60 protein-coding genes and 8 pseudogenes (2 of these 68 running past the window's edge) are annotated in these 57671 nt (G+C 39.7%); 48 read left to right on the top strand and 20 right to left on the bottom strand.

Going from position 1 to position 57671, the window contains the following annotated elements:
• The 9 genes and pseudogenes from QNH15_RS16055 to QNH15_RS16015 all read left to right on the top strand — a co-directional run.
• Positions 1 to 1055, top strand: partial view of a DUF3626 domain-containing protein gene (locus QNH15_RS16055; RefSeq protein WP_283895601.1) — the 3' portion only. It extends 25 nt beyond the left edge of the window; the window shows 1055 of its 1080 coding nt (coding positions 26-1080); its start codon lies off the left edge, out of view; the stop codon is at positions 1053 to 1055.
• Positions 1056 to 1362: 307 nt separating this feature from the next.
• Positions 1363 to 2088, top strand: coding sequence for an RNA polymerase sporulation sigma factor SigK (gene sigK / locus QNH15_RS16050; RefSeq protein WP_283889306.1), 726 nt, complete (start codon positions 1363 to 1365; stop codon positions 2086 to 2088).
• Positions 2089 to 2699: 611 nt separating this feature from the next.
• Complete coding sequence (locus QNH15_RS16045; RefSeq protein WP_283889305.1) at positions 2700 to 2864, top strand: Ger(x)C family spore germination protein; 165 nt, start codon at positions 2700 to 2702, stop codon at positions 2862 to 2864.
• 285 nt (positions 2865 to 3149) lie between these two features.
• The gene (locus tag QNH15_RS16040; protein WP_283889304.1) at positions 3150 to 3584 is read left to right on the top strand and encodes an SRPBCC family protein; all 435 of its coding nucleotides are present in this window, start codon (positions 3150 to 3152) and stop codon (positions 3582 to 3584) included.
• Between the two features lie 231 nt (positions 3585 to 3815).
• A complete protein-coding gene (locus tag QNH15_RS16035) occupies positions 3816 to 4052 on the top strand; it encodes a hypothetical protein (RefSeq protein ID WP_283889303.1) in 237 nt (78 codons plus the stop codon).
• 100 nt (positions 4053 to 4152) lie between these two features.
• Positions 4153 to 4698 (top strand): MEDS domain-containing protein, encoded by a 546-nt coding sequence (locus QNH15_RS16030; protein ID WP_283889302.1) that lies wholly within the window; start codon positions 4153 to 4155, stop codon positions 4696 to 4698.
• 583 nt (positions 4699 to 5281) lie between these two features.
• The gene (gene fdhA, locus QNH15_RS16025; RefSeq protein ID WP_283889301.1) at positions 5282 to 6502 is read left to right on the top strand and encodes a formaldehyde dehydrogenase, glutathione-independent; all 1221 of its coding nucleotides are present in this window, start codon (positions 5282 to 5284) and stop codon (positions 6500 to 6502) included.
• Between the two features lie 413 nt (positions 6503 to 6915).
• Positions 6916 to 7269 (top strand): annotated as a pseudogene (locus QNH15_RS16020) (sigma-70 family RNA polymerase sigma factor); the annotation flags it as partial.
• 352 nt (positions 7270 to 7621) lie between these two features.
• On the top strand, positions 7622 to 8941 hold the full coding sequence (locus tag QNH15_RS16015; RefSeq protein ID WP_283895599.1) for a TrkH family potassium uptake protein: 1320 nt from the start codon (positions 7622 to 7624) through the stop codon (positions 8939 to 8941).
• A gap of 39 nt (positions 8942 to 8980) precedes the next feature.
• Here the strand turns inward: QNH15_RS16015 and QNH15_RS16010 are convergent.
• Together QNH15_RS16010 and QNH15_RS16005 are read right to left on the bottom strand one after the other, a co-directional pair.
• Positions 8981 to 9411 (bottom strand): annotated as a pseudogene (locus QNH15_RS16010) (cation:proton antiporter domain-containing protein).
• A gap of 124 nt (positions 9412 to 9535) precedes the next feature.
• Positions 9536 to 10042 carry a cation:proton antiporter domain-containing protein gene (locus QNH15_RS16005; protein ID WP_283889299.1) on the bottom strand — a complete coding sequence of 169 codons (507 nt, stop codon included), beginning with the start codon at positions 10040 to 10042 and terminating at the stop codon, positions 9536 to 9538.
• 383 nt (positions 10043 to 10425) lie between these two features.
• Here QNH15_RS16005 and QNH15_RS16000 point away from each other — a divergent pair.
• Together QNH15_RS16000 and QNH15_RS15995 are read left to right on the top strand one after the other, a co-directional pair.
• A pseudogene (locus QNH15_RS16000) lies at positions 10426 to 10625 on the top strand (RNA polymerase subunit sigma-70); the annotation flags it as partial.
• Positions 10626 to 10915: 290 nt separating this feature from the next.
• Complete coding sequence (locus QNH15_RS15995) at positions 10916 to 11485, top strand: YdhK family protein (protein ID WP_283889298.1); 570 nt, start codon at positions 10916 to 10918, stop codon at positions 11483 to 11485.
• Between the two features lie 45 nt (positions 11486 to 11530).
• On the opposite strand, the pseudogene QNH15_RS15990 reads toward QNH15_RS15995, so the two are convergent.
• Positions 11531 to 11827: pseudogene (locus QNH15_RS15990) on the bottom strand (heavy metal translocating P-type ATPase); the annotation flags it as partial.
• Positions 11828 to 11860: 33 nt separating this feature from the next.
• Between QNH15_RS15990 and QNH15_RS15985 the strand changes: the two are divergent.
• Entirely contained in the window at positions 11861 to 12121 is a 261-nt protein-coding gene (locus QNH15_RS15985) for a sensor histidine kinase (RefSeq protein ID WP_283889297.1), read from the top strand.
• Between the two features lie 35 nt (positions 12122 to 12156).
• Here QNH15_RS15985 and QNH15_RS15980 read toward each other — a convergent pair whose 3' ends face one another.
• Positions 12157 to 12543: a DUF302 domain-containing protein gene (locus tag QNH15_RS15980; protein ID WP_283889296.1), complete on the bottom strand. Its 387-nt coding sequence runs from the start codon at positions 12541 to 12543 to the stop codon at positions 12157 to 12159.
• 12 nt (positions 12544 to 12555) lie between these two features.
• A complete protein-coding gene (locus QNH15_RS15975; protein ID WP_283889295.1) occupies positions 12556 to 12885 on the bottom strand; it encodes a four-helix bundle copper-binding protein in 330 nt (109 codons plus the stop codon).
• Between the two features lie 193 nt (positions 12886 to 13078).
• On the opposite strand from QNH15_RS15975, the gene QNH15_RS15970 reads away from it, so the two are divergent.
• Positions 13079 to 13579: a PCYCGC motif-containing (lipo)protein gene (locus QNH15_RS15970; protein ID WP_283895597.1), complete on the top strand. Its 501-nt coding sequence runs from the start codon at positions 13079 to 13081 to the stop codon at positions 13577 to 13579.
• Between the two features lie 39 nt (positions 13580 to 13618).
• Here QNH15_RS15970 and QNH15_RS15965 read toward each other — a convergent pair whose 3' ends face one another.
• Entirely contained in the window at positions 13619 to 14674 is a 1056-nt protein-coding gene (locus QNH15_RS15965) for a multicopper oxidase family protein (RefSeq protein ID WP_283889294.1), read from the bottom strand.
• A 239-nt stretch (positions 14675 to 14913) separates the two neighbouring features.
• Here QNH15_RS15965 and QNH15_RS15960 point away from each other — a divergent pair.
• Positions 14914 to 15267: pseudogene (locus QNH15_RS15960) on the top strand (sigma-70 family RNA polymerase sigma factor); the annotation flags it as partial.
• Positions 15268 to 15961: 694 nt separating this feature from the next.
• Here the strand turns inward: QNH15_RS15960 and QNH15_RS15955 are convergent.
• The gene (locus QNH15_RS15955; protein WP_283889293.1) at positions 15962 to 16357 is read right to left on the bottom strand and encodes a hypothetical protein; all 396 of its coding nucleotides are present in this window, start codon (positions 16355 to 16357) and stop codon (positions 15962 to 15964) included.
• 945 nt (positions 16358 to 17302) lie between these two features.
• On the opposite strand from QNH15_RS15955, the gene QNH15_RS15950 reads away from it, so the two are divergent.
• Entirely contained in the window at positions 17303 to 17515 is a 213-nt protein-coding gene (locus QNH15_RS15950) for a hypothetical protein (protein ID WP_283889292.1), read from the top strand.
• 1189 nt (positions 17516 to 18704) lie between these two features.
• Here the strand turns inward: QNH15_RS15950 and QNH15_RS15945 are convergent.
• On the bottom strand, positions 18705 to 19166 hold the full coding sequence (locus QNH15_RS15945) for a CarD family transcriptional regulator (RefSeq protein WP_283889291.1): 462 nt from the start codon (positions 19164 to 19166) through the stop codon (positions 18705 to 18707).
• A 617-nt stretch (positions 19167 to 19783) separates the two neighbouring features.
• Here QNH15_RS15945 and QNH15_RS15940 point away from each other — a divergent pair.
• The 3 genes and pseudogenes from QNH15_RS15940 to QNH15_RS15930 all read left to right on the top strand — a co-directional run.
• Positions 19784 to 19882: pseudogene (locus QNH15_RS15940) on the top strand (cold-shock protein); the annotation flags it as partial.
• 596 nt (positions 19883 to 20478) lie between these two features.
• Positions 20479 to 21015, top strand: a complete 537-nt coding sequence (locus QNH15_RS15935) for a DUF4309 domain-containing protein (RefSeq protein ID WP_283889290.1) — start codon at positions 20479 to 20481, stop codon at positions 21013 to 21015.
• 1504 nt (positions 21016 to 22519) lie between these two features.
• Positions 22520 to 22873 (top strand): annotated as a pseudogene (locus QNH15_RS15930) (sigma-70 family RNA polymerase sigma factor); the annotation flags it as partial.
• A 106-nt stretch (positions 22874 to 22979) separates the two neighbouring features.
• On the opposite strand, the gene QNH15_RS15925 reads toward QNH15_RS15930, so the two are convergent.
• Positions 22980 to 23093 carry a helix-turn-helix domain-containing protein gene (locus QNH15_RS15925; RefSeq protein WP_283889289.1) on the bottom strand — a complete coding sequence of 38 codons (114 nt, stop codon included), beginning with the start codon at positions 23091 to 23093 and terminating at the stop codon, positions 22980 to 22982.
• A 204-nt stretch (positions 23094 to 23297) separates the two neighbouring features.
• On the opposite strand from QNH15_RS15925, the gene QNH15_RS15920 reads away from it, so the two are divergent.
• From QNH15_RS15920 to QNH15_RS15860, 15 genes and pseudogenes are all read left to right on the top strand, one after another.
• Positions 23298 to 23552 (top strand): GlsB/YeaQ/YmgE family stress response membrane protein, encoded by a 255-nt coding sequence (locus tag QNH15_RS15920; RefSeq protein WP_283889288.1) that lies wholly within the window; start codon positions 23298 to 23300, stop codon positions 23550 to 23552.
• A gap of 66 nt (positions 23553 to 23618) precedes the next feature.
• Positions 23619 to 23783: pseudogene (locus QNH15_RS15915) on the top strand (NAD-binding protein); the annotation flags it as partial.
• A 381-nt stretch (positions 23784 to 24164) separates the two neighbouring features.
• Positions 24165 to 24890, top strand: coding sequence for a FadR/GntR family transcriptional regulator (locus tag QNH15_RS15910; protein WP_283889287.1), 726 nt, complete (start codon positions 24165 to 24167; stop codon positions 24888 to 24890).
• 314 nt (positions 24891 to 25204) lie between these two features.
• Positions 25205 to 26119 carry a glutarate dioxygenase GlaH gene (glaH, locus tag QNH15_RS15905; RefSeq protein WP_283889286.1) on the top strand — a complete coding sequence of 305 codons (915 nt, stop codon included), beginning with the start codon at positions 25205 to 25207 and terminating at the stop codon, positions 26117 to 26119.
• A 53-nt stretch (positions 26120 to 26172) separates the two neighbouring features.
• Positions 26173 to 27087, top strand: coding sequence for a glutarate dioxygenase GlaH (gene glaH / locus QNH15_RS15900; protein WP_283889285.1), 915 nt, complete (start codon positions 26173 to 26175; stop codon positions 27085 to 27087).
• Positions 27088 to 27283: 196 nt separating this feature from the next.
• A complete protein-coding gene (locus QNH15_RS15895) occupies positions 27284 to 27997 on the top strand; it encodes an RraA family protein (protein ID WP_283889284.1) in 714 nt (237 codons plus the stop codon).
• The gene (locus QNH15_RS15890) at positions 27981 to 29081 is read left to right on the top strand and encodes an Ldh family oxidoreductase (protein ID WP_283889283.1); all 1101 of its coding nucleotides are present in this window, start codon (positions 27981 to 27983) and stop codon (positions 29079 to 29081) included. Before QNH15_RS15895 ends, QNH15_RS15890 begins: the two co-directional genes overlap by 17 nt.
• Positions 29078 to 30085, top strand: coding sequence for a tripartite tricarboxylate transporter substrate binding protein (locus tag QNH15_RS15885; RefSeq protein WP_283889282.1), 1008 nt, complete (start codon positions 29078 to 29080; stop codon positions 30083 to 30085). The genes QNH15_RS15890 and QNH15_RS15885 overlap by 4 nt, the downstream gene beginning before the upstream one ends.
• Before the next feature lie 101 nt (positions 30086 to 30186).
• A complete protein-coding gene (locus QNH15_RS15880; protein WP_283889281.1) occupies positions 30187 to 30705 on the top strand; it encodes a tripartite tricarboxylate transporter TctB family protein in 519 nt (172 codons plus the stop codon).
• A 13-nt stretch (positions 30706 to 30718) separates the two neighbouring features.
• A complete protein-coding gene (locus QNH15_RS15875; protein ID WP_283889280.1) occupies positions 30719 to 32215 on the top strand; it encodes a tripartite tricarboxylate transporter permease in 1497 nt (498 codons plus the stop codon).
• Between the two features lie 333 nt (positions 32216 to 32548).
• Positions 32549 to 33724 (top strand): hypothetical protein, encoded by a 1176-nt coding sequence (locus QNH15_RS15870; protein ID WP_283889279.1) that lies wholly within the window; start codon positions 32549 to 32551, stop codon positions 33722 to 33724.
• A 205-nt stretch (positions 33725 to 33929) separates the two neighbouring features.
• Entirely contained in the window at positions 33930 to 34076 is a 147-nt protein-coding gene (locus QNH15_RS26220; protein WP_430667169.1) for a hypothetical protein, read from the top strand.
• Positions 34034 to 34294 (top strand): NAD(P)-dependent oxidoreductase, encoded by a 261-nt coding sequence (locus tag QNH15_RS26215; protein WP_430667095.1) that lies wholly within the window; start codon positions 34034 to 34036, stop codon positions 34292 to 34294. The genes QNH15_RS26220 and QNH15_RS26215 overlap by 43 nt, the downstream gene beginning before the upstream one ends.
• A 2-nt stretch (positions 34295 to 34296) precedes the next feature.
• Positions 34297 to 35223 carry a glutarate dioxygenase GlaH gene (gene glaH, locus QNH15_RS15865; protein ID WP_283889278.1) on the top strand — a complete coding sequence of 309 codons (927 nt, stop codon included), beginning with the start codon at positions 34297 to 34299 and terminating at the stop codon, positions 35221 to 35223.
• Entirely contained in the window at positions 35192 to 35965 is a 774-nt protein-coding gene (locus QNH15_RS15860) for an SLC13 family permease (protein ID WP_283889277.1), read from the top strand. The genes glaH (QNH15_RS15865) and QNH15_RS15860 overlap by 32 nt, the downstream gene beginning before the upstream one ends.
• A 73-nt stretch (positions 35966 to 36038) precedes the next feature.
• On the opposite strand, the gene QNH15_RS15855 is transcribed toward QNH15_RS15860, so the two are convergent.
• The gene (locus QNH15_RS15855) at positions 36039 to 36218 is read right to left on the bottom strand and encodes a hypothetical protein (RefSeq protein ID WP_283889276.1); all 180 of its coding nucleotides are present in this window, start codon (positions 36216 to 36218) and stop codon (positions 36039 to 36041) included.
• On the opposite strand from QNH15_RS15855, the gene QNH15_RS15850 reads away from it, so the two are divergent.
• The 3 genes from QNH15_RS15850 (at position 36218) to sigK (QNH15_RS15840) (ending at position 38456) form a co-directional block, all read left to right on the top strand.
• Positions 36218 to 36529, top strand: coding sequence for a transporter permease (locus QNH15_RS15850; RefSeq protein WP_283889275.1), 312 nt, complete (start codon positions 36218 to 36220; stop codon positions 36527 to 36529). The genes QNH15_RS15855 and QNH15_RS15850 overlap by 1 nt on opposite strands.
• 57 nt (positions 36530 to 36586) lie before the next feature.
• Complete coding sequence (locus tag QNH15_RS15845) at positions 36587 to 37261, top strand: TerC family protein (RefSeq protein WP_283889274.1); 675 nt, start codon at positions 36587 to 36589, stop codon at positions 37259 to 37261.
• A 469-nt stretch (positions 37262 to 37730) separates the two neighbouring features.
• Positions 37731 to 38456: an RNA polymerase sporulation sigma factor SigK gene (gene sigK, locus QNH15_RS15840; RefSeq protein ID WP_283889273.1), complete on the top strand. Its 726-nt coding sequence runs from the start codon at positions 37731 to 37733 to the stop codon at positions 38454 to 38456.
• Positions 38457 to 38649: 193 nt separating this feature from the next.
• Here the strand turns inward: sigK (QNH15_RS15840) and QNH15_RS15835 are convergent, their stop codons facing one another.
• On the bottom strand, positions 38650 to 39255 hold the full coding sequence (locus QNH15_RS15835) for a hypothetical protein (RefSeq protein ID WP_283889272.1): 606 nt from the start codon (positions 39253 to 39255) through the stop codon (positions 38650 to 38652).
• Positions 39256 to 39317: 62 nt separating this feature from the next.
• Between QNH15_RS15835 and QNH15_RS15830 the strand changes: the two genes are divergently transcribed.
• Positions 39318 to 40790: a SulP family inorganic anion transporter gene (locus tag QNH15_RS15830; protein ID WP_283889271.1), complete on the top strand. Its 1473-nt coding sequence runs from the start codon at positions 39318 to 39320 to the stop codon at positions 40788 to 40790.
• 137 nt (positions 40791 to 40927) lie between these two features.
• Positions 40928 to 41077, top strand: coding sequence for a hypothetical protein (locus tag QNH15_RS15825; protein ID WP_283889270.1), 150 nt, complete (start codon positions 40928 to 40930; stop codon positions 41075 to 41077).
• A 40-nt stretch (positions 41078 to 41117) separates the two neighbouring features.
• Here the strand turns inward: QNH15_RS15825 and QNH15_RS15820 are convergent, their stop codons facing one another.
• A complete protein-coding gene (locus tag QNH15_RS15820; protein WP_425590402.1) occupies positions 41118 to 42341 on the bottom strand; it encodes an Nramp family divalent metal transporter in 1224 nt (407 codons plus the stop codon).
• Positions 42342 to 42880: 539 nt separating this feature from the next.
• Between QNH15_RS15820 and QNH15_RS15815 the strand changes: the two genes are divergently transcribed.
• Positions 42881 to 44662 (top strand): M3 family oligoendopeptidase, encoded by a 1782-nt coding sequence (locus tag QNH15_RS15815; RefSeq protein WP_283889268.1) that lies wholly within the window; start codon positions 42881 to 42883, stop codon positions 44660 to 44662.
• Between the two features lie 149 nt (positions 44663 to 44811).
• Positions 44812 to 46161 carry an IS1182 family transposase gene (locus tag QNH15_RS15810; RefSeq protein ID WP_283889030.1) on the top strand — a complete coding sequence of 450 codons (1350 nt, stop codon included), beginning with the start codon at positions 44812 to 44814 and terminating at the stop codon, positions 46159 to 46161.
• Between the two features lie 140 nt (positions 46162 to 46301).
• Here QNH15_RS15810 and pssA read toward each other — a convergent pair whose 3' ends face one another.
• The 8 genes from pssA to sda all read right to left on the bottom strand — a co-directional run bounded on the left by pssA (position 46302) and on the right by sda (position 52650).
• Positions 46302 to 46841: a CDP-diacylglycerol--serine O-phosphatidyltransferase gene (pssA, locus tag QNH15_RS15805; RefSeq protein WP_061971705.1), complete on the bottom strand. Its 540-nt coding sequence runs from the start codon at positions 46839 to 46841 to the stop codon at positions 46302 to 46304.
• 167 nt (positions 46842 to 47008) lie between these two features.
• Positions 47009 to 47347, bottom strand: coding sequence for a monovalent cation/H(+) antiporter subunit G (gene mnhG, locus QNH15_RS15800; RefSeq protein WP_283889267.1), 339 nt, complete (start codon positions 47345 to 47347; stop codon positions 47009 to 47011).
• On the bottom strand, positions 47328 to 47618 hold the full coding sequence (locus tag QNH15_RS15795; protein ID WP_061971253.1) for a Na(+)/H(+) antiporter subunit F1: 291 nt from the start codon (positions 47616 to 47618) through the stop codon (positions 47328 to 47330). The genes mnhG and QNH15_RS15795 overlap by 20 nt, the downstream gene beginning before the upstream one ends.
• Positions 47615 to 48091, bottom strand: a complete 477-nt coding sequence (locus QNH15_RS15790; RefSeq protein WP_283889266.1) for a Na+/H+ antiporter subunit E — start codon at positions 48089 to 48091, stop codon at positions 47615 to 47617. The genes QNH15_RS15795 and QNH15_RS15790 overlap by 4 nt, the downstream gene beginning before the upstream one ends.
• 7 nt (positions 48092 to 48098) lie before the next feature.
• Entirely contained in the window at positions 48099 to 49577 is a 1479-nt protein-coding gene (locus QNH15_RS15785; RefSeq protein WP_283889265.1) for a Na+/H+ antiporter subunit D, read from the bottom strand.
• Positions 49570 to 49908, bottom strand: coding sequence for a Na(+)/H(+) antiporter subunit C (locus QNH15_RS15780; protein WP_283889264.1), 339 nt, complete (start codon positions 49906 to 49908; stop codon positions 49570 to 49572). Before QNH15_RS15780 ends, QNH15_RS15785 begins: the two co-directional genes overlap by 8 nt.
• On the bottom strand, positions 49908 to 52259 hold the full coding sequence (locus tag QNH15_RS15775) for a Na+/H+ antiporter subunit A (protein ID WP_283889263.1): 2352 nt from the start codon (positions 52257 to 52259) through the stop codon (positions 49908 to 49910). The genes QNH15_RS15780 and QNH15_RS15775 overlap by 1 nt, the downstream gene beginning before the upstream one ends.
• Positions 52260 to 52494: 235 nt before the next feature.
• Entirely contained in the window at positions 52495 to 52650 is a 156-nt protein-coding gene (gene sda / locus QNH15_RS15770) for a sporulation histidine kinase inhibitor Sda (RefSeq protein WP_061971704.1), read from the bottom strand.
• A gap of 425 nt (positions 52651 to 53075) precedes the next feature.
• Between sda and QNH15_RS15765 the strand changes: the two genes are divergently transcribed.
• The 8 genes in view from QNH15_RS15765 to QNH15_RS15730 are tightly spaced (at most 18 nt apart) and all read left to right on the top strand, a layout consistent with a single transcriptional unit that may run on beyond the window.
• Positions 53076 to 53591 carry a YqeG family HAD IIIA-type phosphatase gene (locus QNH15_RS15765; protein ID WP_283889262.1) on the top strand — a complete coding sequence of 172 codons (516 nt, stop codon included), beginning with the start codon at positions 53076 to 53078 and terminating at the stop codon, positions 53589 to 53591.
• 2 nt (positions 53592 to 53593) lie between these two features.
• The gene (gene yqeH / locus QNH15_RS15760) at positions 53594 to 54694 is read left to right on the top strand and encodes a ribosome biogenesis GTPase YqeH (protein ID WP_283889261.1); all 1101 of its coding nucleotides are present in this window, start codon (positions 53594 to 53596) and stop codon (positions 54692 to 54694) included.
• Between the two features lie 18 nt (positions 54695 to 54712).
• Positions 54713 to 55552, top strand: a complete 840-nt coding sequence (gene aroE / locus QNH15_RS15755; protein WP_283889260.1) for a shikimate dehydrogenase — start codon at positions 54713 to 54715, stop codon at positions 55550 to 55552.
• A complete protein-coding gene (gene yhbY, locus QNH15_RS15750; protein WP_061971234.1) occupies positions 55539 to 55829 on the top strand; it encodes a ribosome assembly RNA-binding protein YhbY in 291 nt (96 codons plus the stop codon). Before aroE ends, yhbY begins: the two co-directional genes overlap by 14 nt.
• A 12-nt stretch (positions 55830 to 55841) precedes the next feature.
• On the top strand, positions 55842 to 56432 hold the full coding sequence (locus QNH15_RS15745) for a nicotinate-nucleotide adenylyltransferase (RefSeq protein WP_283889259.1): 591 nt from the start codon (positions 55842 to 55844) through the stop codon (positions 56430 to 56432).
• Positions 56410 to 56997 carry a bis(5'-nucleosyl)-tetraphosphatase (symmetrical) YqeK gene (gene yqeK / locus QNH15_RS15740; protein WP_283889258.1) on the top strand — a complete coding sequence of 196 codons (588 nt, stop codon included), beginning with the start codon at positions 56410 to 56412 and terminating at the stop codon, positions 56995 to 56997. Before QNH15_RS15745 ends, yqeK begins: the two co-directional genes overlap by 23 nt.
• A 2-nt stretch (positions 56998 to 56999) precedes the next feature.
• Positions 57000 to 57353, top strand: coding sequence for a ribosome silencing factor (rsfS, locus tag QNH15_RS15735; protein WP_283889257.1), 354 nt, complete (start codon positions 57000 to 57002; stop codon positions 57351 to 57353).
• A gap of 15 nt (positions 57354 to 57368) precedes the next feature.
• Positions 57369 to 57671, top strand: the 5' end (the start) of a protein-coding gene (locus QNH15_RS15730) for a class I SAM-dependent DNA methyltransferase (RefSeq protein WP_283889256.1). 444 nt of this gene lie beyond the right edge of the window; only the first 303 of its 747 coding nucleotides appear in the window; the start codon lies at positions 57369 to 57371; its stop codon lies beyond the right edge, outside the window.

The raw sequence follows: 57671 nt of genomic DNA, 5'->3' as shown, positions 1-57671 counted from the left end.
TTGCACTAAAAAATATTACAGATTATGCAAGGAACCATATACATGAAGCTAATGTATCAATAAAACACATACTAAAAATGTCTAATATTTCTGATGAATCATTTAAAAATGCTGTTGCTAAAGTAAAGGATCATGCAAGGGTAGGATTACATTTTCATCCCGATAGACCAAATTCAACTATGCAAACCGTTGCTGAAGCGTTGCTTGAGAATGGAGTATATAAGAGTCAGTTTGAAACAGGTATATCTAACGGCAGCGTATCTTCATACCCTGGTGGTGAACGAGACCTTTGGGAGAAGAGAATTTTTGGAGGTGCTTATCAACTTTTCGGCACAACCAATAACCAACGTCCTAAATATGGTGCACTAAATTTGATGTTGCACCCAGATGGACCTGCTCCTCGGTTTGGATCATGCTATTTTCTTCTATCCCCAAAGGTCTCATATCGTTCAACATACACGTATTTAGATTCACATCAAGACCCAAAAGAAAAGGGGACTTATGAAGAGTTTAATATGATTTTGGCTGCACTCTTAGAAGAAACATTCTTAAGGGATTTTGCGATTGGTGAAAGAAACCTGACTCCAGTTAGATTAGTGAATCATTTACTGGCTAATCTTGAAGGACCTTTCACGAATCCTGCAATTACAGAGCAAAATAGAAATCTTAACCACTATATTGAAGCTCAGATTCATGGGGATGTTTCTCTAAAAGACGATGTGGAGGTGCTTGTGGCGGATCCTTCTTTTAAGGGCACCCTTGTAGGAAGTTTCCTAGAACAAATATGCCTTAAGTATTACATTGATCTATATTGGCACAAGGGCTTTAAACTTATGGTAGACGAAGTTCCTTCTGATTTTAGAGGTCCATCAATGCCATCCTTGGCAAGACGTATTGCCCCCAAAAAATTTATCGATGTGAGCATAATTGGATCTGCAGTAATGGACTTAAAAAAGGATCCAGCATCCTGGAGAGATCGAGGAACTTATAAAGATGTACTTCAAGAATTGAAACTATTGTGGCACGTTTTAGTAAGGTATGGAAAACCATTTTGAAGCTGAACGAACGTTGGATTGATTCCTCAAGAAGAATGTCACCTTTTTTATGATTCAACAAGAAAAATTGTGAAGGATTGTACTTAAAGTAACGGATGCGTTAGCTGAAGATCGGAGCTGTTTTTAAGACAGCTTTATCTTATGGATTTATTGGTCAGTTAGTGGAAGAGGGATTTAAACTATAATGGAAAAATCGATGAGAAAAATTAGATATTTTAGAGTGTGTTTCATTCCATTTGTACAGACACCTAACAAGCCCAGCCCGGCATACAGATAAGAGTACACAAAAACCGCCGGGAGGTTTCTAATGTCCGGGTTGCTTGTTGTATTAGGGTACTTTTTCAAAGAAGTCATGCTGTTTGTCTCGTATTTGAAAAATAATGCGTTTCCACAGCCCCTCTCAAGGGATGAGGAGAAAGAATACTTAAGTAGGATGGCCGAGGGAGACCAGGAGGCCAGGAGTAAACTAATCGAACACAACTTGTGTTTGGTTGCACATATCGTGAATAAATTTGATAATACAGGGGAAGTTACAGAAGATTTGTTTTCCATCGGGACCATTGGGCTAATCAAGGCGATCGAGAGTTATTCAAGAGGGAAGGGAACGAAGCTTGCTACGTATGCGGCCCGTTGTGTGGAAAATGAGATCCTTATGCATTTGAGAGCACTGAAAAAAACAAAAAAAGATGTATCTCTTCATGATCCGATTGGGACCGATAAGGAAGGGAATGAGATTACGCTCATTGATGTGCTGAAAGCGGAAACAGAAGATGTGGTGGATGCTATACAGCTGAAAATGCAAAAAAAGAAAATTTATAATTATATCCATGTGCTTGATGACCGTGAGAAAGAAGTCATTGTCGGCCGTTTTGGCCTAGATATGCAAAAAGAGAAGACCCAGCGGGAGATTGCTAAAATGCTTGGTATTTCAAGGAGTTACGTATCAAGAATTGAAAAGCGGGCATTGATGAAGTTGTTTCACGAGTTTTACCGGAGCCGGCAGCAGAGTCAGAAAGACCGGCCAAATTATTAAATTTCAAAGGGGTATTCCTGGAATAGGGAGTACCCTCTTATTTTTGTAGGAGTACTGGTTAACAACTTATTGATTTATTGCAAAATCTATTGCCTTTTATTTCAGTAAAGGTTACCGGTTGAGTGATTATTTCTGAATTTGCTGTGGGAATAATGTGTTTAGGACCGTACGATTGAGAGCTATTCAAAAGGGAAGGGCAGGAAGCTTGAGACTTATGTGGCAAGTTGTGTGGAAAATGAGGTTCTAATGTCAATAGTATGCCATCATTTCATTGCACCCATAAGGATGGGGTGCTTCTTTTATTTATACTTACTCTCAATTTAGGGGAGGAAATGTAAAGGTTTGATTACAATAAAGTTCCAGTAATGATCACTTCTGAATGATCAATGATATTTTTCATTATTCAGGGTATTTATTTGGGAGCATGGAATTACAAAACCCTTAGTTTGTCCGATCTCTTCAGTTCCATTACTTTTTCTATCCATTAGATGTATTTAAATCTATATCGGAACGTTTCAGTTCGTTAATCCTGGAAATGTCACCGGCCGTTTTCAGGGGGGAGTGGCGGCCAGGGAATTGCTGTCTCTGTCTATTCCGCAAGGGGAGACAATATGGACGAAGTCAGCCGCAGAATTTCGACCAAGGTTTCCCGGAACCTGTACTATGCCCACGCAATCCTGGTAGTCATCAATGACGAGCTGGCAAAGAAAAAAGGGATTCTTCCCATTCTGGACGCGTTTGACCAAGATGCAACCTTTCGCACTATGGCAAGGTGATTGCATTGTCAATCCCTAATCTTATCCGTTTCGCAACGATAGTAAAAAAGGCTCTATAAACAATTACGATCCCGTGCTCTCAAGGTCATTGCTAACGGTTAATGATATCCTGGGAGGATTATCGCATTTTTTGTTGAATTCGCAATGCGTTCAAGTTCAGCAATTCCTTATTGAACATACGGGTCAGGTTATTGCAACAAGAATCAAAGAAATCCACACTTGATAATTTGAAATGAAAATCACATAATAAGACATAAAAAAATGTGTATGAAAGAGGACTTTAATATGAACAACCTAACCAAAATGAAAATATCTAAGCCTGTAAATGAAGTGTTTGAAGCCTTTGTTGACCCTTCAAAAATTGGGAACTTCTGGTTCTCTTCCAGTTCTGGACGATGGGAGCAAGGAAAGTTAATTACATTGAGATATATTGAATACAATGCTGAAGTTCTTATAGAAGTAAAAGAAATTGAGTTAAATAGTGAAATTGTGTTTCAATGGGGTGCAAATGGAGAAGGGCATACTGTTACCATTACTCTGAATGAGTTAGATGATTCTAGTACCATTGTTGAAGTTAATGAGGAAGGGTTTAACGAAAATGACTCTGATTTTATAAGTCAAATTTTAGATAATAAAGAAGGATGGGTATTTATGTTGACTTGTTTGAAGGCATATTTAGAATTTGACGTTAGTACATTGAGAGCAGGGCTGGTTAAATGAAGACTAAGAGCCAGTTGGCTCTTTTTTTGTGATAATTCTTCATGATCAAACAGGGTATCTACTTTAAGATGGGATTGCGGCGGCAGTCCTTTTGTTATTTAACTAAATTGCAGGTTAGTTCAACAAGGTTCGGCAAAAAAGAATAATGGTTTATGCCATATATAAATAGGGTAGTAACAATAAATAAGTAATTGACCACTTAACATAGAGCATCTATGGGGAGGCAGAACTATGGCTTACTTGTTGGGAAATCTAAAAGCATCTTTAGAGCAAACCAAGGAACGTTTAAATCTTCTCAACGAACGTGGTGTTGAAACATTAAACATTCTTTATCCAGGACTAAATTATGGTGGAATGCTTTATTATCAGCTTTTAGAATCTTTTCACAGCCGAATCCTTGAATTTTGGAAATATATCCTGAAAAGTATGAAAATTTCAGATAAGTGCTGTTATGTAAACATATTTTAGGTAAATGACTGTTTGTCAAAATATATTTTTTATTCCGATATTCACTTGTCTTGATGTCTGTTTTGTAGTGTTACAATACAGTTAAAAAGGAGACCATAAGTTGAAATTATCCAATGGAGAACATATATTTTATCACTTTGAACAAATTGACTACTATATAGAGAATGCTGTCTCTTTTATAGTCTCTGGTATTAAACAAGGAGACCATATAATATTAATCGAAAATGAAAGCATTTCTGTAAGGATATTTAATAAAGTTAGATTAGTGCTTACCGCTGAAGAATTGTCTAACGTACACTATACAGACAACTTTGCTTTCTACTGTAAACACGGGGATTTTCATACGCCAACGATTGTAGCGGATTTTGAAGAAATTTTAAAACCGTTCCTTGAAGAAAATTTAACGATTCGAACATGGGCTCATGTAGAGTGGGGGCATCAGCTAGAAATAGAACAAAAATTAAATCAATTTGAAGAAGTAGCAAATAAAAGCGTAAATGAAATGGGGTTAGTATCAGTTTGCGCATATGATACAGCAACAATAACTGAATCTATAATGCAAAATTTAATGAAAAGCCATGAATTCCTCATGACAGACATTGAACTTCGTCCTTCCGCTTATTACATCAGAACAATTATAGAATAGTTGCTATGTTTAGTTTTGTTCTCACCTAATTCATTTTGATATTTAAAACTGACTGCATGAACGGCCCTTTTTTCTTGTTGAACTAAAGGGTGCAAGAGTTGAAGAACCAGCTGCCATTTTTGGCGGCTTTTTTCTATTGTGCTAACGGGCAGTTAGTTAAATAAGGAGTATTTATATCCAAACTAGAATGAAAAGTGTTAAGCGTACCTAACAGGAAAAAGAGATGAATTACAAAGACTTGCAATTTACTAACAATTTTGAAAAATATAAGTTACTATTAAATGAAAATGTAGTCTTTAACAGAGAAATTTTAATCCACGTATTCTTTGGTGAATGCAACGATTATTTTATTGAAACTCTTAGGGCAAAAGAAGGAAAATCAAAAGATTAAGATAAGGAGATTGTATACAATGAAAAAAAACAACTAGATGAATTTGAAAAAGAAAACAACCAAGAACTTAAAAAATTGTTTAATGATGTTGATAAATGACGTTTTAAAGCAAATGTTATAGTATAATAGGGACTACATGATAGCGCTTACAAACGTGGCTTTACCAATACATTTTGGGAGTGTGATTTTTGTATGGCTGGAAATCGTGCGGTAGTCTATGTGAAACCAGGAGAGGTGGGAGTAAGGGATATAAGTTATCCGGATTTGGTTTTGCAGGACGGCCCCGGAGTGAACCCGTTGAACGTGGGCAGGAAGTGTAATCATGGTGTTATTTTAAAGGTCGTTACAACGAACATCTGTGGAAGCGACCAGCACATGGTAAGGGGAAGGACGACAGCACCAAGCGGCTTGGTACTAGGCCATGAAATCACAGGAGAAGTAATTGAGGTAGGAAGCGATGTTGAATTCATTAAAAAGGGAGATTTAGTTTCTGTTCCTTTTAACATTGCTTGCGGACGCTGTAGAAGCTGTAAAGAACGGAATACCCATGTATGTGAAAATGTGAATCCAGACCGGGCAGGTTCAGCCTATGGATATGTAGATATGGGAGGCTGGGTTGGCGGACAATCAGAATATGTAATGGTCCCATATGCAGATTTCCAGCTGTTGAAGTTTCCGGATAAAGATCAGGCAATGGAAAAGATCCTAGATTTGACCATGCTGTCTGATATATTCCCGACAGGCTATCATGGTGCGGTTTCTGCTGGAGTAAAGACAGGATCTACGGTTTACATAGCGGGTGCCGGCCCTGTTGGATTAGCAGCAGCCCATTCCGCCCAGCTATTAGGGGCATCCAGAGTGATTGTAGGGGATCTGATAGAAGAACGTTTGGCCCAGGCCCGCAGCTTTGGCTGTGAAACCGTCAATTTACGTGAACATGCCAATCTTGGTGAGCAGATTGATCAGCTGCTGGGAGCACCTGAAGTGGACTGTGCTGTGGACTGTGTCGGATTTGAAGCACATGGACATGGTGCAGGATCAGGTGAGGAGGCTCCAGCTGCCGTATTGAACTCTATAATGGATGTCACTAGAGCAGGCGGAAGACTTGGAATTCCCGGACTGTATGTAACGGGAGACCCGGGAGCGGTTGACGATGATGCCAGACACGGAACCTTAAAGATCCGTTTGGGGTTAGGCTGGGCAAAGGCTCATACATTTGTTACCGGGCAGACACCTGTCATGAGGTATCACAGGGAACTGATGAATTCCATTTTGAGCGGCAGGGCGCAGATCGCCAAAGCGGTTAACGCGACATTAATCTCTCTGGATGAAGCACCGAGCGGCTATGCGGAATTTGATAACGGGGCATCCAAAAAATTCGTTATCGATCCTCATGGTCTGGTGAGAAGTTGATAGAATCATATTTTAGAGGAAAGAAGCTGTTCTAAAGGGCAGCTTCTTCTTTGTGCGTACGTACCAAAGGGAAATTACATATCGTATTGAAATCGGGTATCACAATTATTATGGAAGATAACGAATCAGTTTATTAACAGAATTCCTAACGTTAGGCTTTGTGTTCGAAAAAAGAAAAATACTCCTTCTTCAACTAAAGGGTGCGGTAGCTGAAGGTCGGAGCTGTCTTTAAGACAGCTTTATCTTATGGATTTATTGGTCAGTTAGTGGAAGAGGGATTTAAAATATTATGGAAAAATCGATGAGAAAAATTAGATATTTTAGAGTGTGTTTCATTCCATTTGTACAGATACCTAACAAGCCCAACCCGGCATACAGATAAGAGTAAGAAATAACCGCCGGGAGGTGTCTGAATGTCAGGGTTGCTTGTTGTATTAGGGTACTTTTTCAAAGAAGTTATGCTGTTTGTCTTGTATGTGAAAAACAATGTGTTCCCGCAGCCCCTCAATGAAAACGAGGAGAAAGAATACTTAAAACGGATGGCCGAGGGAGACCAGGAGGCCAGAAGCAAACTGATCGAACACAACTTGCGTTTGGTTGCACATATCGTCAAGAAATTTGAGAATACAGGGGAAGATACGGAAGACCTGATTTCCATCGGGACCATCGGACTGATCAAGGCGATCGAGAGCTATTCGAGAGGGAAAGGCACGAAGCTTGCAACGTATGCGGCACGTTGTATTGAAAATGAGAATCTAATGTCATTACTAATGCAAAAATTTAGCTGCCAATCTTAAATAAATGTTATCTTACCTTTTTCTTTTGAATGACAATATTACGATACATGCAACATGCATTGAAACTTGTTAAAATGAAGACATAAGACAGTAGCTTTTTGATGATTCTAGACCAAAAGAAGAGACAGGCTTGTAATCACCTGTCTCTCTTCTTTTGGTTATATAGTATACTCTGTATAAAGATATAGACACAGATCTTGTAGAAAATTATAAGTGTGCGCTATTGTAAAACCTGGATATCAATGCAGGATTATGACAGCTTGCTTCTAGAAATAAGGAGATGACTTGTCCGTTGGCTTTACATACATACAATAAGAAACCCATATTAATCAGAACGGTGCCGCTATCCCCTCCGCAAATTTTGGCTGTTTTATTTTTAGTTTTTATGTTTACGGGTGCATTGCTCTTAAAGCTTCCTTTTTCCACAGTTAAACCTATATCTTGGATTGATTCTTTTTTTCTGGCAACATCAGCGGCTACTGTTACAGGATTGGTTCCCTTAGATCCAGGCACAACTTTTTCACTATTTGGGGAGATTGTTATCTTGTGTCTTATTCAAATGGGTGGTCTAGGCTTGATGTCTTTTGCAGCGTTGGTCGTGATTATGTTAGGTAAAAAAGTTAGCATTAAACAAAGGAAACTTATGCAGGAATCATTAAACCAGCCTTCTATAGGAGGAGTTATACGCCTTGTAAGAAATCTCGTTATATTTTCATTAAGTATACAATTCATAGGAGTAGTTTTCTTATGTTTTCGCTTTGTTCCAGAAATGGGTTGGAATAAAGGGATCTACTACAGTATTTACCATACGATAAGTGCCTACAATAATGCAGGGTTTGCTTTATGGCCGGACAGTTTAACTAGGTATGTAGGTGATCCATTAGTCAATATAGTGATCACGTTTCTGATTATGACAGGAGGTATTGGATTTACTGTTTTGGTAGATGTTTGGATGCATCGGCAATTTAAGCAACTTTCACTTCATTCAAGGGTTATGATTATAGGTACATTTCTCATAAACCTGATCGCCATATTTTGTATCTTAGCTTTGGAATTTCATAATCCTAATACATTGGGAAGTTTACCATTATCAGATAAATTGTGGGCCGCTTATTTTCAAGGCATCTCCCCTAGAACTGCAGGTTTCAATACAATAGATATTGGTCAAATGAAGGATTCCTCTATCTTGTTTATCATCATGTTGATGTTCATTGGAGCAGGAAGCGGATCTACCGCGGGAGGAATCAAGCTCACCACATTAATTGTCATAATCTATGCTGTAACCGCATTTTTAAAAGGGAAAAATGAAATGGTAATTAGTAACCGAACGATAAGAAACGAGGTAGTCATGAGGGCATTGGCCATTACCACCATCTCCATTTTGTTTATCTTTTTTGCATTTTTTATCCTGACAATTACTCAAAAAATCTCTTTTATAAAGATTTTCTTTGAAGTGGTTTCTGCGTTTGGAACTGTTGGTCTGTCCATGGGAATCACTGCGGAACTAAATCATATCGGAAAACTTGTTATTATTATCGTGATGCTTTTTGGTAAAATTGGACCATTAACCATGGCTTTCTCCTTGGCTAAGGCTTCAAAAACGAATATTCGTTATCCTGATGGTGATTTATTTACGGGATAAAAGTAAAACCCCCTTCTTTCTAAGGAATGGGGTTTTAGTCTACTTTTCATCTTTGGCAATGGCTTGTTTTGAACTCATATTTAGTTTCTTAATTAGTAATTCAATGGATAGTCCTTGTATTAATAATGAAAAAAGCACCACGCCAAAAGTCAATGCCAGTATTTCCTCTTTTCCGGGAAAAGAGGAGGATAAGCTCAAAGCAAGAGCGATGGACAGACTTCCTCTTAATCCACCCCAGTTAAGCAATAATTTTGCCTTTTGGTTAATGTTCTTTATAAAACCAAGTGTTGCATAGACAGCTAATGTTCTGCTTATAGTACAATAATGATTGACAGGACAATAGGTTTCCACTTGTCTGTGAGGTCTATATTTTTTATTTCAAGTCCGATCATTAAGAAGATAAGTGAGTTCGCGATTAGTGTAATTGAATCCCAAAACGAATTTATATTTGTTTTCGTGGTTTCGGACATTCCAATTCTTGCTCCATAATTACCAAAGATTATTCCTCCAATAACTCTGCAATAACGCCGGATATATGAAGATGTTCAGCGATAAAATAACTTCCGAAAAATAACATGGTTGAAAAGGCTATCTCTAAAGGGTCCAAGCCCTATCCATCCACTGTCGATAATTGAGAGCAAATAAAGGGAAGGAATTTGGGAAAAAACGACTGCTACCTACCCCATCATTAAAAAGAGATTCCCCTTCAATAATCGTAACCATTCTTTTTGACACACCAAGGCTTTTAAATATGGAAATGACACTGATAGGATCTGTTGCACTCATTAGCGCACCAAAAGTAAAAGCAGCAACCATTGGAATATCCAGTAACCAATAGGAAGCAAACTCCACCACGAGGAATGTCAGGAAAGTTCCACCTAAGGCAAGAAGAGCTACCGGCGTTCGTTCTTGTTTTAAACCCTTGTAGGGAAGTTTAATTGCCGCATCCCCAAGTAGTATGGGTAAAAACAATGAAATGATTATAGCCTGGAAAATGTCCGATTGGGTAATAAATGTTTTTGTTTCATCCTGAAATCGTATATCAGCCAAACCAAGAATTAACCCTGTTAGGACAGGCGCGATTGGATAGGGTTCCTGCAAATTTTGCAATCCCAATTACAGTGATTGAAATTCCAAGTAACGTTAGAATCTGTATAAATATTTCATTAAACATCTTTTAGAGTAGCACCTCCTTCGGTAATGCTTAGTGCATATCAACAACACCAAATGGTATGTAATGCTTATTTTTTTACTTTTCCCCTTATTTAAAAATCAAATCTTTTTTACCTATACTAAAGGATACGAAAAATGATAAAAAATAAGTCCAAAGGGCTTTTATATATCTTAATCGTGGCAATCAATCTCCTTTGGTACAGACCCCTAACAAGCCCAACCCGGCATACAGATAAGAGTACGCAGTACCATATTGGCCTGAGCTTTTATTATAAAAAAATTAGTTGTGAATAATGCTTGCAGTTGTCAGAATGTCCGGGTTGCTTGTTGTATTAGGGTACTTTTTCAAAGAAGTCATGCTGTTTGTCTCGTATGTGAAAACAATGCGTTTCCGCAGCCCCTCTCCGAGGATGAGGAGAAAGAATACTTAAGTAGAATGGCCGAGGGAGACCAGGAGGCCGGAAGCAAACTGATCGAACATAACTTGCGTTTGGTTGCACATATCCTCAAGACAATATGAACATAAAGCAATATCAAAAAAGTGCAATGAATACATATGTTATTCAACAGTGCATTTCAACTGCACCTCAGTCACAAAAACATGAAGAAAGTGATTAAAGCAGATTTTACTCCCAGATTGTTTATTATTTGATTGGACAACTATTTCCACTAAATAAATTGGAATTATTTAAAGAAGACCTATTTCTTCACAACTTCTTCATAACTTTTTTGTATAATCACCTGAAATGAAAGTGAAATATAAAGATGGATTAGTAAGATAAAGTCTAGGAGGTAAACAACATGAGATTGAAAAACAACATTTTTGCAACTTCATTACTTGCGTTGTCGCTATCGCTGACAGCTTGTTCAAATGACAATGGCGATAAAAACATGGACAAACATGAAATGAAAGACGAAGGCATGAATCATGATGCCATGAAGCATTCAGGTTCAGGCGAGGTACCAAAAGAGCTTAAGAAAGCAGAGAGCCCTAAGTATGAAGTCGGAAGCCAGGCCATTATTAAAGCGAATCACATGAAAGGCATGAACGGAGCAAAAGCAAAAATTGTTGGTGCTTTTGATACCACCGCTTATGTGGTTACTTATACACCAACAACAGGTGGAAAGCCCGTGAAAAATCATAAGTGGGTAATTCAAGAGGAAATTCAGGATGCAGGGAACAAAGAACTTAAACAAGGCGATAAAGTCAAATTGAATGCGGACCATATGAAAGGAATGAAAGGAGCTTCGGCCGTTATTGAATCGTCTGAAAAGACAACGGTCTATATGGTTGATTACACACCTACAACAGGTGGCGAGAAAGTTAAAAATCATAAATGGGTAACCGAAAGCGAACTTCAACCTGAATAAGAGAAAAAAAACGGAAATTTCATGAAGATGAAATTTCCGTTTTAATTATGCTTTTAACAACTTGACATTGATAGCAACGATAACCGTACTTAATGACATCAATACGGCACCGACCGCGGGGGATAAAACAATCCCGAGTGGAAATAAAATGCCTGCTGCCAATGGGATAGCGATGATATTATATCCCGCTGCCCACCATAGATTCTGGATCATTTTTTTGAAGGTCGCTTTCGACAGCTGCACTACATTTACTACATCTAGAGGGTTGCTCTTGACAAGGACAACATCCGCTGTTTCCACGGCCACATCGGTTCCAGCACCGATGGCGATTCCTAAATCAGCAATGCTCTCAAATTTACGCCAGCAGGGGGAACTGTGGCCGTAGCTTCGAAGAAATTAGGTTCAAAGGTTCAGATTGTCATTACAGATACAGGGATTGGAATATCGGATGAAGACGCTCAAAAAGTGTTCGAACGGTTTTACCGAACGGAGAAATCCAGGAACCGAAGATATGGTGGAAGCGGTATAGGACTTGCCATAGCTAAACAATTAGTTGAGGCTCATGAAGGACGAATTTGGATTGAGTGCGTCCCAGAGAAAGGGACTGCGGTATATATTACATTACCTTCATCCTAGAAAAAACCTCCGCTGTTAGCAACGGAGGTTCCTCTTTACTTACTTTTGTCTAAAACATTGATAAGCGTGAATTCGATATTCTTAGCAATGCTTTTCAATTCTTCATCTTCAATAAAATCAACCATCATGGTTGGCTTGGGGAGCCCAATTTTGGTTTTCCCGTCACTTTCATAAACGGTGATTTTACAGGGGAGAAAATACCCAACTAATTCATTTAGGTTTAATACTCTGGCTGCTTCTTTTGGATTGCAAACTTCCAGTACACGATATGGCGTGGTATAATCCTTAACGCCTTTTTCCTGCAATTTTGCTGGAAGGTCCAACTGCCAAAGCACGCCGAATTTTTCTTCTTTCAAGTTTTTTTCTAATGTATTAACGGCTTCATCAATTGTTTGGTTGGTTTCTACGGTATAGTGAAACATAGCTCGCTCCTTTTAACTCACCATTTTACGGCAAACCTCAGCACATCGGAGGCATGCTTCGGCACATTGTTGACAATGGTCGTGGTCATGTTTTTTACATTCGTTGCCGCACGCTTCGCAAATCTCAGCACATAGCTGGCAGATTTGTGAGGCGAACGGGCTGTTTCTGGACATCGCATCTGCGGCATAGGCACAGATATTAGCACATTCGCGGTCCAAACGGATGCAATCTGCCATCATTTTTACATCCTCTTCCTGTAAACAGGCATTAAAGCAATGGTTACATACTTGCATACAAGATAGGCATTCCTCGATACATTCTTTAAATTGCTCGTGGGACATGGTCAATTCCTCCTTGTTTTTAGAAGTTCAGTGCTTGTTTATCCTCAATTTAGCGGTGATAAACGCATTTGATAAAATTAATGAAACTTCATAACTCCTACATAAGTATCCCTTAAAATGAAGTTACCTATGTGTGTTTTTTGGTATAATAGGGGATTAGGACACTAAAGGGGGGATTAAGCGTATGAAACGAATGAAACGAACGTCACGGATATCTCTTGTTTTAATCGTATCGTTATCTTTATTAGTAGCTTGTTCAAATGAAAAGGATAAGCCAAGTGCATCTTCAGAGCCACATAGTCAACATGCATCAACTGGTGCAGAAGACATTCGAGAGGAGACAGGAAAATTAGATGTTTTACCCGCTTTTCTAACGGATAAACCAAAAGAAATCCAAGAGATTTACCAGGCGGCCGCAAAAAATAAAGAGTTGCTGGAAAAAATTCCGTGTTATTGCGGTTGCGGTGAATCAGTTAACCATAAAAACAATTACGACTGTTTTGTACATGAAAATAAAAATGGCGGATCCATTGTATGGGACGATCATGGAACCAAATGCGATGTATGTTTACAAATTGCAGCTCAGTCGGTGAAAGATTTTAACGAGGGTATGTCCATAAAGGAAATCAGGGAAAAGATTGATAACATGTATCAAGAAGGGTATGCGAATCCTACTCCCACTCCTCAAATCTAAAAAAGAGCTGACAGAGATCTGTCGGCTCTTTTCTGTTGATTATTTGTTCAAGTATTTGACGGTAGTAAACATCCCGCCTTCTTTTTGACCTTTTCCTGCTGTATGATGTGGCAAGTGACAATGCAATGGCCAAGTTCCAGTATTGTCTGCGGTAAATGCAATATCATAAGTCTCACCAGGAGCAATGTTGACCGTGTTAACTAGATACTGAGCGGACTTTTTCAAAGGAACACCATCCTTTGCAATCACTGTGGCATTATGACCGTGCATGTGAATGGGATGGCTTTCCATGCTAAGGTTACCTAAGCGTATTTTTACTCGTTCTCCTTTTTTCACCTTTAATGGAGTGGTGTCAGGCATCTGCTTTCCATTGAATGTAAAAACGTTCCACATCATGGCTTTTGGATTTACCTCATAAGTTCCTTGAGTAACTTCACCTTCAGACTTATCCTTTGTCCCCATATTCATGTCCATCTTAGATTTAGGCTTCTCCAGTTTCCATTCTTGGGTGAGCAAGGTGTAATCTCGGTCTATTTTTTGTTTGTTATTTTTCGGCAAGGATACGAGCATACCACCTAATCCCATCATTTCTTGCTTTTCAACATTGACGTGGGAATGGTACATGAAGGTTCCTGCCTGCTTTATTTTGAATTCGTACGTAAAACTTTTGCCCGGCATGATCTTAGGACTGTCTTCCACAGCGGGAACGCCATACATCTTATTAGGAACAATTAAGCCATGCCAGTGAACGCTTGTTGGTTCCTTCAGATTATTTTTAATCTCTACACGTATTTTATCATCTTGATTTACTACAATAGTGGGGCCAGGGGTTCCGCCGTTATAACCCCAAGCCTTCATATAGATTCCTTTTGATACTTCCTGTTTAACAGGCTCAGCGGTTAACTTAAATGTCTTTATCCCGCCTTTACTAGTGTATTTTGCTTTTGGAACATCTGGACTAACCACCTCCGCGGGTTTTTCTTTCGCTTCTGCTGTACTTTCAGGACTGTACAGGGAATGATTACCCCACCAAATGGCAGCAACCATCAGGCATAAAACGGGCAAAATGAACAGTAAGCTCTTCTTTTGTTTCATCTTCTCAACTTCCTCCTTATATTTTTTGTAATGTACATGCATTTTTACTATAAACTGCACATGTGAGGAAGTTGTGAATGGTTTCTTAAGGGGTTTTAAAATACATATCATTTCCTCGAACAATTCCAGATATCATCTCAAATTTAAATGAAGCAATGATTCCCCATTGGTACAGACACCTAACAAGCCCAACCCGGCATACAGATAAGAGTACGAAAAAACCGCCGGGAGGTGTCTGAATGTCCGGGTTGCTTGTTGTATTAGGGTACTTTTTCAAAGAAGTTATGCTGTTTGTCTCGTATGTGAAAAACAATGCGTTTCCGCAGCCCCTCTCCGAAAACGAGGAGAAAGAATACTTAAAACGGATGGCCGAGGGAGACCAGGAGGCCAGAAGCAAACTGATCGAACACAACTTGCGTTTGGTTGCACATATCGTCAAGAAATTTGAGAATACAGGGGAAGATACGGAAGACCTGATTTCCATCGGGACCATCGGACTGATCAAGGCGATCGAGAGCTATTCGAGAGGGAAAGGCACGAAGCTTGCAACGTATGCGGCACGTTGTATTGAAAATGAGATTCTAATGTCATTACTATAGCTGTGTTTATATCCTAAATACATAAGAATCCAAAGATTAGGCTCTAATTTTTGTTAAGATAACTGGTGAATTCCTTTAAGATCTTAGCGACCATCTCAGGCAGCTTTTCTTATTGAGCTAAAGGGGAAAGGAAATGAGTGAACAAATGTTGAGCAGATAAAAACAATCGCCATTCCTTAGCAGGAAACAATAGTTAGATAAATCGTTAGGACAACCTAGTGCTGCAGATGCAACTACTAGCTTCGTATAAACATTTATTGCTTCTTGCCCTGTGGATCTGAATTAATGACTAATCCAACTTCTCTCTCTTTGTTTACTTTACCGTATTATGGGCAATGCTCGAACGGTGAGGCAGGCTAAATTCGGATTAAATCTATTGAAGAAGATTGCGGTTTCACCCAAAATCGGAAGAAAATTGGTGTTACTTACAGGAACGACCCATTTTGGTACCCGGTTTAAGGTTACCGCTAACTTACTTTTGTTCCGAATAAGGTATTATTAATCTATCGGTCGTGATTATTTAATAAGAATCGCTTTATCTTTTTTGGTTAATTATTATAATTACTCCAGAAAAGGTAATACATTTTTAGCTGACGAGCATCCATCTTTAAGTCAATTTTCAAATCTGTTGGAGAATTATAAAATGTGAAAAATAAAACCCCCACCAGGGAGGCAGAGGTTGCTATTGTTAAAATTCATATTCTTCTTTATTTTCCTTTGAAGCGAATACCGCAGAGCTACCTTCTACAACTCTATCGTAACTTGTCATAAATTTAGCTGTCGGTAATTGTGTACCTTGTTGGAAGTAACCATGACCTTTTTCGAAATCATCGTATTCTTCTCCGTTCTTTTCTGCGATCTTCTTGAATAATACCTCTTTTAGGCCAGCTTCTTCATAAGCAGTTATTATTTCCTGCAATTGTTTAGCGTAAGTTTTGTACGGCAATCCAACATGATACCAAATTTGTTCCTCGATCCCATCAGCTATAACTTTCGTGGTATCAAAAACTTCCCATCCTTGTTGCTGAAGTTTATGAAGTTCGCTCTGATCCCTAACTTGATCAAACCTTACGTATTCTCTCATCAATAATCAGCCTCCTTTGAGTCTAATTATATTGCAAAATATTCTGAATTGTCTATTTAATATGTATATAATAAAATACACTCGATGAATTTACCCAGCATTTTGTCGAGTGGGTTATCGAGTGATTTCGCAGGTACAAGGCTATTATTAGTTCCTTATTATGTAGCTCTGTTTTTCATGCTGATTACAAAGTATCAGCCGAAGTTAGCTTTGAAACAATAAATCCTCTATAAAGATTAAGGGAGTTTATTGACAGTAAAATATAAAAGACTGCCAGTTAAATCTGTAGGTCTATGTTGTGGATTAGTGCCTAATTTATCTTCTTTTTATTCTTGCTTTACACTATGATTTTATAAGGATCGTGGCGTACTTCTTTTGTTGTCTTAGCTGTTTGAATAAAGGAATGGATTTCTTTCTCAATCCTTACAGCCAACTGTGATGCGTTGAGATTATTTGCTTTTACCGAAGTTGTTATCTTCTTTTCAAGTGGATAAGGATAAAAAGAATGATTAAAACCAGTTACATTAAATTCTTTGTTAATCGTCAAATTGTGATGTTGCTTATAACATTGTGTTTATCCGAACGTTTTTCTAGGTTTCTGGCAGCCATATCTATAGTCATCATAAGTGATCCATAGTGCATCAAATAGCTCATGAACACTACAACCAGAAATGCCCAGTAGTGTCCGCGAAGCGTACCCACAAGCTGTCATTGAATCACACGTGTGTCGAAAAATATTTTTTTGACACCCCATCAGCGGCTATAACCGTTGATATATTAATATTTATAGATGGAGAGCGTTTGAACGTTTACTACTCGAGTATAATGAGTGTAAGGATAATCAAGTTCAAAACAACATTAGAAAAGATATTCTTTTATTCCAAAGTATTTTTTTGATTAATGCTTTTTTTAATACATGCTCAAAAGTTTAAAAGGGGGATATTAATGAATAAAATGGAATTATTAAGAATCTTACGAAAAGCTAGTCGGGGCAACATATTTTCAATTGAGATTCCAAAGGTTACACATGAAGATGGAAGAAAGATGGAACAATGGGCAGATGGATTACAAAGAGAAGGGAAAATAAAATTAAGAGAGTGTGTTCAACGAGATTACTCCGTTTACTTACATGGAATCATGAAGTATGCACCCAAGTAGTCGTGCGTTTTTATATTGAGACTTATTTTTTAAAAAAACATTTTCCGCAATAGGGAAGATGAATTGTAAATGTCTATAAATACTGGTTGGAAACTCAGTTGAAATATGCAGAAAGAAACCTAGATCGCTTGCAGGTGGATTATCATCAGAGCGGCGGCGGAGTGAGAGACGAAAGACATGTCAGATAAATCCGGATGGGTTTATCCGCGCTGGCAAATCCCAGTCAAAAGCATAGGAAGAGGGTAATCCGAATAGATATTGCTCCCAGATTGTTTACTATTTATTTGGATTAGCTGCTTTCCAGTTAATTAGCACTGCGAGCTCATTAACGTGGCAGGTTAGTTTAGCAATTGAGTCCGCCTTTTCTAGGTGACTTAAGGGGTAAAACAAAAAAACATCCTCTTTTGTTTGGTACACAACAAGAAGACAAAGGTAAATCTTAAGTAAGGGAATATACTTAATACCGTAGCGATAAAAAGATGTACGAATAGTCAAATTGTACATAGGATAAAGTGAAGGTGAGAAACGACGAAAATGGAAGTTCTGGACTGTTTCAGAAAACGTGTTTTTCGATGTTAGCAAAAAATAAAAACCCTGAACTTAGGCTTTTTTGGCTGATTCAGGGTTTTCTTTTTTGGGTTGCATTCGGGAACTGTCTTTATGTTAATTAAACACTGTTGTTAAGCACCTCATTGTTGAACAATATTAACAATCCTTCTAAAAATTCGTCATTGTTTTTGTTGACCATATATTTAGTTGTTACCAACTCGAGTATCTCTTTTATGAAAGAAGATAAACATTTACTATTCACAAACACAGTTGATGAAAGAAATTCTTAATGATAGAGGTGAGATGATTGTTTTTTCTTCTTGAATAATCACTTAGATATACTTAAAACAACGAAAGCCCTACCTCTCTTCCATCCTTACGGCTCCTTGTCCGTGCCAGTGTGAATCAGTATTACAACTATCGAGTGACTATTATATCGAGTTTTTTGATAAAACTTGAAATGTTTATGGAGGAAATCTAAATAATAAAAATCGATTAGATTGTAGAAATAATAAAGGGGTAAATGTTCTAAAAGTAAGTTGAGGAAGTTGAAGGTTTTTGAAATGATTTATTTTTATCATAGTGTCATTGAAAAATTCAGGATATTTTTCGGAATGGAATACATTATCCATATTTAACCTTAACGGAAACTTTTTATTTGATTTTCAGTGATTCCTTTAATTACCTCCAATTCACTAATCAAAAATTTATATGCATTATCCAACATTTTTTTTTCGCCTGAAGTAAGTGCTTTTTCTTTCTTCATACGCAATAAATCACGTACAACTTCGGCACCTTCCTGTATTTCACCCGTTTTTATTTTTTCCGTGTTTACTTTATACCTTTGTTTCCACGGTAGTAATCTATCTGTTTCTCCATGCTGAAAAATGTGTATAATATGTGTTAATGCATGTAGATCAGTAACTGGTCGTATATTCGAACTCAATATTTTACACGTCGGTATCATAACTTTCATATTACTGTTTGACATTTTTATAACATAATACTGTTGTTTTTCCTCTGGGAATTCTTTTTCCTCTATCGATTCAATTATGCCTGTCCCTTGCATGGGATATACAATGTTATCGCCAATTTGAAACATATAATCCACCTCCATATATGGGAACCTTCTAAATGATACCATATAAAAGTTTTTTTATCAAATATTTTATAATACCACTAGTTTATTTCTTATGTCAATGACTTTTTCACTCATGGTATCAGGAAAATAATGGAATATTTCCCTCCGATCATTAGCTGCATATACCAGGGATTTTATACCTAGGTTATTCAGAACTATTTTTTGTCTCAATTTGCTTGGTACACAAAAAGAGGACTAAGGTGAACTTATAGAGAAAATCGTCATGGACACTTTAACACAGTAGCGAAAAAATGAAATGAACCAATTGCCAAATCGCCCATAGGATAGAGAAACGACGGTAACTTGCGAATACCGAAGATCTGTCCTTTCCTGACAAAACGTGCTTTTCCTTATGTTCGCAACACACAAACCCTGAATTTCGCCTGATTTTCCGAATTCAGAGTTTTGCTTGTTGGCTTGCTTCCGGGAACTCGCTTTTTTTGGCCCTTATATTGAACTAAAGGGCAGTATAGGTCAATTAGGGGTACCGTTAAAGGGGGAAATGAAAAAGCCACAGTGTTCAAAAGGTAATTGTGTACCTTGTTGGAAGTAACCATGACCTTTTTCGAAATCATCGTATTCTTCTCCGTTCTTTTTTCAAATCATTAGACGAAGGTCAAAAAGTTACTTTTGAAGTTGAGCAAGGTGCCCGTGGAGCTCAAGCTGCAAACGTTAAAAATAGGTGTGAAAATTTAGATAGATACAATAAAAAAACGCCTAGGTGCTGTCGCCTAAGCGTTAAATGGTTCGTCTCTAAGATTATAGCATAAATCTATAATTTTCAAATCGGTTATTAGCTGAACATTCTGTTATTAAAATTGTGATTAATGCTGTACATCCAATTAGTTGGTTGCAAATAAGATAGTCGCTTTTTAAAATACCTTGCCTTCTCTACTGAAATTAGGCATTTCGCTGACGGCTGCTTACGGTGTTCTTTCTAGAGGGTGATGAGTGGTACATGGTCATAAGATAGGGTATTAATTGTCGAGGATAACCAGCGAGAATCTTGAAAGAACAAAGCCCTTGTAGAGTCATTGCCTGAAATTGCAGATGAAAATCAAGTATCTGTAGCGCAAATTGCCATCACACGGTAGTTTGATTGCTTTATCTAAAGTAGCATTTCTTTGTGACCTTTTTTAATCTTATTACGACTAAAAATTTGAAAAGGGTTAACTGTACGACAGGAGTGATGGGTGGGGCTTGGCAATTGCACAATCATCTTTTTTCGTATTGTTTTACCATTTTCAAAAACCTCTAGAAGGAGTGTATTATTTTGAAACAAAAAAGTCGTTTCATTGGAAGTTTAATTGTTTTTTTAACACTTTCACTCTTCATGCTTAGTGGGCCTGCTTTTACTTCTGCCGCCGCAGCATCTCAGCAGTCTACACCGGATATCTTGATTCGCGAAATCATGGGCTTAGCTTATGAATCTCAACAGTCGATAAACAGTGTCCCTTTTTCTGTTGGTGATTCATTGAAGAAAGTCAAAAAATCCTGGGGTCCACCTGAAGATTTAAGTACCGCTGCAGCCAATTATTGGAGTCATAATGTTCGATTCCTCTATGACAATTCAACCGGTAGAAAAACGATTACCGCCATTGAGGATTTTGACCCCCAGTTGCAAACCATTCATTTATCAGAGTTAAAGACATTGATAGGTGAACCAGTAAGTGAACAGGAAAATGAAGGAATGCACTATGTCACTTACACTGATTATGAGAATTATAAGGTGGTCTTCGTGTTTGAAAGCTCCTGGATTAACACTGATCCATTATTGTATTTGTATACGGTTGAACTGGCAGATGAATAATAAGTAAAATACCAGGCATAAGGAATCGCTTATCTTAGATGGGCGGTTCTTTATATGAGAAAAAAGTTAACATTAACTGGAGTATTAATAAAGAAATCAAATGATTTAAAGTGTCGTATATTCATATAATACTTTTATTGCGAATTTACCAGGTGTTTGATAAAAGATTTAGGCGTAACAATGCAAATAGTGGCACATCTTACTTTTTTGAACTGCTTCATTAGTGACAGGCAACTTTGAAACGTCTTGCTTGGTTTACATGATTAGCTACATCCCGCAGCATAGAGTTAAAGAATTCAAACTGACTGATAAAGAGTAACCAAAACTTCAGTTAAACGGAAAACTAATTAATTTAATTACTAGAAGCTTAAATACCTGCTCATGGAGCTTTGCTATGTTATTAGTACACTTTGAATTAAAGATCTAGTATTTCAAGGAGAGGGATATATGGTGAACAGCGTAACTAGAATGAAGTGGCTCAAATTATGGTTACTTTAGGTTTAGACATTGATAAATTTAATGTGAAAGGAAACCTGCACCAGGCCTTTATGGAAGTTAGAAAGTAAATAATTAGGAGGAAGGCAAACGGCTGCTTTCCTCCTTTTAAGTTTTTATTAATCAATATTGTTCGTTTAAATAAATTTGTGTAAGGGTATTTGTAGCCTCCTCAATGGAAGCTGATTCCCACTCGCGTTTATCATAAAAGGAATAAAACTGATACACCTTTTTTAAGTGATCATATTTTATTGAAAATTTTTTCTCTTCTTTGAGAGTGAATGTATGCGTTACGTAACTTATTTCATAAAAATTTTTAAAAATATCAAGTAGTGAGTGCATTAGAGCAATAGACAAAATTTGGGTAGGCAAGGTAATACCCCGTTTCCTATTTGAGAATTTCTTAGGACTAAATGCCCAAATTTTAATCAGTGTATATGATTTTTTATTAAGGTTCAATAAATTTTTCTGACTAACTGTTTGTGCAATTTATAAAATATAGGTTTACATCTAGGTTAAAGGGGGGATAGGGAATCGATATGTACGTTTATATCATTTAAGGATGTGAAGGAGATGGAACAAAATTCGAAGAGCAGGTTAGGAAATTGGCTAACACATCAGCAATTAGATAATGCCTGGTTAGAGCACTCGTGTGGAATAAGTCCTACACTTTCATATAAATTAATTAATGATTCTTCATACAAACCAAATACAAACGTGATGAGGAAGGTTTTACGCGAAGTAAAAGGTGTTGAGAGCAACGCTAAAATTAAGGACTTTTGGGACGCTTAGTTTTGGTAACTAAGTGCCATTGTAAGAACATCCATTTTGAGGATGTTCTTTTTTTATTCATACATTTCTTGAAAGTGATTAAACGAAAGGAGTCATAACAGGAAAAACCTCTCCTTTCGTTGATATACGTAAAGGACTTCCATATGGTACAGACACCTAACAAGCCCAGCCCGGCATACAGATAAGAGTACGAAAAAAACCGCCGGGAGGTGTCTGAATGTCCGGGTTGCTTGTTGTATTAGGGTACTTTTTCAAAGAAGTCATGCTGTTTGTCTCGTATGTGAAAAACAATGCGTTTCCGCAGCCCCTCAACGAAAACGAGGAGAAAGAATACTTAAAACGGATGGCCGAGGGAGACCAGGAGGCTAGAAGCAAACTGATCGAACACAACTTGCGTTTGGTTGCACATATCGTCAAGAAATTTGAGAATACAGGGGAAGATACGGAAGACCTGATTTCCATCGGGACCATCGGACTGATCAAGGCGATCGAGAGCTATTCGAGAGGGAAAGGCACGAAGCTTGCGACGTATGCGGCACGTTGTATTGAAAATGAGATTCTAATGTCATTACTGCTACATAAGCTTTTAGCTGCCAAATTGAATTGGGCAGTCTGTATTTTGTCTTCCAATCACCTGATTCAAATTCTTCAACGCCCTCTTTAAACGTCATTTCCAATTATTCATATACTGTAGTGCGTGAAATATTTAATCTTTTAGCAATCTGAGAAACTCTTAATTTTTTCTTTTTCAATTGATGAACCTCTAAATAAACCATTAACTTTTCTTCCATTATGTTCCTCCAATAAGCTGATAAAATCAGTTAAATCGGATTTGTGTTGGACTATTTAAGGTAACGACGGTTTTCATATTGTCATAGAGTATGTGTTCAGGGACACTGTTAAAATAGGAAAACGCTTGTTTATTTTTATTTGCCAATGGGTATCTTAACGGTACAAAACAATAAAACAAAAATTTGTAAAGGAGGAACACACAAATGAGTTTTCTTTGGGCACTTATTATAGGTGGTATTATTGGTTGGTTAGCAGGAGTAATTACAGGACGTGATGTTCCTGGCGGAATCATTGGTAACATTATCGCAGGTTTTGTTGGCGCTTGGCTCGGCGGACTAGTCCTTGGTGACTGGGGTCCTACCGTTGCAGGTTTTGCCATTATACCAGCGATTATCGGTGCGATTGTCGTTGTATTGATTGTCAGTGCAATTATGCGTGGTATGCGAAGAAACGCATAACACTGATAACTAAAAAAACCGTTACGCCAAAAGGCGCAACGGTTTTTTTTATGTTGAAAAATCTTTTTAAAAAACATGGGAGACCCTGCAATGATAGCTGATAATTTTGAACCTGGTATTTATGTAAAGCATTTTATCAAAGATATGTTACTAGCTCTTGAATCTGCAAAAGAAATGGATCTGATTATGCCAGGTCTTGAATTAGCCAAGAATATGTTTCTGTCCAAATAGATGTGAAATATCAATATTATGTAAAAATTATATTTACTTGGTTAAGGAATTTTTTAACATACAAGCTTTGTCCATAGCCAAACGCCATCTCGTAAGTCTCTGCGAGATGGCATTTTTTTGATTATTCTAATAGAAAAATTAATATATGCAAATGCAAAGCAGTGCAAATATCAAGAAGATCAAATTATCTTTAAAAAAAAAAAAGCAAAAAAGATATTGAATTTTCAGAATAAGTGGTATAAAATTCTATTAATAAATTATAGCTTTAATCAATTAGTAAAGCTTTAGCGAAGTAAAGGATTTCTAATCGTTAAGATTCCCCTTTTTAGCTTCTCGAGCAGCAAGTGTAGGATATATATGGAAAAGAAATGAGGTTTTTACATGGAATTTACTCCAATTAAACGTCAAAAAATTTATGAAGAAATTGTTGATCAAATTTATAAAATGCTTATTGAAAGTAAGTTTGAGGAAGGGAGTAAACTGCCGCCAGAAGGCGCCTTAGCAGAAAGATTTGGAGTGAGTAAAACGGTTGTACGCGAAGCCTTGAGCGTATTAAAAACAAATGGTGTTATTGAAAGTCGTCCCGGATCGGGAAATTTTATACGTAAGATAGATGGCGGTTCTTTCGTATCTTCAATTAGTACTTCCCTGCTGAACAAAGAGGCTCTTATAGAAATATTGGAATTAAGAAGGGCTTTGGAAATTGAAGCTGCATCACTTGCTGCAGAAAGAGCAACTGAAGAGGATATTAAAAAACTGCTTCTTATTAACCATAATTTGAAAGAAGCGACAACCTTGGAGGATGCAATTGAACAGGACTTTAGTCTTCATGAAAGTATTTTTCATGCCACACATAACAGTGCTTTTGTAACAGTTTTTATTTCGATTTCATCTTTAATTAAAAATGCGATTAAGGAAAGTAAAATTAAGTCCAAAAAAATACCTGGAAGGCAACTTGAGGGAGTTCGCGAACATTTTGAAATTATTGAAGCAATTAAGGAGAAAGATGATATTAAAGCTAGAGACAAAATGAGAAGCCATTTAGAAAATAATGAGCTTAAAACACTAAATATCGATATTAAGAAAAGCAAAAATATCTTCAAATAAAATATTATATTATAACAGCCGAGTAGGAAATATTGGGTTATTTATTGTATTGATGAACCAAACAAACTTTATGATAAATTTTTCTATATGTCTAATCGGCTCTTTATTTGAAAGACAGCCTAAATTCGAAAAAACATTTTTTGAAAGCGATTGCATACAACTGAGAGATATCTTGAAAATTACCCGTCAGACAAATAAGACAAAACTGAAACAATAAATTTTTATTTTGTTTAGTAGAGAGCTGAGAGGAGGTGGTTTCAAGTTTTATTCGGTTATTAAATGTAATAATTTTATAAAAAAGGGAGGAAAAGTATATGAGTGTGTATTCAACAAAGTCATTTGAGGTACAAAATCATTCGGTCCATGCCAGATTACGTCATATTGTGATGGATAATAAATCTTTACAAGACTTTTTTAACGAAGTGGGCCATATTGATGTAGAAAAAATTGAGTATGTTCCATTTATACGCTTTTATCTTGCAGATCAGCTGAGAAAAAAAGCAGGTGAAGGATTCCAGGAACAGATTCGAGAAATCTTGCATGATCGAGATACTGGGGGACTGACAATTGGTGTTCAAGGTCAAACAAACAATCATGATGATTATATAAAGTTTTCTACGGCTCTAACTCATTTAATTGGTTGTCCAAATTTTGACGCTATGTCCAAAAAGTTTTATGCCAGATTCTCTGTAAAACATGAATTTGACAGCGACACATATCTTCGAAAAGCTTACCGAACTTTTTACTTACACACAGACGGCACCTTCGTGAATGAGCAGACAGACTGGGTTCTGATGATGAAATTTGAAGAACGAAATGCCATTGGCGGGGAGTCTCTTTTACTGCATTTAGATGACTGGGAAGACTTGGACAAGTTTCGCAGCAATCCACTAGCTTCACAAGTATACGAGTTCTCCCAAAAAGGAAGAGCGAGCAAGAATGTAGATGAGGTAGTTTACAGCACCACGTTTTTTGAAAAAAATAATTCTCCGTGCATCAGATTTAATGACCAATGCAGTGTGCCAAAAACGATAGAGCAAGCAATATATCATAAAGAAATTTCTGAGTCATTTGAAAGAACAGAAAAGAAGGTTGCGATTTCACTGCCTGTCGGTGATTTAATCTTGGTCAATAATAACTTTTGGCTTCATGGAAGAGATGCTTTTGAAGAAAATGAAGGGCTTTATCGAGAACTAATGAGACAAAGAGGATGCTTTGCACCAAATTAACCGGAAAAAGATTTTTATCGTTTCGTCTAAAAAATTGTAGGAGGATCTTAAAGATGAAGGTAGATACAAAATCTAATTTTAAAGTGGTACCGCATTCAGAGCATAAAAGGTTGCGACATATCGAAATAGAAAATGAAGCGATTACTCGATTTTTAGAAAAGGTTGAGCAAATTAGTCTTGAACGTGCAGAATATGTTCCATTTATCCGATTTGAATTAGCCGTTGAGCTCCGCCAAGCAGTTGGGGTAGCTTTTGAAAAAAAAGTAAAAGAGATTTTGCACGATCGTGAGACGGGTGGATTTACGATTGGGTTAAATGGGCTGACAACCAAATCTGAGGAATTTGTTAAGTTTGCAACAGCCTTAACCCATTTAATTGGCTTGCCAAATCACGATGCAATGTCAAATAAATTTTATGCTATTTTTGGTGTAAAACATGAGTTTGATAGTGATACGTATTTAAGAAAAGCTTATCGGATATTAGAACTGCATACAGATGGAACTTTTGTTGAGGAGCAGACAGACTGGGTACTGATGATGAAAATGTCAGAAAAAAATGCAGTAGGAGGAGAATCCAGGTTATTGCACTTGGACGATTGGGAAGATCTAGACCGCTTTTCAAAGCATCCTCTTGCTTCACACCCATTTAAATTTTCATACGCAGATCGTGGAAGTAAGAATGTAAAGGATGAAGTTTTCCAATCTTCCTTTTTTTACAGCCAGAATAAACCATGCATTAGATATAACCATCAATGTACGCATCCGCAAACAATTGAAGAAGGCGTTTACTTAAAGGAAATTCAAGATTCTATCGAGAACAGCCTGGGGACAACCCCGGTGGGACTACCCGTAGGACAGCTTGTCATGATTAACAACAACTTTTGGCTCCATGGAAGAGAACCTTTTGTTAAGGATATCAAACTAGAGCGCGCATTAATGAGGCAGCGTGGCAGCTTTTTTACTATTTAACTCTCATCATAAAGACAAGAGTGTACTGCCATATCCAAAATACACTATTTTCCTCTTTTTTAGAAAGATAGATCTTAATGTGAGAAAGCAAGTTTGGAATAGTTTATCAGAGGATCCTGTTTTTGTATTCCTTGCGAGGGATCGCAAAGCTTTCCCTCTATTATTTATTTTTTAAACTAACCTGAGGAGTGTGTAAATGATGATACAAAATGGAGAGAAAAACACAATATCTAACATTGGGTTTAGAATTGTTAAGGATTTTAAACGCGCTGATAGTAAAATAATAGAGGGTTTTAAAGGAATTGCTACCCCGAATATTGGCGATGTTATGGGGCGTTTTAGAGCGATGGATTATCGCATTAAAACTATCAACAAACCGGGCATTCATATTGTTGGTAACGCTTTCACTGTGCGTACCCACCCTTCAGATAACCTGCTAGTTCATAAAGCAATGGATTTAGCCAAGCCAGGAGACATTATTGTCATTGATGCTTGTGGAGATATGGGAAATGCTATTTTGGGTGAACTCATGTGTCATTATGCAAAGGTAAAACAAATAGCTGGTTATATCGTTGATGGACCTATCCGGGATCTGCAGGCAATTGCAGAAATGGGCTTTCCTGTTTTTGCTAGAGGAGGAACGCCGCGTGGGCCTTATAAAGAAGGACCAGGTGAAATAAATACAACAATCAGCTGCGGAAATGTGCCGGTAAATCCGGGTGATATTATCGTTGCTGATGATGATGGGATTGTAGTGATTCCAATCGAAGACGCAAATAATGTTCTAGAAAAAGCAAAAGCAGTACAGCAGAAGGAGGCTGGGATCATACAAGCTATTTACAACGGTACCTGGGATAGAAGCTGGGTGGATGAAACACTTATGCAGAAAGAATGTGAAATTATTGATTAATACTAAAAATAAATTCATCCAATATAATGAGCTGAAAAATTTCGTTAAAGATATTTTTATTGCAGCAGGCCTTGATGATTGGCAATCAAATACGATCGCTGGGCATCTCGTTCTTGCAAATTTAAGGGGTGTGGATTCGCATGGTGTCAGCCGGGTTCCGATTTATATAACAAGGCTTGAGAAAGGATTAACGAATAAAAATTTGGATCTGTTTATTGAAAGAGAAACTTCTTGCAGTGCTTTAATCGATGCAAATAATAGTTCAGGTATTACCGCTGCCACAAAAGGAATTGAATTAGCTGTTCAAAAAGCAAAACAGAATGGGATTGGGCTGGTAGGGATCAAAAATTCTAATCATTGTGGGATGCTGGCAGATTATTCTCAGTATGCCGCCAGCCAGGATTGCATTGTATTAGCAACAACAAATGCCCCTGCAAATATGGCACCCTGGGGTGGAAAAGACCGCTTTTTTGGAACGAATCCTTTTTCATATGGAATTCCAGCAGGGGAAGAGCCGAATATTATTTTTGACATGGCTACAAGTGTGGTGGCGAGAGGGAAAATTATTAATGCGCATAGAAACAACCAGCAGATCCCAATTGGATGGGCTATTTCTAAAAATGGAGAACCTACGACAGATGCAGGCGAAGCACTAGAAGGGCTGAACTTGCCAGTTGGAGGACCAAAAGGATATGGGATTGCTTTAATGGTTGATATTTTATCAGGTCTTTTCACAGGCGCTTCATATGGACCTCATATTGGAGATTTATATAATAACTTTGAAAAAAATCAGAATGTCGGGCAATTTTTCTTTGTAATGCGCGCAGATTTATTTCAGTCAATAGAAGAATATAAAGAACGTATAGACCAAATGATTAAAGAAATTCAGCAGGTGCCTCTTGCACCTGGTGTGGAAAAAATCTGCCTGCCAGGTGAAATCGAAAATAATACAAAGTTCGAGCGTGAACTGAACGGAGTTCCCTTACCGGAAGGAATTATTGAAGATTTAATTAAAGTAGCTAATCAGTATGATGTGTCAAGTGAATTTCTAAAAAATCTATCGCTGGGAGGTAGCTTAATTTGAAAAAAAGATTTTTGCCTTTTCTATCACTGACATTTTCTGCAATGCTTCTTGCTGCTTGTGGACAACAAGGAGCAGCGTCTACTGCAGGAAAAGAAACGGCTGGGGGTGCCGGTGATTTTCCTGATAAACCAATTAACCTCATTGTATCGTTTGCTGCAGGAGGCGGAACGGATTTAGGGGCCCGCGTACTTGCTGCAGAAGTTGAAGAAGATTTAGGAGTACCCGTAAACGTGATTAATAAGCCTGGCGGCGGCGGCTGGGTTGGCTGGGCAGATCTTGTAAAAGCTAAGCCGGATGGGTATACAATTGGTTATGTCAATACACCAAATTTGATTACAGGATACTTAAATCCTGGGCTAAATAGAAGTGAAACAATTGAAAGCTTTGCTCCGATTTGCAATCATATCACAGACGCAGGGGTTATTGCAGTTAAAGCGGACGACAAACGTTTCAAAACGATTGAGGACGTGATCGAGTATGCCAAGAAACATGAAACCACTACAACCTCAACAGGCTTAGGAAGTGATGACCATATTGCCGCCTTAAAAATAAACGAGGCACAAGGAACTAAATTTAAAGCCGTTCATACAGGTGGGCTTGCAGAGAATATGGCAAATATTCTTGGCGGTCACGTAGATGTATTTTTTGCAAACGTTGGAGAAGTAGCAAATGAAGTGGATAAGGGAGAAATTAAGATTTTAGCGGTGCTAAGCGAAGAGCGGTCTACTTACCTGCCTGATGTGCCAACATTGAAGGAAGCAGGATACGGCGATATCTATTCTTGGTCCGCACGGGGGCTTGCGGCGCCAAAAGGCACGGATCCAGAAGTTTTAAAGATTTTAGAGTCGGCATTTGAAAAAGGCATAAACAATGAAAAACATAAAGCGAAGATGGACGAAATGGGACTTCAAATCGACTATAAAAATAGTGCCGATTACAAGGAAATGTTAAAAGAAGAAGAAAAAAACGTTCTAGAAGTAGAAGACTTGCTAGGCTGGAAGTGAAGCTCCGGGTCCCTGGGCCCGATCTTTCTTTCAAAAAGAAGCTGTTATGCAAAGTGAAGGCTGCAGGAGTGGCCGCGAAATAAATGCAAGGAGTGTGAAAAATGAATCAACTTGAGAAAGTGATACCTGTCCCTAGACCTGAAGTAGCAGAAGAACCTGTTAAGAATCATAAGTTGAATGCAGGAGTTTGGGTTGGAATTGTTATGTTCCTTTTTGCCGGGATCTTTTTCTGGCAGTCGCTTTCACTTGACTATTATGGCGATTTTGGTCCAGGCCCAGGGTTTCTGCCTAGGTGGCTTACCGGATTTATGGTGCTGCTCTCTGCTCTTTATATCATTGATTCTTTACGAAAAGAAAGTATTGATATAAGAGAAGCTATGCCGAAAGGAGAGGGGTTAAAAAAGGTCAAAACGATCTTTCAATCTTTGATTGTATTCTTGGTTATCGTTCCTTTCACAGGCTATGTAATTGCCAGTGTGGCAATGCTGTTTATTTTGTTTTTTCGCGAATATAAGTGGTATTGGACATTAGCCCTGTCTTTCCTTGTAACTTCATCTTTATTCCTGGTTTTCAGTTTTTTATTACATGTTCCGCTTCCAGAAAACCCATTTGGCTTGTAAAGGAGAATAATTTATGGAAAATTTGCTGACAGGATTTGAACAAGCCTTCACCTGGTATAACTTACTTTATTGCCTTGTGGGTGTATCAGCTGGAATGCTTGTAGGGGTATTGCCGGGTCTTGGGCCGACAACAGGAACAGCAGTCCTTCTTCCGATGACATTTGGGATGGAGCCTGTGTCTGCTATCATCATGCTTTCTGGGATTTATTATGGTGCGATGTATGGAGGAACCATCACTTCAGTTTTAATTAATACACCCGGAGAAGCCGCTTCTGTTATTACGTGTATTGACGGGCATCCATTAGCCAAAAAAGGCCGGGCTGGAGCCGCACTGGGCGTGGCTGCCATTGGATCTTTTATTGGCGGAACGATTTCTATTCTAGGACTTGCTTTAATAGGTCCGCAAATTGCCAAATTAGCTTTGAATTTTGGCCCGCCGGAATTTTTCGCTTTAATGGTTTTGGGAATGACTATGGTAATCGGGCTGATGGGGAAATCACTTGTACGTGGAATGATCGCAGCCCTATTCGGGTTAATCTTATCACTCATTGGAATGGATCTTATGACAGGCACAGTGCGGTTAACATTCAACAGTCCGTCTCTTGCGTCTGGAATCGATTTTGTTCCATTAGCGATGGGGTTATTCGGAATTTCTGAAATACTTCTAAGTGCGGAAAGCCACCTGAAAGCCGAAATACCCCCGAAAATTAAAGGAGTGTTGCCTGAACGGAATGAATGGAAACAGACTTTTGGCGCGATTGTTAGAGGCACTGGATTAGGGTTTATAATCGGACTGCTTCCAGGCACAAACTCGGTTATTCCCGCTATTATGTCTTACTCCATTGAAAAAAAGCTGGCAAAAGATCCTTCCCGGTTCGGAAAAGGAGCACTAGAAGGGGTTGCGGGGCCTGAAACCGCTAATAATGCTTATTGCGGAGGCGCTCTAATCCCATTGTTTACGCTGGGTATTCCCAGTTCACCAGTTATTGCGATTTTATTAGGAGCCTTTGTAATGCATGGCCTAACACCAGGTCCTAAGCTTTTTCAAGATAACCCCGACTTTGTTTGGGCAGTTATTGCCAGTATGTTTATTGGAAACTTGATCTTGCTTATTATGAACCTTCCTATGGCGGGAGTATGGGCAAAAATTACGATGATCCCTTTTAAGCTGCTTTTCCCCATTATTCTTGCTATTGCTATTGTAGGCGCTTACAGTGTCAATAATAACATGTTTGATGTAATCTTGATGGTTATTTTTGGTTTGATTGGATATGTTTTGAAAAAAGTGGACATTCCATTGTCACCGATTGTTTTAACCTTTGTACTTGGAAAGATGATGGAAGATTCTTTGCTTCAATCTCTCATCATCTTTAATGGGAATTTTTTAGCGCTTTTCACAAGACCGATATCGGGTTCATTACTGATTATCGCTATTTTGATTATTCTTGCGAGCATCTATATAGGCCTAAGAAATAAAAAAGATTTTTTTGCAGGAGATACAGAAATGTAATGAATTGAGTTATGATCACAAATCACTGGTCATTTTATACAAATTAAAAATTAAATATTTATATTTACACGGGATTCTTCCAAGGATAGGAAACAGACACAAGGTGAAAAACCAATGGAAGAACACGTTAATTTAAAAAACAAAAAAAGAATATTTGAAAAATCTTCTATTAAAAGCTCTCTCATTTTTGCAATGTGTGCAATATACATTTTTTAATTTTTTCTGCAGGACCCTGCGCTGCAAATTTGGCTGGCTTTAGTGTGTACGATAGTTTTTTTTAGCAGCTTGTTGGACGCACAGTTAATTCCCCGATTGTTCGGTCTGGGGATGTTTATGTTTGGAGTTAGTTTAAATATTGTTAAAGGAAACGATTTGGAAAGCATATCAACAGACGTAACCGCTAACCTTCCTTTACTTTCTTTGTTTATTCTTGTTCCATTAATATCCATCCCCATGAAGATGGAAGGCTATTTTGATTCCGTCAAGCATTTTATGAAAAAAATGATTGGCAGACCCCGTAAAATATTTGCCAGTTTTTCTTTTGTTTTGTTTTGCTTAGGACCCATATTAAATCTTGGTTCGATTCGATTGATGCACGAAATGCTTGATGATTTAAAAATTCACCCAATCCTCCTGGCAAAATCTTATTTAGTTGGATTTTCTACTGTCGTTTTATGGTCGCCATACATCGCCTCAGTGGCATTGGTTCTTTTTTACTTGGATATTCCGATTGCGGATTATCTTCCGGTTGGGCTAGCAGCAGCATTAATCCAGCTTCTGATTGGCAATTTGCTCTTTAAAATATGGGCAAAGGGACATGTACACGATGAAAAAGACGATCTTTCGTTTACTGAGCCCCAAAAAGATCATGCCCATCATAAAAAGATTTTGAGTTTGTTTGGTACATTGTTTTTTCTACTGGGGCTTATATTCCTGCTTGAAGCACAAACGAAATGGTCGATGATGTTTTTAGTCAGCTTGCTGGCGTTCATTTATCCGGTTACCTGGTGTTTCGTTAAAAACAGGTTGAAAGAATTCAGCACTCATTTGAAAATGTACCAAACGCAGACATCAAATCTTTTAAACAATGAAATTGTGCTGTTTCTCAGTGCCGGTTTGTTTGGAAGAGCTTTATCGGGCACCTCGTTTGTGGACTGCATTCAAACATTTCTTTATTACATTGCTGATAGGTCTTTTCTGTTGTTTAGCGTAGCGATTATGGTAACGATCTTGACATTAACTTTTATAGGAGTGCATCAAATTGTCGTTGTAACCGTTTTATTGACCCAAATTGACCCGGGTTCCGTCGGCTCAGAACCAGTCGCACTAGCCTTACTTTTAATGACATCCTGGTCGATGGCTTCTATTATAAGCCCCATCAATCCTTTGAACTTGCTTGTCAGTAATTCTGTGAAACAGCCTTCATTGTTTGTCGGGTTTAAATGGAATGGTCTTTACCTGCTTTCTACATGTATTGTCGGCATTTTGTTTGTTTGTCTTATTCATTAAAAACAAAAATGGGAGTGATCGGGTGATGACAGCAAAAACCATTATTTATTTCGATAAAGTGTATGATGAATTCAAAGAGCGGTTAATGGAACAGGCACCTGAAGGGTACGATCTGTGGTTCTGGCATGATATATGACGGAAAATGAAAAAGCAAACAAAATCAAGGAAGCAGACTATTTGCTAATCCCAGCTCAAAAAACTAGAAATAGATATTATTTCCCAAGCTGAAAATGCCCGCTTCATCCAAATAACTGGAATTGGCGTAGAAAATATTGATCTTGAAGCAGCGAATCAAATGGGCTTGCCGGTGTGCAACACCCCGGGTGGAAATGCAACAGCTATATCAGAATAGACGATTTTGCTGATTTTATCTTTGTATCGAAACTTCCGTACATTAATGAAGCAACAAAAAGCGGAAAGTGGCTTATGTGGGAATTGCGCCCTCAGTCTTTTGAAATGAGCGGGAAAGTGCATGGATTTATTGGGTTTGGAAATATTGGCCGAGAAACAGCGAAAAAATCAAAAGCGGACTTGTTAAAGCGTTGTAATACCACCCACAAGGAGGAATAGAAATGAAACTATCGCAAATTGAATCTTTTAAAGTTACAAGCCATCCCCAACATTCGCGGATTAAACATATTGAACTTTGTCCCGATTCTGTTCACAATTTTTTTGAAGAGGTAGCAAATGTTTCTTCACAGCAGCTTGAAAATGTAGCATTCATACGCTTCCATGTAGCGAAAGCCCTGCGAGAAAGCCTTGGTGCTGAGCTCACTCAGATGTTAAAACAAACACTGCATGACAGAGCCACGGGCGGTTTTACGATTGGACTAAGCGATTATGTACAGGACTTTGATTCTTTCCTTAAATTTTCCACTGCTGTCGCCTATTCAGTAGGTATATCTAATTTTGATGATATGTCCGGAGAATATTATGCGGTATTTGATGTAAAACACAGCTTTGACAGTGATACAAATCTCCGCAAAGCTTATCGAAACTTGGAATTGCATACAGATGGAGTTTTTATGAATGAGGTGACAGATTGGTTGTTGATGATGAAACTAAAAGAACAGCATGCTGAAGGAGGCGAATCAAGGTTCTTGCACATAGAAGACTGGGAGGACGCAGGCAAGTTTCAGAAACATCCATTAGCCTCGCATAAATTTAAATACACATATGCACATCGCAAAAGCAAAAATATTACAGATGTTGTTTACGATTCTGTTTTTTATAAAAAAGATAATCAAATTTGTATGCGCTTTAATGACCAATGCACATTTCCGGAAACTGAGGAGCAGGCAGAGTACTTGAGAGAAATATCAGAATCAGTAGAAAAAAGTTCTGGAACAAAATCAGTTAAACTGCCAGTAGGACACCTGGTTGTACTTAATAATCATTTCTGGCTTCATGGAAGGGAGTCATTTAAAGAGAATGAAAAACTTTTCAGACAATTGATGAGACAGCGCGGTGTTTTTCATAAAAACGCTATCAAAAAATAAATTATCTGTATTTGGGGCCTTAACCATTGTCCCATTTGTATTTGGAACACTCGCTACTTTTGTAACCGGGGCTTCCTTTTCGGATCTCTTTGAATGGATTAAAGAAGGTATTTTATTTAGCGTTGACGAGAAAACAGGAGAGGTGTCTACCGGGGTTATTTCACCGTCTATTGTTATCTTGTTTGCGGTATTGTACTTTGGTGTGATGTTGAATGTCGGTTTGTTTGATCCCTTATGTGAATTCTTTATAAAAAAGGCAAAAGGGGATCCATTGAAAGTGACAATGGCTACTGTGTTGACTGCAACAGTAGTAACAATGAATGGCGATACTATTACTACAATTATTAATTGCGTGGCTGCATTCCTTCAACTTCATAAGCAAATGAATATTAAACTCATTTATTTAGCGATAATTATTGTCACTCCAATTGGAATTTTTAATCATTTACCTTGGGGAGGCCCTACCATTGCTGCGGCGACAGCGATGAACGTTAGTATTAGTAGCAAATTGTTTGCGGATTTATTGCCAGGAATGCTGGTAGCTGAAGTATTTGCAATTGCCATGGCTTATTTTAGCGGCGTCAAAGAAAGGAAGCGCCTAACCTATGATCCTAAAACCGCTGAACATATCTCTCCAGAACAAATGCAAAGCATATTGGACGCGATTCGTCAAAAGGATCCGGAGTTAAAGAGGCCGAAACTATATGCTTTTAACTTAATTTTAACCCGCTGTCTATTTTAGTTTTGCTCGTTATGGATTTTGCGAATGGCGGAGTTTTATTTGGTATAGGAGCAGCAGTTGCCCTTACAGTAAACTATAGATCCGTAAGTTTAATTAATGAACGCCTGGATGACTTAGCGGCAGATTCTTTAGCGCCGGCTCTTGCAACCTTGGCTGCAGGAGTATTTTCCGGCGTTTTAACAGGAAGTGGAATGTCTACTGCTTTGGCAACATCCATTACTTCTATAATTCCTGAATCATTAGGATCAAACATTGCCGATTTACGCCTTAATCGCAGCACCTGCTATTACATTTTTACCGCAGGACGCGTTCTATTTTGGAATTGCCGGTGTGATGGCGGATGTTATGTCGCAATATGGAATTTCTGCGGGCGAAGCGGCTGTGGCTTCTATGGTCGGACAAGCCTTCCGCTTAATTTCTCCCGTGATTCCGGCTCTATACATGTTAGTTGCTTCTACAGAGACAAACTTTATCGACTTTCAAAAAACGTATATAAAATATGCTTGGCCGATTATTCTCATCTACTTAGGTGTTTATGCTTTAACAGGCGTACTGCCGGTCTAGGGATTGTGATTTTCAGCAGGTCTACTGAACAAATTCATAATATAAGGTGGTCTTCAGGTGGAAAGTAGTACGTTTTTAATTAATCTTTTAGAAATCCTACTAATTAACATTGTTTTAAGTGGGGATAATGCAGTTGTAATTGCACTTGCATGCCGTAATTTACCCGAACAATATAAAAAGAAAGCAGTATTTTTTGGTACTTTTGGTGCAATAGCCTTAAGAGTTGCATTAACCTTTGTTGCTGTATACTTACTAACGGTTCCCTATTTGAACTTTATTGGTGGAATATTACTTCTATGGATAGCAGTAAAGTTGTTAAAAGGGGAGAAAGAGGAAGAAGTTAAAGCGAATTCCAACCTTATGGGAGCCATAAAAACAATTATTGTCGCTGATTTAATCATGAGCCTGGATAACGTTGTTGCTGTAGCAGGTGCGGCTAATGGGGACCTGCTATTAATCATCATTGGTTTAGTCATCAGTGTTCCTTTAATCATTTGGGGCAGTCAACTATTAATGAGGGTCATGGATAAATACCCGATCATTACAATCCTAGGGGCTGGATTACTAGGTTATACTGCGGGTGAGATGATATTAAAAGATAAGGCAGTTGGACATTTATTAGAAGGAATTAACCATAACGTTCACCTGGTAATTCCAATAGTATTGGCATGTATGGTTATCATACTGGGTAAGTTTAGCGGACAAAGAGAGGCTGTTAGTGCAAAGGTTTGAAACAGAATATTTTAGAGGCTGGGAAACGCAAAGGGTTTCTTGGCTTTTGTCTTTAAAAGATCGGTATTTAGTTATGTCGATTGCTGGAACCAAAGTAACTAAACGGAATGGGGAGATAAGAAAAGAAAATTTCAGGAGTATGTGGAGCCACAGTTCTATCAAATAACAATTGTATAACTAATGACCAAAACATACACCTAAAAAGGGGGGCTTCCACGGCTTCCTTTTTATATTTTTAAACGCAAAAATTCTCTAGTATGATTATTTATTAAGTTTAAAAAGGTGCCCTACATACTGTTTGTTAGAATATAGTTTTAGGCATAGCAATTTGAACGAATATAGAGACGACGAAGTCATTCTCTTATAACCCGAACTTTTTGTTCCAATCAATCCCCTTTGGTACAGACACCTAACAAGCCCAACCCGGCATACAGATAAGAGTAAGAAATAACCGCCGGGAGGTGTCTGAATGTCCGGGTTGCTTGTTGTATTAGGGTACTTTTTCAAAGAAGTTATGCTGTTTGTCTCGTATGTGAAAAACAATGCGTTTCCGCAGCCCCTCAATGAAAACGAGGAGAAAGAATACTTAAAACGGATGGCCGAGGGAGACCAGGAGGCCAGAAGCAAACTGATCGAACACAACTTGCGTTTGGTTGCACATATCGTCAAGAAATTTGAGAATACAGGGGAAGATACGGAAGATCTGATTTCCATCGGGACCATCGGACTGATCAAGGCGATCGAGAGCTATTCGAGAGGGAAAGGCACGAAGCTTGCGACGTATGCGGCACGTTGTATTGAAAATGAAATCCTCATGCATCTGAGGGCTCTGAAAAAAACGAAAAAAGATGTATCTCTTCATGATCCGATTGGGACCGATAAGGAAGGGAACGAAATCACGCTGATTGATGTGCTGAAAGCGGAAACAGAGGACGTGGTGGATGCCATTCAGCTGAAAATGCAAAAAAAGAAAATATATGATTATATTCATGTGCTTGATGACCGGGAGAAAGAAGTCATTGTCGGCCGATTTGGCCTGGATATGCAAAAAGAGAAGACCCAGCGGGAAATCGCAAAAATGCTGGGCATTTCGCGGAGTTATGTCTCAAGGATCGAAAAGCGGGCGCTGATGAAGCTGTTCCACGAGTTTTACCGAAGCCGCCAGCAGAGCCAGAAGGATCGGCCAAATTATTAAAAATTCGTTCTTGGTACATCAAAAGGGTATTCCTTAAATAAGGAGTATCCTTTTATTTTTGTAAGAAGAGGATTAACAACTTATTGATTTATCGCAAGATCTATTGTCTCTTTTATTTCTGAAAAAGCAACCGGTTGAGTGACTTTTTCTAAAGTACTTAATGAAATCCTTTTTTGCAGTGGGAATAGGGTGTTTAAACAGTGGTTTGTACTATATAAAAGTGCCACTGCTCGGTATTAAGAACATCAATCAGATTGGCATCCTTTTCATAAAGTAAACAAAATACATAAAGATCTGCATTTCGGATAGGTTCTGTTGTGTAGGTCCGTGTTTCGTAGTTATTATAAGCTCGTTTTGCTTCAATCCCAAAGCTAATTTTGGAATATTGGCCCTCATGCCAGGATTGTATATAGGCAGCAGATTTTACTTCGATTTTTTTGTCTTTGTACATTAAATCATAGGCGTCCCATTCAATACGAGGTTGGTGTAATACATATAATGTGCTTCCCACAAGAAATTCTGCAAAAACACCTCTTAATGAATTCGTTAGAACATCTGAAAACCCCCAAGACCAAAAGTCGGATATATTAAACTCGGTACCCTGTATTTTCGTGTTTGATTTTTTATAAAACGTAAATGGACACAGGGTTAATTTCTTAAAACCAATTTTATGTAAAACATAGGATATTCTTGTTAGAGGAAGGAAATCAAAGAATTTTAAAGATAATGGATTTTTTATGCGCTTACATGGTAGGTACCTCTTTTGGGGAATCCATGGTATAATCTTACGCGTTGACATCGGCCCCGACTTTCATGAGAGTTGAAAGTCATAAAAATAATTATAAACGAGGTGTTTTGTAGTTGAATTTAGAGACAATTAAAAAGGATTGGTTTGGCAATATCAGAGGGGACATTCTTTCAGGTATTGTTGTTGCGCTTGCGCTTATTCCAGAAGCAATTGCGTTTTCCATTATCGCAGGGGTAGATCCGATGGTCGGATTGTATGCCTCATTTTGTATTGCTGTCGTGATCTCCTTTGTTGGAGGACGTCCGGCCATGATTTCGGCTGCAACCGGAGCGATGGCGCTTGTAATGGGATCGTTGGTGGCAGATCACGGGTTGAAGTACCTGCTGGCGGCGACGATTCTTACTGGGATTTTCCAGATCATTATTGGAGCGCTTAAACTTGGAAGATACATGAAGTTTGTGCCGCGTCCAGTCATGATTGGATTTGTAAATGCGTTGGCGATCCTTATTTTTACTGCACAGCTGCCCCATTTTGTGGGAGAAGGCTGGCCAATGTATGCCATGGTTGCAGGGGCACTTGCTATCATTTATTTGTTTCCGCGAATTACAAAAGTGGTTCCTTCGCCGTTGGTAGCTATTATCGTCATTACCATCATTGCTGTTACAACTGGTTCCACTGTAAGGACAGTAGGGGACATGGGGCATTTAAGCCAATCGCTCCCAACGTTCCTTATTCCTGATGTTCCATTTAACCTGGAAACGTTAAAGATTATTTTTCCTTATTCCATCGCTTTGGCTCTTGTTGGTCTCCTTGAATCGTTGATGACTGCGCAGATCATTGATGATTATACCGATACGGACAGTGATAAAAACAAGGAAGCCAGAGGACAGGGAATTGCAAACATTGTATCAGGATTCTTCGGAGGAATGGCAGGCTGTGCCATGATTGGACAATCCGGAATCAATGTCAGGTCAGGCGGAAGAGGAAGACTCTCCACTTTCGTAGCCGGTGTGTTCCTGATGGTTCTGATCGTTGTGTTAAATGATATCTTGGTTTCCATTCCAATGGCAGCTCTTGTCGGCGTCATGATTATGGTGTCCATTGGTACGTTTGACTGGTCATCATTAACGAAGCTGCACAAAATGCCGAAAACGGATGCAGTTGTTATGATTGTAACGGTCGTAACCGTTGTGATTACACATGACTTATCCAAAGGTGTTGTGGCAGGCGTCATCTTAAGTGCATTGTTCTTTGCTTCGAAAATTTCCAAAGTAGAGGTTCACTCCCAATTGGATGAAGCATTAAACAAAAAAATGATTACAGTAAAAGGGCAGTTGTTTTTCGCTTCTGTCACCGACTTTGTTTCGCAATTCGATTTTGCCGAAAAGGGAGACGAAGTTGTTATTGATCTCACACATGCTCACTTGTGGGATGACTCGGCTATCGGAGCCATTGATAAAGTTGTGTTAAAATATCGCCAACATGGTGTTAAAACCAAACTGGTTGGAGTAAATAAAGGCAGTATGGAACTGATGAACAGACTTGCGGTTCATGACAAAGAAAACGCAAAGGTTACTGCTCACTAATTAAAGAAGCAAAAAAGGGTACAATCTAAGTGTATCCTTTTTTATTGAGTTAAACCGATATCGGAATGTTTTGACAAATAAGAATTTGTTTAATATAGTGTAAATGAAAGCGATTACAATAGGGGAGGAACCGCACGATGTACAGGTATGATACATTGCTTCGGAAACAAGCCTTTGATCAGCTTTTTAATCAATCAGAACCACCAGAAGAAAATAACCTGATCCCGAATTACAGTCTTGCTTTAGCTGGAATTATAGTGGTCATTGTGAGTAAATTGATAGGATAAAAAAACAACAAGTCGAGGCATAAGCCCGGCTTGTTGTTTTTTAAAATTCGCCTCCGAATGTCTGATAAATGAGGAGGCCATTCAAAATAATAATGATGGCTGCTACCAAAATCAGCAGGATGTTGGTCCACCGCTTGTTGACGTAGCTTCCCATAATCTTTTTACTGCGAGTAAACATGATCAAAGGAATAATCGTAAACGGAAGCTGCATACTTAGAACGACCTGGCTGACCACGAGCGCTTTCCACGTATTGATTCCTGCTCCAATTATGATTAAAGCTGGGATCATGGTAACGAGTCTTCGCACCCAAATCGGTATCTTGATGTTTAAAAAGCCTTCCAGAATATATTGTCCTGCCATGGTTCCGGTTACAGAGGATGAAAGACCGGCGGAAAGCAAGGCAATGGCAAAGGCAAGACTGGCAAAACCACCGAGAAGCGGTGTCAGGGTAGAATAGGCATCTTCAATGGATGTAACCTTCAAGCCATTCTTGTAAAAGACTGCTGCCGCTACGACGATCATGGCTGAGTTAATGAACCATGCCACGTTTAACGCAAGCAGTGAATCTACGATGGCATACTTATACACCCGGTGATTATGCTTTGGCTGGTTCTTTTTCAGCCTGTTTTTCACAACGGAAGAATGAAGAAAAATATTATGCGGCATAACGGTTGCACCGAGCATTCCGATGGCTACAAGGATGCTTGCCGAGTTAAGATGGGGGACGACCAGATGATAGCCGACCTGCCCAAGGTCCGGTTTAGCATAAAACAATTCAACAATATAAACAGCCGCCACAATGATTACAAAGCCCAGAATTATTTGTTCAATAAAACGGAAGCCGTATTTATGAAGCAAAAGGATACCAAATGTAACAGCAGCTCCGATCAATGCAGCCGGAAACAAGGGAATCCCCAGCAATAAATAGATCCCGAGTGCTGCTCCGAGAAATTCGGCGAGGTCGGTTGCCATGGCAGCCAGCTCTGCTGTAATCCACAAAAAAACAGCGACCGGCTTTTTAAAATGCTGCCGGCAGTTTTCTGATAATGACTTTCCTGTGGCTACCCCGAGTTTTGCAGCTGTTGTCTGCAACAGAATGGCCATCAAGTTACTGAGCAGTAAAACCCACAATAGCGTATAGCCAAAAGCAGAACCGCCTTCGATATTGGTGGCCCAGTTTCCGGGATCGATATAGCCCACACTCACAAGAAAAGCGGGGCCGAGAAAAGGAATGGCTCTGCGAAGTTTACCTTTTCTGGGCATTGCAGCTTCCAATGCTTTACTATTCAATGTTGCTCACCTTCTTTTGCAAAATAAGTCACAGGGTGTCCTTAAGGTTAAAAAGTTTCCTGCATTCAACTTTTTGAGAATTGACTATAATATATGCGACGATACAGGAAAATGCAACAAATTCGAATTAAAACACAAGCTTTTTTCTTTTTCCCTTTCCATAGTATTTTCGAAGGAAGCTTCTTGTATCAAAAAGACTTGATAGAAAGGACATAATGTTTTCGATCGAATAATACCAATAAAGGGATTGATCTCGTAATTAAGGGGAATAGATGTAAAGAACAATCTACATAAGGGAGGCTCGGGCGTATGCAGGAAGTTTTGCTATTTGCCATAATGATCATTACTCTTGTTTATTTCATGTATCTTTGCATCGCAGAATAGCTTCTTGTCTCTCTTCCTGAATGAAGGAAGAGAGTTTTTATTTAAAATAAACTAAAGGGTCGATTTTTTATAAAAATTTCACTATAATGGAAATAGATCGAATATTTTATACATAAGGGGGATTTTAGATGCTATTGCAAGGTTTGCGTCAAAGCTGGGATCTGGAATCAATATTTAAGGGCGGAAGCCGCTCGGAGGAACTGCTTGCCGCTATCGGACGCATTGAAAAACAACTGGCTGATCTTAATCAAAAAGTCGAGAGCTTTCAATTTTCGGAGGAAGCCCTTCAGGAGGTTGTTGAAGGCGTTCAGCAAAACGCCGCGCTTATCAATGAATGTGTATCTTTTGTCGGATGTTTGACGGCGCAAGATGTCAATGACAAGCAGGCCCTGAATCTTCGCGGAAAATTGGAATCATTAAATGCTGTTTATTCTACAGTATTGGTTCTTTTGGATAACAAGATGGCGGACATTCCGGATGAAGAGTGGAATCGCGTGATTCAAAAACCTTATTTTGCTGCCATTGCTTTTCCATTGTCTGAAAGACGAAATCTTGCTTCACAAAAGCTTTCTTATGAACAAGAAGCGTTGATGAATGATTTGGCAGTCGACGGTTATCACAGCTGGTCCACTCTGTATGACACAGTCGTCGGAAAAATTGGCATAGAAGTGGAAAAGGACGGAAACAAGGAAACCCTTTCTGTCGGGCAGGCCGAAAACCGCATGACAAGTCCGGACAGAGAGGAAAGAGAAAGTGTTTTTGCCAAGTATACAGAAGCATGGGATGAGCAGGCAGATTTTTGTGCAGAAGCTTTAAACCATATTGCTGGATTCCGGAACAGTGTGTATAAACATCGTAAATGGGACAATGTCCTGAAAGAGCCTCTCGATATTAACCGAATGTCAGAGGAGACATTAAAGGCGATGTGGCAGGCGATCGAGGAAAACAAGGAGCTGTTCGTGACGTATTTGAACCGAAAAGCTTCACTGTTGGGTGTGGAGAAGCTGAGCTGGGCTGATGTGGACGCTCCTCTAACCAATGTTGACAGTACAATGAGCTATGACGAAGGTGCCAGCTTTATTGTAGAACAATTCCAATCCTTCAGTCCGAAGATGTCGGAGTTCTCCAAACATGCTTTTGAAAAGCAGTGGATTGAAGCAGAAGACCGCTCCGGAAAACGACCTGGCGGATTCTGCACAGGATTCCCGGTGAAAAATGAAACACGGATCTTCATGACGTACTCCGGTACTCCAAGCAATGTTTCCACATTGGCTCATGAACTTGGCCATGCCTTTCATTCGTACGTGATGGACGACATGCCATTTCTGGCGACAGACTATGCGATGAATGTGGCTGAAACGGCTTCTACGTTTGCTGAGATGGTGGTATCTGATGCCGCCGTGAAAAACGCAAAAAGCAAGGAGGAAAAAATCGCCCTCCTCGAAGACAAAGCTCAGCGCTCGGTTGCGTTCTTTATGAACATCCACGCACGCTTTTTATTCGAAACAAGGTTCTATGAAGAGCGCAAACAAGGCCTTGTTCCTGTTGAACGCTTGAAAGAGATCATGGTCGAAGCACAAAAAGAAGCATTTTGTGATTCATTGGGAAGCTACCACCCGTATTTCTGGGCATCAAAGCTTCATTTCTATATTACAGATGTTCCGTTTTACAACTTTCCTTACACGTTTGGCTATTTATTCAGTGCCAGCATTTATGCCATTGCCAAACAGGAAGGAACGAGCTTTGAAGAAAAGTACATTGCGTTGCTCAGAGACACTGCGAGCATGACGGTCGAAGAGCTTGCAATGAAGCATTTGAATGAAGATGTAACAAAGTCTGAGTTCTGGAAAAAAGGGATTGAAGTGGCAATCGAAGACGTGAAGGAATTTTTGGAACTGACTCAAGATTAACCTTATAAAAAAACAAAAAAAACAGCTGTAAAGCTGTTCAGGCTGTCGAGAAACTCTCGACAGTCTATTTTTTTATCCATTAACTTTATTTATTCACCGCGTTAATTTGTTATAATATAACTAACAAATAAGGATCGGACGGTGTTTGTATGTATAAGCCTAAAAAGGATACTCAGAATGAAGCAGAGTTTGTTTTTATCGAAGATTTGGTTCCTGAAGACCACCTCTTGAGGAAGATTGATCGCTATATCGATTTTTCTTTTATCGGTGAGAAAGTTCGTCCTTATTATTCAGAATCTACAGGACGTCCTTCGGACCCTATTCTGCTTTTCAAGATGATGTTCATCGGCTATTTCTACGGCATTCGCTCAGAACGACAACTTGAACGAGAAGTCAAAACCAATATCGCTTATCGCTGGTTTCTTGGCTTAAAACTGAATGACCCTGTTCCAGATCATTCCACGATCAGTTGGAACCGGCGGACTCGTTTCAAAGATACCCACGTCTTTCAAGAGATCTTTGATGAGATCGTCCTTCAAGCCATGAATCATAAAATGGTGGGAGGAAGAGTCTTATTTTCCGATTCTACCCACCTTAAAGCGAATGCCAATAAACATAAATTCACAAGAGAAGAAGTGGAAGCAGAAACAAGAGGATACATTGAAGAATTAAATCAGGCGGTCGAGGAGGACAGAGAAAAGCACGGAAAAAAGCCCTTAAAAGAGAAAGAGGAGGTGAAAGAAAAGAAGCAAATTCGCAAAAGTACGACTGATCCCGATTGTGGTTTTATGTCGCGAGACCATAAACAAGAAATGTTCTGTTATTTAGATCATAGAACGACCGATATGAAATTCAATATTATCACCGATGCCTATGTCACCCCTGGGAACGTGCATGATTCTGTGCCTTACCTTTCTCGTTTAGACCGCCAAATCGAACGATTTCAATTAGGGGTAGAAGCTGTGGCTTTAGATTCAGGCTATCTCACCACTCCGATTTGTAAGGGACTTTATGACCGGACGATTTTCGGGGTGATCGCCCACCGCAGATACCACCCAACAAAAGGGCTGATGCCGAAATGGAAATTTACATACGATAAAGAACGGGAAGTATATGTTTGTCCCAATGGCCAGGAACTCGTCTACTGCACAACCACAAGGGAAGGATATCAGGAGTATAAATCGGATCCCAAGCTATGCGCAGAATGCCCACTATTAAATGAGTGCACGCGTTCAAAAAACAAACAAAAAGTCGTAACGCGCCATGTCTGGGAAGAACATAAAGAAAAAGTACGCGACAACAGACTGTCGGCTTCTGGAAAGATGCTTTATAAATTTAGAAAAGAAAAGGTGGAGCGAAGCTTCGCAGATTCGAAAGAGCTGCATGGGCTTCGCTATTGCAGGTTGAGGGGATTACAGAATGCGAGTGAGCAGGTGCTTCTCACAGCAGCCTGTCAGAATATGAAAAAGATCGCCACACACCTAGCCAAGCTTGGCTAGGTGTGTGAGGATCTTTTTCTTCAGAGAAATCACACAACAGGGCAGTAATTCTAAACAAATAAAAAAGCTTGTGGAGAAAAAACAGAGCTTTCTCCACAAGCTGAACAGCTGTAAAGCTGTTTTTTTTTGCCCTATTGGCTTTATCTTTTTTGGATAGAGATCGTACTGATCATCAGAAAGGAAAAGGCGATCATAATAAACATAAAGAAATAGCCGGGAATGAACGGAATCAACAGGTAGCACATGGCAATCAGACAGCCTGCCACCGTAATCGGCACTCCTACAAATGATCCGGTGAATTCAGTGATATTGAAACGCGCCAGTCGTATGGCACCGCAGACGATAAATAAAATCGTAAAAATAATGCCGGGCACGCCAAATTCAAAAAGAGAAGCTTGATACATTAAAAATGCGGGTGCGATGCCAAATGAAATTAAATCACAAAGGGAATCTAGCTGTTTGCCAAACTCTGATTCTATGTTTAATTTCCGGGCAACCATACCATCAAAACGGTCAAAAAGACCAGCTAAAAAAATTAAAATAAAGCCAGTTTTCAAATCTTCTTTAAAGATAAACAATAAAGCGAGAGCACCGAGTGAGAGGTTGATCAATGTTAAAATATTGGCCGTTTGGCCTTTTACTTTTTTTACTGTGGAATCAACCCGTTCTCTTGCCGTCATGAACATAACATCACATCACTCTCCGTACCTTATGTCCGTAAGACAGGAAAGATACTTGTGTAATCAATAATTCACTATTAATGAAATATATTAGATTCTTATCATTATATGTTAATTTTGTAAATTTGGAAAGGGTATATTTCCCAATACCTTCCTGTCCGGTTTCATTAATAGTAATCCCTCTCGCTGTTCAACTCATCCTGTACGGTTTTTTCGGATAATGGAACACCACTTCGATAGGCAGCCCTGGAAATCATGTGACCCCCAACAGGCGCTGTCAGCAGAACAAATACAATTCCAAGAAGAAGCTTTCCGCTGACCAAGTCCTGAGCATACAGAAAGAAAAGGAAGGAGCCAATCAATATACCGGAAACACCCAATGTGGCACTCTTGGTTGCGGCATGAAGCCTGGAATACACGTCGGGGAACCGGAGTACGCCCAGCGTTCCCGAAAACACAACAAAGGTACCAAGGATAAGAAAAATACTAATTACGATCTCTGTCAATGAGAACACCCCTATCCAAAAATTTCGCAATGGCCACGGTTGCTATAAAGGTGAGGATGCCGATTAGCAATATGACATCATGCAGGTCAATGGTATTCAGACGAATGGAAACGAGAGCGGTAATGGCGATAAGATTTACCCCGATTGTATCAATGGCAACCGCTCTGTCTGCACTAGATGGCCCCCAAACCACCCGATAGACCAGTAGAAGAACAGAAAGGCAGTTCACAATAAGACAGACAGTAACCACATTTTCGAACCAGCTGCTCATCTTGTCACCTCCATAATTGCTTTTTCAAAGGTTTCTTTGATGGAATGAATTGTTTCATTTGTGTCGGGCAGATCGATAGCATGGATATAAATGAAGCGCTGATCTCTCGAAATATCCACCGACAGGGTGCCGGGTGTCAGAGTAATCAAATTCGCCAGCAAATTGATCTCCCAGTTGGTTTTCAAATCGATGGGGAGGGCAATAATCCCCGGCCGGAAATTCATTTTTGGTTTATAAATCCATTTTAGAACATCAAAATTTGCTAGGATCAATTCTTTTATAAACAAGAAGATGAGTTTAATGATGGCCCAAACCTTCAGGAAATAAAATTCGTCGGGGATATAGCGGTTCAGCAGATAAATCAAGCCGATCCCGACGATAAACCCGCTGACATAACTGCCAAACGAATAGTTTTCAGACAGGAACATCCAGATAACCCCAATAAAAATATTGATCAACAATTGAAAGGCCATTAATCACTCACCTCGCTTTTAAAACTTCATTTATATATTCCGACGGATTGGCTAGACCATCGGCAATCGATTGTATATGCGGATAGATCCATTCTGCTCCTATACCGAGAAAAATGGAGAAGCAAAGAAGCGCAAGAGGAGGAATCACCATTCCTGGCTTCAGTTTTATCCTTTTAACCTCTTTTTGTTCACCCCAAAACGCCATGATAAAGATTCGAATGATGGACAGCAGGATCAACAGGCTGCAGCCAAGACCGATGGCAGCGATCATATAGTGTTTTTCTGCAAAAGCTCCTTTTAGCAGTAACAGTTTACCGATAAATCCGCTAAATGGAGGGATTCCGGCAAGAACGAGAGCCGAAAGGAAAAACATCCAGCCGACCAGCGGATATTTTTTTATATACCCACCCATCTGCCGCAAATCGCTTGTACCGGCAATATAAACGAGAATGCCTGCCAGGAAGAACAGGGCCGCTTTTATTATCATGTCATGAACCAGGTAGTAAATAGTACCCGCCAGTGATTCTGATGAAAACGTACCGATTCCAAGTATCATAAAACCGATGGCAGGAATAATGTTGTAAGCAATTATCAGTTTTACATTATGGGTGGACAAAGCTCCTATCACACCGAAAACCAGAGTGAAACCTGCCAGTACGACGAAGAAGGTATGAGTTGTTTCCAATTTGTAAATGAAGATTAAGGAAAAGACCCGTAAGATGGAGTAAATTCCAACCTTCGTCAACAAAGCCCCAAACAGAGCGGAGATGACAGGTGGCGGCGCAGTGTACGATTTTGGGAGCCAAAAGTAAAGCGGGAAAAGGGCTCCTTTCGTGGCAAATACAACAAACAACAGAATGGCGATGGCCGTTAGAACTCCTTTTTGCTGTACATCGCCTACACGCTCGGCCAGCTGGGCCATATTCACGGTTCCTGTAACCGAATATAAAAACGCTACGGTTGTAACAAACAACATGGATGAAAAAAGGTTAAGCAGTACGTATTTAATGGATTCTCTCAACTGGATTTTTGTGGCACCAAGCACAATTAATCCATAGGAAGCCATCAGCAGCACTTCAAAAAAGACGAACAGGTTAAAAAGGTCACCTGTCAGAAAGGCACCGCTGACCCCCGCAATGAGAATCAGAAACAGCGTGTAGAAATAGTGCTTTTCACGTTCTTCATCGAGTGTCGCTCCTGCATACCAGCAAGCAGCCAACGCGATGATGTTGGTGGTTAAAATCAGCAAAGAAGACAACTTGTCGGCAATAAGAATAATGCCATAGGGGGCTTTCCACCCGCCGGTCTCAAGGATCAATGCGCCTTTCGAAAAAACCTCGTAAACGATGAATACCGCAGTAGCTGTATTGATCAAGAGGACAACAAAAGACAATAGCCGGACAGTTGCTAATTTATTATGAAAAAAAATAAACATTGCACCAAAAAACAAAGGAATCAGAATAGGAAGGATGACTAGATTACTCATCTTCAGTACCTCGCAATTGGTCCATCATATCTGTGTTGTTTTTCTGGTAAGCACGATAAGCCAAAACAAGTAAAAAGCTGGTCACTCCAAAACTGATAACAATGGAGGTCAGGATGAGCGCTTGAGGAAGTGGATCTGTATAGTGCTGGATTCCTTCACTTAATACAGGAGGTGCGCCTCGGTTTAATTTTCCCATTGTTAATATCAATAGATGGGCTCCGTGGGAAACCAAAGCCGTCCCCAGGATGATACGGAGCAATTGGCGCTGCAGCAGGAGATAAATCCCTGCTGCAAAAAGGGCGCCTCCCAAAATACACATCAAAATTTCCATTATTGCTCCATTCCTCCTTTTTTTCGTAATCGTATTTTAATCATTCCATAGATCCCTAGTGCTGCCAAGCCGAGAACCGTGATCTCAAACATGGTGTCCAGCCCCCTGAAATCAACAAGAATAACGTTCACGATGTTCTTACCACCGCCAAGCGAGTAGGAGGTTTTGACAAAGTAGTCAGAGATGGGCTGAAACCATTTCGAGCTGTGTGATGAGATAGCGACTAATGTAACGAGTGTACCTGCTGCTAACGCAATCAGGACATCCGCCACCTTGGAACGCAGCGGTTTAGAGTCTGGTTTCATCACAGGCAGGTGGGAAAAACAGAGTAAAAAGAGAACAACGGTTACTGTTTCAATAATGAGCTGAGTTAGAGCAAGGTCTGGAGCACGGAACAGGACAAACAACAGCGCCAATCCATAACCGACCACGCCGATTACAATTACGGCAGCGATGCGGCGTTTCATAAAAATGGTGGCCACTGCTGCTATCAACATGGCAACGCCCGTAATAACCTCCGGCCATTTTACAGGTGAAAGATCCGCCGTACTGAAGGCAAATCCACCGGTGGCAGCCATCATCCCTGCGGTCACGCATACCAGAAACAATACAATGATTGCTAAATATAGACTTAATGAACCTGTCATGTAAGAAGATGTAGTCTTTTTTGCTCCCCGCAGCAAACTGTTAAGAAGTGCCTGATATGCTTTGTCAGCAGAAAGTTTTCCGGGAAGATACAGGTAAATATTCTCCCAGTAACGCTTGAAAAGAGATAACAAGGCGCCTGCAGCGACTACGATCAGAGACATAATGAGCGGAAGTTTAATGCCATGCCAAAACGCCACATGTATATGGATTGAATTTCCGGCTATTGCACCAGCCGCGGGTGCCAAAAGGCGTTCATTGATCAGGTTGGGAAGAACGCCGATTACGACAATGAAACAAACGAGCAAGAACGGCGGAATCAGCATGCCGAACGGGGCTTCATGCGGTTTTTTCTCTAGCCGGTCCAATTGGACTTTCCCTCTGAAGGTTCCAAAGAATAAATACATGGAATAGACAAACGTAAAGATGCTGCCCAAAACAGCGAGATAGGGAAAGAAAGGTGCTGCCTGTTCGGCAAGACCGGATGGAGCCGCTGTTTGCAGCGATGCATCAAAAAACATTTCTTTACTTAAAAACCCATTAAAGATAGGGAGAGGGAACCCTGCCATGGAAAACGTTCCAAAGAATGCAAGAGTTGCGGTTATCGGCATAAAGGTCATCAAACCGCCGAGTTTCCGAATATCTCTTGTCCCTGTTTCATGGTCCACAATCCCGGCAACCATGAACAGGCTGCCCTTAAAGGTGGCGTGATTAAAAATATGAAAAACCGCCGCAAAAATGGCAGCCTCTGAACCAAATCCGAGCATGGCCATGATCATTCCAAGCTGGCTGATGGTGGAGAAAGCCAGTATGCCTTTGAGATCCGTTTGCCGGACGGCCATGAATGAACCCCAACATAGGGTGACCAGACCAAAGCCTGATACGCAAAGGAAAAACAGATCACTGCCGGTGAACAATAATGATAATCTGGCAACCAGGTAGATCCCCGCTTTTACCATGGTGGCGGAGTGAAGATAAGCACTAACAGGGGTCGGAGCTTCCATGGCATCCGGAAGCCAGGTGTGGAAAGGAAACTGAGCCGACTTGGTAAAGGCACCGACTAAAACGAGCAGCAAGATGGCTGTAAATAGAGGACTTGCCATAAACTCTTCTTTTTGGCTGATGATTTCCCTGATGCTGGTGGTGTCAGTTGCAATCCACAATAGTAGAAAACCGCCGAGCATGGAAAGCCCGCCAAACACTGTGATCATCATGGATTTTAGAGCGCCATATACGGATCGCGCACGGTGTGACCAGAAACCGATCAGCAAAAAAGAAGATATGCTGGTAAATTCCCAGAACGTATACAGAACAAATAGATTATCAGACATCACAAGCCCCAGCATGGATCCCATGAAAAGCAGCAAGTAAATATAAAAGTGAATCAAATTTTCTTTTTTGCTCAAATAAAAAACAGAATACAAAACAACCAAAAAGCCAATGCCTGTTATGAGCAACGTGAATAGAAGGCTAAGCCCATCCAGGTAAAAGGAAAGCTGTATACCCATCGATGGAATCCAGTTCGTCAATGAAGCCACAGGCTGTCCTTCTGAAATTCCGCTACTGTGTGTCAAAAACAAAATAAACAGAACGAAAGGGATAATTGCCACCAACCATCCGGTATGGAACGTCTTTGAAAGCGGGCGGGAAAAAAGAGAAAGCAAAAGGGCCGCGATAAAAGGCAAAGCAATGTAGTACAAAAACAAATCCGTTCCTCCTTCTAAAGTCATGATTATGTATGTGATTTTTTAACCATTGCCATTTCATTGTAAGCAGAAAAAACAGGGACAATCAACTTAAAACCGTTGAAAATACTGAATGTTTTTGTTTCTTCCTATTTAATATAAAAATCTGAAAAAACATGAATGATGAGAGTTGAAAATACGGTTAGTTTTTCCTGCAAGGGAGGGTTCTATAATCAACATAAAAAAAAAGCCTCATCTAGTGATGGGCTTTCAGGAAATAAACGTTCAATCTCTTCTCAAGGGATCTTCGTTCAATTTCTTGTTGGATTAAAGAGATAAAGTCAGAGCTCAGTCGCAGTTCTTTTGCTTTAAAATAAGATTCAATCAAAAGTTCGTCCGATAAATTTTCCATAAGTGAGCTGCCATCGGGTGGCATGTTCACCTCCTGTTTTTTTAAATGCCCTAGGATGCATTTTTTCACGGTGAATGGGTTATGAAATGGTTCAGATCCGCATAAACTATAAGTTCAGATACTTTCTAAATTCAGCTTACCATGAAAAAGAAAACAGAACAATCGTTCGAATATCCACAATGTTTGGTGGATAACCTGTGGGTAGGTTGTTTATAAGACAGAAAATTCTGCTCGTTTCGCAGGGAAAAATGTTGATAAAGTTATCCACATTGTCGGATGCGAACAATTTGTCGAAAACTTTTCTGAACAAGCATTCTTTTTCAGAGGCTGGCAGCTGTCTGAAAACAATAAAAAAGTTGTTCCATGGCGAATAACTGGTACAATGTAAAAGTGTAACTGAATGAAATAGTATAGAGGTGTCCAGCATGTTAAAACAATTTTTGCCGGATGAACATGTCCAGAGTATTTTTGATATAACGCCTGAAATGTTATTGAAACGGAATGTAAAAGGAATCATTACTGACCTGGATAATACCCTTGTTGAGTGGGATCGTCCGGAAGCGACTCCAGAACTGATAAAATGGTTTAGTTCATTTAAGGAGAAGGGAATTTTAATAACGATAGTTTCCAACAATACGCAGCAGCGGGTAAGCAGTTTTTCTGACCCTGTACAAATACCATTTATTTATAGCGCAAGAAAACCGATGTCCCGAGCGTTTAAGCGGGCAATCCGCGACATGCACCTGAAGCGCGATGAGATCGTGGTAATCGGCGATCAATTGTTAACGGATGTACTGGGAGGAAACCGCCTTAAACTGCACACCATTATGGTTGTGCCTGTGGCCAGCACGGACGGATTATGGACAAGAGTAAACAGAAAAATCGAAAGAATGTTATTGTCTTGGATGAAAAGGAAAGGCATGCTCAACTGGGAGGAATAAGATTGAAGGAACAGATTAAATGTATCGGATGCGGAGCGCCCATACAGACAGAAAACAAGGAGGAGCTCGGCTATGCACCACCCTCGAGTTTAAAGAGGGATGTTGTCATTTGCCAGCGTTGTTTTCGTTTAAAGCATTATAATGAAATCCAGGATGTCAGCCTTACGGATGATGATTACCGCAAAATTTTATCCGGCATCGGAGATACGGATGCATTGGTTGTTAAAGTCGTTGATATTTTTGATTTTAACGGTTCTTGGCTGCCGGGCATCCACCGCTACATCGGCAGAAACAAACTTATGCTGATTGGGAATAAGGTAGATTTGCTTCCTAAATCCGTTAACAAAAACAGACTGACACAGTGGATGTCTTCCATGGCCAGGGAGCTGGGTGTAAAGGCAGAGGAAGTCCATCTTGTATCCGCTGCAAAAGGAACGGGTCTTTTGGATGTGGCTGAACGGATTGATGAGCTGCGCGGCGGCAGAGATGTCTATGTAGTAGGCTGTACGAACGTGGGGAAATCAACGTTCATTAATGGGCTAATCAAACAGCTTGGCACGGAGCAGGAAGACATCATTACAACATCCCATTTTCCGGGAACCACGTTGAACTTGATCGATATTCCTTTGGATGAAGAGAGTGCTCTTTTTGATACGCCAGGTATTATCAACCATCACCAAATGGCTCACTTTGTCAGCAAGGATGAGCTGAAGTTCATTATGCCTAAAAAAGAAATCAAGCCGATGGTCTTCCAGTTGAATGAGGCTCAGACTCTGTTTTTGGGAGGACTCGCACGTTTCGATTATATCAGTGGAGGAAGAAGGTCTTTTGTCTGCCACGTGTCCAATGACTTAAATATCCACCGGACGAAGCTTGAGAATGCAGATGAGCTGTATCAAAATCACCTCGGTGATCTTTTGTCACCGCCTTCTGATCCGGATAACCTGCCTCCGCTAAAAAGGCATGAGTTTACCATTAAGGAAAAGGATACAGATGTGGTGATATCGGGCCTTGGCTGGGTTACGGTTAAAGAACCGGGGGTCAGGATTGCAGCCCATGCACCAGAAGGCGTTGCTGTGACGTTAAGGCCTTCGCTCATTTAACTGAGGGGAGAGGGAAGGATGAGAAAAAAAGTTGGTTTAATTGGATATCCTGTCAGCCATTCCATGTCTCCACAGATGCAGAATGGTGCTTTTGAAAAAGCAGGGCTTTCCTATGTTTATGATAAATATGAGGTACATCCGGACCAGTTGGCAGAAGCTGTCCGGGACATGAGTGAAAAAGGCTTTGCCGGGTGGAATGTAACGATTCCGCATAAGCAGGCCATTATGCCGTATCTTGATGAAATTGCAGAAGATGCCTTGAAAATTGGAGCAGTCAATACGGTAGTCAATGAAAACGGAAAATTGACCGGGTACAATACTGACGGCGCCGGTTTTTTAAAAGGTTTGATGCGCCATGTCAGCTTTCCAATGGAAGAGGCAAAGGTTCTCATCATTGGAGCAGGAGGAGCGTCCCGGGCCATCAGCTATGCAATGAGCAAAGAAGGACCGAAGACCATTGCGATCACGAACCGGACGATGGAAAAGGCACAAGACATTTTTAGCGAGTGTTTGAGAGACCAGGACCAGGTCATCTCCCTTCACGAAGCGGAAGAAAGGCTCACTGAATTCAACATTGTCATTAATACCACATCGATCGGCATGAAAGAGGACCGTTTGCCTTTACGTGTGAATCATCTAAAAGCGGGAACCGTGGTTTCGGATATTATTTATAATCCTTTTAAGACCGCTTTATTAAAAGAGAGCGAAAAACGAGGGGCCATTATTGATAATGGAGTGGCCATGCTGGTTTTTCAGGGCGCGCTGTCGTTTGAAAAATGGACAGGTGTTGCGCCGGACGCATCATTGATGGAGAAGATTGTGATTGAAGAATTGGGAGGAAGTTATGTTAACAGGTAAACAAAAACGCTTTTTGCGTTCCAAAGCAAATCCGATTCAGCCTATTTTTCAGGTAGGAAAAGGCGGAGTCAACAGCAATATGATCAAACAAATCCAGGAAGCCCTGGAAGCCAGAGAGCTGATTAAAATCAGCATTCTTCAAAACTGTGAAGAACCGCGCGAGGAAGTGGCGGAAGCCGTTGCCAAAGGCACGAAGGCTGAGCTCGTTCAAGTGATCGGGAACGTCATTATTCTTTATAAAGAGTCCAAAGAAAACAAAGAGATCGTACTTCCTTAAAGGAATGATACAATGGCGAAAATAGGGATATTTGGAGGGTCTTTTCATCCTCCTCACAATGGGCATTTACTCATTGCTCAGGAAGCGCTGAGTGCTTTTTCACTTGATGAGGTGATTTGGATGCCAGCCAATCATCCTCCGCATAAACAATTGGCATCTGGTGTCTCAGATCATGACAGGATTGAGCTGGTTAAAGCGGCAATCCAGGATAATGCTAAATTTTCCCTCTCTTTGATCGAGTTTGAAAGGGAAGGGCCTTCATATACTATAGATACGATCAAAGAACTTCAAAAAAAGAATCCGGATCATGAGTACTTTTTTATCATTGGTGGAGATATGCTCGATTCACTGGACACCTGGCATGAGATTGATGAATTGAGCCGTATGGTAACCTTTATAGCCATCAATCGTAGCGGTCATCCGCTTAACGCCGAACATAATCCATATCAGGCCGCCATGCTTGAAGTGCCGTTATTTGATGTTTCCTCTACCCTTATCCGGGAAAGAGTGTCTCAAGGGGAAAACACCACGTATCTCATTCCGGAACGTGTCAGAAAACAAATCGAGGTGAAGGGACTTTATGGATCGCGAAAAAGCCCTTGAAATAGTTAAAGAACAATTAACAGAGCACCGCTATCAGCATACGCTTGGCGTTGTGCAAACCGCTCTTGAACTTGCAGACCGATATGAAGAGGATCAAGTTAAGACAGAACTGGCCGCTATCTTTCATGATTATGCCAAGTTCCGGTCAAAGGAAGAGATGAAGGAAATTGTAAGAAAGCAAGCCATGCCGGAAAGTCTGCTTCATTATGGAGGAGAGCTCCTTCATGCGCCAGTCGGCGCCTACCTGGTAGAAAAGGAAGCAGGAATTAATGATCGTGACATTTTGGCTGCAATCGCCTATCATACGACCGGCCGTGTAGGGATGGGGAAGCTTGAGAAAATTATTTTTCTGGCCGATTATATCGAACCTGGAAGAAAGTTTCCCGGGGTGGAAGAGGTTCGGCAGCTGGCAAACGAAGATCTGGACACAGCGTGCCTTCAAGCGCTGAAAAATACAGTAACTTTTCTGATGAAGCAAAATCAGCTGGTCTATCCGGAAACGATCAATACGTATAACAGTCTTTTGGCACAGCTGAAAAATAATAAAGGAAACGGAGGAATGTAATTTTGAATGAACAGGAACTGATTGAACTCGTAGTGAAAGCGGTGGATGACAAGCGGGCAGAAGACATTATGATGCTCGATATGAAGGGGATTTCTCTAGTCGCAGATTATTTTCTAATTTGCCATGGGAATTCTGAGAAACAGGTTCAGGCCATTGCCCGGGAGCTTAAGGATGTAGCCGCAGAGAAGGAAATCAATATTCGAAGGATGGAAGGTTTTGATCAGGCAAGATGGGTTCTTGTTGATATGGGAGATATGGTAGTACACGTTTTTCACCGTGATGAACGATCCTATTACAACCTGGAAAAATTATGGGGAGATGCCCCATCTGTTGACCTGAACCAAATCCTTTCATAAATAAAAGGAGCAGGCATGAGCTATCAACATTTTGCGTATTATTATGATCAATTAATGGAAGACGCTCCTTATGAGCAGTGGATCTCTTTTTTTGAACAGGCGATTGTCTCTGTTGGAGCTGACATATCGAGTGTTCTTGATGTTGGCTGCGGGACAGGCTCGATTTCCATACCGCTTGCGTTAAAGGGTTATGATGTAACCGGAATCGACCTGTCCGGCGATATGCTTGCTGTGGCTCACGAAAAGTCGTTGACCCAGCATGCCTCTGTTCAATTTCTGCAGCAGGATATGACCGAGATCGACGGCTTGCCGGAGTTC

The organism is Fictibacillus enclensis (genome assembly GCF_030123385.1).
GTDB classification, from domain to species: domain Bacteria; phylum Bacillota; class Bacilli; order Bacillales; family Fictibacillaceae; genus Fictibacillus_C; species Fictibacillus_C enclensis.
The sequence above is the reverse complement of the archived record's forward strand: the minus strand, read 5'-3'. Positions and strand labels throughout refer to the sequence as shown.

Excerpts from the sequence above, each read along its gene's own strand:
- QNH15_RS15875 (WP_283889280.1), top strand. The coding sequence starts at position 30,719 with ATGGAAAATTTGCTGACAGGATTTGAACAAGCCTTCACCTGGTATAAC.
- glaH (WP_283889278.1), top strand. The coding sequence starts at position 34,297 with ATGAAACTATCGCAAATTGAATCTTTTAAAGTTACAAGCCATCCCCAA.
- fdhA (WP_283889301.1), top strand. The coding sequence starts at position 5,282 with ATGGCTGGAAATCGTGCGGTAGTCTATGTGAAACCAGGAGAGGTGGGA.
- sda (WP_061971704.1), bottom strand. The coding sequence starts at position 52,650 with ATGGAAAATTTATCGGACGAACTTTTGATTGAATCTTATTTTAAAGCA.
- glaH (WP_283889286.1), top strand. The coding sequence starts at position 25,205 with ATGAGTGTGTATTCAACAAAGTCATTTGAGGTACAAAATCATTCGGTC.
- QNH15_RS15815 (WP_283889268.1), top strand. The coding sequence starts at position 42,881 with ATGCTATTGCAAGGTTTGCGTCAAAGCTGGGATCTGGAATCAATATTT.
- aroE (WP_283889260.1), top strand. The coding sequence starts at position 54,713 with ATGAGAAAAAAAGTTGGTTTAATTGGATATCCTGTCAGCCATTCCATG.
- QNH15_RS15825 (WP_283889270.1), top strand. The coding sequence starts at position 40,928 with ATGTACAGGTATGATACATTGCTTCGGAAACAAGCCTTTGATCAGCTT.
- QNH15_RS15995 (WP_283889298.1), top strand. The coding sequence starts at position 10,916 with ATGAGATTGAAAAACAACATTTTTGCAACTTCATTACTTGCGTTGTCG.
- pssA (WP_061971705.1), bottom strand. The coding sequence starts at position 46,841 with ATGACGGCAAGAGAACGGGTTGATTCCACAGTAAAAAAAGTAAAAGGC.
- QNH15_RS15970 (WP_283895597.1), top strand. The coding sequence starts at position 13,079 with ATGAAACGAACGTCACGGATATCTCTTGTTTTAATCGTATCGTTATCT.
- QNH15_RS15955 (WP_283889293.1), bottom strand. The coding sequence starts at position 16,357 with ATGAGAGAATACGTAAGGTTTGATCAAGTTAGGGATCAGAGCGAACTT.
- QNH15_RS15925 (WP_283889289.1), bottom strand. The coding sequence starts at position 23,093 with ATGGAAGAAAAGTTAATGGTTTATTTAGAGGTTCATCAATTGAAAAAG.
- QNH15_RS16040 (WP_283889304.1), top strand. The coding sequence starts at position 3,150 with ATGAACAACCTAACCAAAATGAAAATATCTAAGCCTGTAAATGAAGTG.
- sigK (WP_283889306.1), top strand. The coding sequence starts at position 1,363 with ATGTCCGGGTTGCTTGTTGTATTAGGGTACTTTTTCAAAGAAGTCATG.
- QNH15_RS15950 (WP_283889292.1), top strand. The coding sequence starts at position 17,303 with ATGAATAAAATGGAATTATTAAGAATCTTACGAAAAGCTAGTCGGGGC.
- QNH15_RS16045 (WP_283889305.1), top strand. The coding sequence starts at position 2,700 with ATGGACGAAGTCAGCCGCAGAATTTCGACCAAGGTTTCCCGGAACCTG.
- QNH15_RS15765 (WP_283889262.1), top strand. The coding sequence starts at position 53,076 with ATGTTAAAACAATTTTTGCCGGATGAACATGTCCAGAGTATTTTTGAT.
- QNH15_RS15745 (WP_283889259.1), top strand. The coding sequence starts at position 55,842 with ATGGCGAAAATAGGGATATTTGGAGGGTCTTTTCATCCTCCTCACAAT.
- QNH15_RS15795 (WP_061971253.1), bottom strand. The coding sequence starts at position 47,618 with ATGAGCAGCTGGTTCGAAAATGTGGTTACTGTCTGTCTTATTGTGAAC.
- QNH15_RS15790 (WP_283889266.1), bottom strand. The coding sequence starts at position 48,091 with ATGGCCTTTCAATTGTTGATCAATATTTTTATTGGGGTTATCTGGATG.
- QNH15_RS16035 (WP_283889303.1), top strand. The coding sequence starts at position 3,816 with ATGGCTTACTTGTTGGGAAATCTAAAAGCATCTTTAGAGCAAACCAAG.
- QNH15_RS15810 (WP_283889030.1), top strand. The coding sequence starts at position 44,812 with ATGTATAAGCCTAAAAAGGATACTCAGAATGAAGCAGAGTTTGTTTTT.
- yhbY (WP_061971234.1), top strand. The coding sequence starts at position 55,539 with ATGTTAACAGGTAAACAAAAACGCTTTTTGCGTTCCAAAGCAAATCCG.
- QNH15_RS15785 (WP_283889265.1), bottom strand. The coding sequence starts at position 49,577 with ATGAGTAATCTAGTCATCCTTCCTATTCTGATTCCTTTGTTTTTTGGT.
- glaH (WP_283889285.1), top strand. The coding sequence starts at position 26,173 with ATGAAGGTAGATACAAAATCTAATTTTAAAGTGGTACCGCATTCAGAG.
- QNH15_RS15880 (WP_283889281.1), top strand. The coding sequence starts at position 30,187 with ATGAATCAACTTGAGAAAGTGATACCTGTCCCTAGACCTGAAGTAGCA.
- QNH15_RS15910 (WP_283889287.1), top strand. The coding sequence starts at position 24,165 with ATGGAATTTACTCCAATTAAACGTCAAAAAATTTATGAAGAAATTGTT.
- QNH15_RS15855 (WP_283889276.1), bottom strand. The coding sequence starts at position 36,218 with ATGTTTGATCCTAATGATTCAGGAATTATAGAAGTAATGGATGTTGCC.
- QNH15_RS15780 (WP_283889264.1), bottom strand. The coding sequence starts at position 49,908 with ATGGAAATTTTGATGTGTATTTTGGGAGGCGCCCTTTTTGCAGCAGGG.
- QNH15_RS15920 (WP_283889288.1), top strand. The coding sequence starts at position 23,298 with ATGAGTTTTCTTTGGGCACTTATTATAGGTGGTATTATTGGTTGGTTA.
- sigK (WP_283889273.1), top strand. The coding sequence starts at position 37,731 with ATGTCCGGGTTGCTTGTTGTATTAGGGTACTTTTTCAAAGAAGTTATG.
- QNH15_RS15895 (WP_283889284.1), top strand. The coding sequence starts at position 27,284 with ATGATGATACAAAATGGAGAGAAAAACACAATATCTAACATTGGGTTT.
- QNH15_RS15835 (WP_283889272.1), bottom strand. The coding sequence starts at position 39,255 with ATGTCAACGCGTAAGATTATACCATGGATTCCCCAAAAGAGGTACCTA.
- yqeK (WP_283889258.1), top strand. The coding sequence starts at position 56,410 with ATGGATCGCGAAAAAGCCCTTGAAATAGTTAAAGAACAATTAACAGAG.
- QNH15_RS15870 (WP_283889279.1), top strand. The coding sequence starts at position 32,549 with ATGTTTGGAGTTAGTTTAAATATTGTTAAAGGAAACGATTTGGAAAGC.
- QNH15_RS15965 (WP_283889294.1), bottom strand. The coding sequence starts at position 14,674 with ATGAAACAAAAGAAGAGCTTACTGTTCATTTTGCCCGTTTTATGCCTG.
- QNH15_RS15945 (WP_283889291.1), bottom strand. The coding sequence starts at position 19,166 with ATGTTTCAAATTGGCGATAACATTGTATATCCCATGCAAGGGACAGGC.
- QNH15_RS15975 (WP_283889295.1), bottom strand. The coding sequence starts at position 12,885 with ATGTCCCACGAGCAATTTAAAGAATGTATCGAGGAATGCCTATCTTGT.
- QNH15_RS15980 (WP_283889296.1), bottom strand. The coding sequence starts at position 12,543 with ATGTTTCACTATACCGTAGAAACCAACCAAACAATTGATGAAGCCGTT.
- QNH15_RS15820 (WP_425590402.1), bottom strand. The coding sequence starts at position 42,341 with ATGCCCAGAAAAGGTAAACTTCGCAGAGCCATTCCTTTTCTCGGCCCC.